The organism is Providencia sp. PROV255, assembly GCF_028478065.1.
GTDB lineage: Bacteria > Pseudomonadota > Gammaproteobacteria > Enterobacterales > Enterobacteriaceae > Providencia > Providencia rettgeri.
This window is the reverse complement of sequence record NZ_JAMPMI010000009.1, coordinates 403,699-461,369: the sequence shown is the minus strand read 5'-3', so window position 1 is coordinate 461,369 and position 57,671 is coordinate 403,699. Positions and strand designations below refer to the sequence as shown.

The following is a 57,671-nucleotide window of genomic DNA, read 5'->3' as shown; positions in this document are numbered from 1 at the left end:
CACAAGATGTGCAATGGAAAATGTCAGAAGGGCGATTAGCAACAGTAAAAAATGCTCTTAAATTAAAAGAAATGGGTGCGGATATTATTGTTCTAACGGGGAACCCTGGCAATGGAGTAACTAATCAGGAAATTAACCAGAGCCTTAAAGAGCTTAAAGCTGTTGTGGGTGAAGATATTGTGCTTATTACGGGAAAAATGCACGCTGCTGGTGTTTTAAATGCTTCCGCAGAGCAACTCATCACAGATGATGATATTCGTACCTTTATTAACAATGGTGCGGATATTATTTTGCTCCCAGCTCCGGGAACGGTACCTGGGATTTCATTAGAATTTGTGCAAAAAATGGTAGGTTATTGCCATTCCCAAGGCGTGATGACAATGACGGCGATTGGCACTTCTCAAGAAGGTGCAGATTTACAAACTATTCGGCAAATTGCATTAATGTGCAAAATGGCCGGGACAGATTTACACCATATTGGTGATTCGGGTTATAACGGAATCGCATTACCTGAGAATATTTTAAATTATAGTATTGTGATCCGTGGTGTTCGTCACACCTATTCACGTATTGCTCGTTCGGTTAATCGCTAGTTGACATTTTTAGGTGATTTTTACAAAAATGGTTTGTAGAAATCACCTATTTAACATAAGTTTTTTCTATTATCCTCGCGTTAATTACAGATTATTTTCGATAAAAATTTATACAATTCCCTCAATTCTTCAGGTAAAATTTCGCCCATTTTTTAAAACAATAAAAGAAGTGAGTTATGTCGCAAAATACTAATCCGGTGCCAAAAATTGGCTTCGTTTCACTCGGCTGCCCGAAAAATCTAGTTGATTCAGAACGCATTTTAACTGAGTTGCGCACTGATGGTTACCAAGTCGTTCCAAGCTATGATAATGCTGACTTAGTCATTGTGAATACGTGTGGGTTTATCGATAGCGCGGTGCAGGAATCACTAGAAGCGATTGGGGAAGCTCTGAATGAAAATGGCAAAGTGATTGTCACAGGATGCCTTGGCGCGAAAGAGAACCAAATTCGTGAAGTACATCCAAAAGTTTTAGAAATCACTGGTCCACATAGCTATGAGCAAGTACTTAACCACGTGCACCACTACGTTCCAAAACCTGAACATGACCCTTTCTTGAGTTTAGTTCCAGAACAAGGGGTAAAACTGACTCCAAAGCATTATGCCTATTTAAAAATTTCCGAAGGGTGCAATCATCGTTGTACTTTTTGCATTATTCCTTCTATGCGAGGGGATTTAGATAGCCGTCCAATTGGAGATGTGTTAAATGAAGCTAAGCGTTTAGTCGCTTCAGGGGTAAAAGAGTTACTGGTTATTTCACAAGATACCTCTGCGTATGGTGTTGATGTTAAAAATAAAACGGGTTTTTGGGATGGGCAGCCGGTAAAAACTAGCATGGTGGGGTTATGTGAACAACTTGCTTCACTGGGTGTATGGGTACGTTTACATTATGTGTATCCTTATCCACATGTTGATGATGTCATCCCTTTGATGGCAGAAGGTAAAGTTTTACCTTACCTAGATATTCCGCTGCAGCATGCAAGTCCCAAAATTTTAAAGTTAATGAAACGCCCTGGCGCTGTAGAAAGAACACTTGAGCGAATTAAGCGTTGGCGTGAAATTTGCCCTGAACTCACCTTACGTTCAACATTTATTGTGGGGTTTCCTGGTGAGACAGAAGACGATTTTCAAATGCTACTCGATTTCTTATCGGAAGCGAAGTTAGACCGAGTAGGCTGCTTTAAGTATAGCCCTGTCGAGGGAGCGAAAGCGAATGAGCTGGCGGATCAAGTCCCTGAGGAAATTAAAGAAGATCGTTATCATCGTTTTATGCAATTACAACAACAAATTTCTACACAGCGTTTACAAGATAAAATTGGTAAAGAAATTTTAGTCATTATTGATGAAGTTGATGATGAAGGTGCTATTGGGCGTAGTATGGCAGACGCGCCAGAAATTGATGGTATGGTTTATCTTAATGGTGAATTTGGTGTTAACGCGGGGGATATAGTGAAAGTATTCGTTGAGCATGCAGATGAATATGACCTGTGGGGAAATATTGTCACTTCCTAAGTGAATCAGAGCGTTTTAAAAGTGTAAATGGCTAACTTAGGTAAATTAAGTTAGCCATTTTGTTTTTTACCACATTGATTTACTGCTTTTAATTGTGAAAAATTGATGTGGATCAAGCGGTTTAAATCTATCAATTAATAACTTGATCTAGAATATAATAATTAAATGGGAAATTGACATAATCAGATAACTCTTATCGAAGAATAAGGATAACTATGTCGGTTCATTTAATATTTCCAACTACAACACCTGTAAAAGAAAGTATTTATAATTCAGATGATTATAAATATATTGTAGAGCTTGCTTATACAACTATTGAAGGTGGATTAGCTTCATTACATGATAATAATATTCGAAGTTCTCTGATTAGCTCTGATGGAAAAACGCTTTGGCTTAGTCATGAGTTTGGGGGCAATTTTGAGATAGCAGCTTTATTATCTGATAATTTGACTTATGGTGCGCGGGATAAGTTGTATACTGCGCCAATCGAATTACATGGGATTTTTTATTATCTAGCTCCAGTGTATTCACATGCTGGAGAGCCAGTTCTAGTTGTCGCTTTATCTTCAACTCAGAATAGCTGCAATATTTTGTTTGCACTCACGCAGGCTTTAGCAAGGGAAGCGAGTGGGAAATTGAAATTTCACTATTATGAACAAGAAATTTTTAAGGAAAATAAGGTAGAGCAACGATTCGCTAGCTTGGATATTCATTCAGTTGAGAAAGCTTTGATTATTGAAGTGGCGCAGGCTTGTGAAGGTAAAATTCAAAAAATGCATAAAGTCCTTGATATGGGGCGGACAACGTTATGGCGCAAACTAAAGCAGTATGAAATTAACATTAAAGACTACAAATAGCTTCTTACATATGCTTTGGACCGTAAAAAAAAAGCGCTTTCGCATGTTTTGTGGACAACAACAAAAAAGCATAAAAACAGCGAAGCGCGAAGAATTTACCAACATTTTGAACGACAGTCGATAGATAAATAAAGCATAATCTATCTGCTTGTGTCGTTACTTGATGTATCGAGAAAAGAAAATGAAAACGATACTTATTATGCTTGAGTTAGGTAAGTTGGTATGTCGTTTACAGCCCTATTTTTTTAGATTTGTGATGGATAAATATTGATGAGAAAGCGCATTGTCTTACTAAAAAATGGTGTGATAGGTGCACTATTATTTTAAATGATATTTCAGTAACACAAAAAAGTATTATTTTATTTTACAAGTATTAGTAGTTATTATTACTAGTGGAATTATCAATTCACTTAGGTTTCTTTAATCTGTGATAGAGTAGAACTATTGTTTATCACTTATAAAAACAAGTTATTATTTTAAAATTGACAGGATTTTTATCTATATTTATCTAAATTATAGTGCTCTTGGCATTTTTTAGGTAATTAGTTTCTGATGGCTTAGAGTCAAACCACCAGAAACTAATTACGCTATAACAAGATGAACATATCATATAAATTAAATATATTTAGGATAGGTATTAATGTATTCGTATTCTTGAATAAGTTGTGGCAGTGATTTAATACCTAGTTTCGTATAAATGTTAGAGCGATGAACTTCTACAGTTCTTGGTGATAGTGACAGTTTTTCAGCGGTTTCTTTACTGGTATTACCTTCTAATATCATATCCATGATTTCTCGTTCTCTAACCGAAAGACGGTTAAATTTATCAGAGAGGTAGGTATATTTTTTATACTTTTCATGCATATTTAAAAATAATTCTGTTGCGTTACTGATGGAGTTTAAAATTTCAATGTCCTTGAAAGGCAAAGGGAAAAAATCAAAAGCTCCGGCTTTAAAACTCTCACGGCACAAACTGATAGAAGGCTCTTCAGCAAGCACAATGAATGGAACAATACCAAATGAATTATTTATATTGTTTAATCTACTAATACGATTTTCATCATTGTTTAAGAATAATAAAATACATTCTTTTACATTACCCTCATTAGGGTAAGTATAATTACTCATAAACACTTCTTCGTTATTATAAAATCTAAAGATAAAACCAAAAGATTCCATCATTAGTTTCAGTTTATTCTTAAAGACATTATCACTTTCTACGATTACGTGAATGGTGTTATTCATCACCATACTCCTGTTGAACTGATTTGATATTCATACCAATCTGATTAAATACGTAGATAAATAAAGTGAAATTAAAATTTCACAATAATATTTTCTACTGATCGTTGTTCTTTTTATTAGTGTATTACTGACCTTAATTTATATTAAAAACATCATCTAGTTAAATTTAATATAAAAATAGAAACAATAGTTAAAGTTTGTGTCATTGGGTAATATTCGATTAATGACGTGTAACATATTATGTGAATTTACTTATTAAATGTGTTTTTTAACATAAAGTAATAGACAGAAATATTGTTAAAGCTAATCAATAATATCTTAAATCATTAGTCATAAAAAGTCTTAGATGTACACTTTATGCTGTTTTCTTAGGTGATAGTACTTAATCTGTGAATTGACGAAGATTAAGTGCTTTTTATATCTGACATGTTAAAATTTACTCTAACCTAGTTTTGATGAGTGAATATACTTAATGGCTTCTTTAAAAGACGTAGCTCGACTTGCAAATGTTTCATTGATGACAGTATCACGGGCAATTAATAACCCTGAATTACTCAAGCCTGAAACCTTAAAACAGGTCCAACAAGCTATTGAGTCACTCAATTATGTTCCTGATTTTTCTGCTCGTAAGATTAGAGGAAAAGGTTCTAGGGTTTCGACAGTTGGCGTTTTGGCCCTTGATACAGCGACAACTCCGTTTTCTGTGGAAATCATTCTTTCAATAGAGCAAACCGCGAGGCAATTCGGCTGGAGTAGCTTTGTTGTTAATATTACCTCCAGTGAAGATAGTGAAAGAGCTGTCCGGCAATTATTATCCCAGCGACCAGATGGTATTATTTATACTACGATGGGCCTTCGAGAAGTGACTATTCCTGAAGGATTACATAATAATCGTTTGGTTCTTGCCAATTGCATAGATAAAAAAGGGCAGTTTCCAGCCTATGTACCAGATGATTTCAATGGTCAATTGAATGCAGTTAATCGCTTAATAGAGAAAGGGTATCGGAATCCTCTTTGTCTTTATATCCCGCAAGAAACACTTGCTGGAAAAACGCGCCGTGAAGCGGTGGAATCTGCGTGGGCAACGGCTAATTTACCTCTAGAATCGCTTCAGCAATACCATTTAGAGTTAGGTGATGAACACTATTTAGATGTTATAGCTTTAATTAATAGTCACTTTAAGAATAAAAAACCGGATTTTGATGTCATTATTTGTGGAAATGACCGTATTGCATTTTTAGCTTACCAAGTACTACTTAGCCGTGGTTTACGTATCCCACAAGATATCGCAGTACTTGGCTACGATAATATGATAGGTGTTGGAGAACTATTTTATCCACCATTAAGTACGGTTGTGTTACCGCACTATCAGTTAGGTCAACAAGCCGCTTTGCACATCATAGAAGAACGGCAGCAAAATAGTGTTGAATATGTTGCTTGCGACTTGTTAGAACGTAATTCTTTTTAGTTTCTCCGAGAAGGCAAATCGAATAGACAGTTATTCAATCGCTTTCTTGAGTTCCCAATAAATCGCTTTTTCTAGCTTAGCCTGGTGATTTATTGCAAATAATCTTAAATCTCGTTCACTTTGGTGTGGGTAGATACGGCAACTAAAATTGAGTTCACCATCATTAATAAATACTTCCAAGCTAGAGTGGTCGATAAAAGCATTTATTTTAAGTTGATGACCTTGCGGTATCGGAGCACAACGATTATCACTAATGGTATATTCAGGGTAATGACGCATTAAGGTTAATTGCTGACTTTGGTTATCAACATAGAACTGCACGCCGTATCCAATCCAAAAGCCAAATTTTTCAGCTGGGCTTTGCTGTAAATCCCAAATGAGTTCTATTTCACAACTTGTCGCATTTTCATTTAATACTATGGTGCTGTTTTTGGCTAACATTGTTGCGGGAAAATGGCTTGCAGACTGGCGTAATGATTTCAATTCCTCTATAGGTTTAGAGATAATTTTACCTTGCTCATTCAGTGTTAGCTCTCTAGGTAAAGTAAAGCACCCTGACCACCCATGTTTTTGTGTAGGCATATGATTTTCCCACATATCCATCCAAGCGATAGCAATACGACGGCCATCTTTAGCTAAAAAGGTTTGAGGTGCGTAAAAGTCTTGGCCAAAATCAAGCTCAGTAAATGAATGTGAAATTTGATAAGGTAAATTAGGTGACCAATTACCAACCAAATAGCCATTTTGAAATAAATTTCGATATTGATAATTTTTTGCTTTTTTTCCTTGAGGAGAAAAAAGGGCAATAAATTTTTCGCCTAATGGAAAGAAATCAGGACACTCCCACATATAAACATTATTGTCGTCAGTTTTTGCTAGGATTTGATAGTTTTGATCCCAATTTAATAAGTCAGTAGAGTTAAATAAGAGGATTTGCCCTTGATCTTGAGAGTCTCTTGCACCAACCACCATCCACCATTTACCATCTTGTTGCCAAACTTTAGGATCTCTAAAGTGCATATAGCCATCAGGGGAAGGGAGTACAACACCTTTCTTTTCGAAATGAATACCATCTTCACTGATTGCAACACACTGTGATTGGATGATTTGGCTGTCATCACCTGGATTTGCTAACCAGATATGGCCTGTGTAAAACAAATACAATTTGTTATCGTAACTAATTGCGGAGCCTGAGAAACAACCATCTCGGTCATAATCTTCACTTGGTGCTAACGCAATGGGTTGGTGTTGCCAATGGACCATATCAGTGCTTGTTGCATGACCCCAATGCATGGGACCCCAAATCGCACTAAATGGATGATGTTGATAAAAAGCGTGGTATTGTCCTTGGTGATAGATCAAACCATTAGGGTCATTCATCCAGCCTACATAAGGGGCAAGGTGGTATTGTGGGTAGAACTGCAAGTTCATGTTTTCTCTTGCTGTTTTGATGGTTTCGTTGGCTAATTCAAGTTGTTTTTTCATTATGGCTTCCTGAACATTTTTCGATCGCGATAACAAAATGGGCACATGAAATTCAATAATAGGTGCGTTTATTTGCTGGCTTCTTTATACTTAATGTTAATGTTAATGTTAATGTTAATGTTAACGTTAACAGTTTGCGTTTACTAGTTTTATTTTCATGAGTTGGTAATGTGTTATTTATGAATAAGAATAAAGGTTAAAAATATAAAACTCGCAAAGGAGATATAATGAAAGTTTGGGCATTAGGGGATGCAGTTATTGATTTAATTCCTCTTCAAAACATGCAATATGAAGCTTGTGCCGGTGGTGCGCCTGTAAATGTCGCCGCTGGGGTTGCACGCTTAGGGCAAAATAGTGGTTTTATTGGACGAGTCGGTGAAGAAGCTTTCGGGCATTTCATGCAAAAAACCTTATTTGATATAGGGGTTGATACGAGTGCGATGGAATTTGATGAAAAGTATAAAACAAGTACTGTTCTCGTCTCACTGCATGAAAACGGAGAACGTGAATTTTCTTTTTTAGTTTCTCCTTCGGCTGACCAATTTTTAACGACAAATAACTTACCGCAATTTGGTCATGATATTTTGCATTTTTGCTCATTAGCTCTAGTGCATCACCAATGTAGAGCGTCTTTATCAACAGCTATCGAACAACTAAAACTCGCTGGTGGGTTACTGAGTTTTGATATTAATATTCGTCCACAAATGTGGTCTGATCCCGATGAAATGCACCAAGTTGTTGATAATTTTGCAAAACGAGCGGATATTTTAAAACTTTCTGATGATGAGCTGCTGTGGTTAACGCAAGAAAGTCGTTTTGAAAATGCAATCGCCAAATTGCAAGGCTATCCTGCCCAATTAAAAATTGTTACTCAAGGGGCTAAAGGTTGTCAGGTGTTCACTTCTTTGGTTCAAATGGCCGTAAGTGCTTATTTAGTAGAAAGTATTGATACCACAGGGGCTGGCGATGCATTTATGGCGGGGTTGTTGGCGGCCATTTCACAATATGGGCTAGTCAATGAAAAAGAGGGGCTGATGAAGGTCATTTCGCAAGCTACTGCTTGTGGTGCATTGGCGACAACCAAAAAAGGTGCTATTGCCGCAGCGCCGACACAAGAGGAATTATGTGCATTTATGCAGCAGCAACCACCATTACATCAGCGTGATGTTTTTTGATGAATATATATGCAGCGAGTAAATAAAAGGTAGCGATATAGTTACCTTTTATTTTAAGAATACTTGATATAATTCAACCTATATTATGATGTTGATAAGTTTTATTTTTTGCATTTTGGCGTATGATAAGTAGCTAATATTATTTAATCAGATTTATTGTGGATAAATTATGTTGCTTCGCTCGGGAGTAGCTCTTGCTATTTTTTCCTATATCTTATGGGGAATCACACCATTATTTTATCGTTTTCTTCCCGGAGCGGAACCTTTAGAGCTACTTGCAGAACGTCTTATTTGGTCTGTGCCTATACTTTTTTTTGTTCGCTTAATTATTAAAAATAAATCTTTATGGCGCGAGGTATGGTCTGATAAACGGTCTATAATTTTGTGTTTATTTAGTTCGTCGGTTATGGCGATATCTTGGACAACATTTACCTACGCATTAACTCACGGACAGGTGTTAGCCGCGAGTCTTGGATATTTTATTAACCCATTATTCTCTATTCTACTTGGTGTTTTGTTTCTTCGCGAACGGCTTGTTTTTGCAGAAAAAATGGCTGTTATTTTTATTTGTGCGGGGGTTGGTTACCAAATTTGGCAGTATGGTGAATTACCTATTTTAGCGTTAGTTATGGGGAGTGCTTTTGCGGTATATGGATTAATCCGTAAATTTATTCGATTTGATGTGATTACGTCTTTATTTCTAGAAGCGCTTTGGTTGCTGCCCATTGCAATAGCGATCTCTTGGTGGTTAGCTTCTAATGGTTTAAGCGCTGTGGCGCAAGGGGATTGGCAAATTAAAGTTCTTTATATGTTAGCGGCTCCAGTCACGATCATTCCTTTGCTCTTTTTTACTGCGGCAATTAAACGAACGTCATTAACGGTAATAGGTTTAGCACAATATATAGAACCAACAATTCAATTCTTATTAGCCGTATTTTTATTTAATGAGCTATTTGATTGGGTCAAAGGCATTAGTTTCTCACTTATTTGGATTGGTTTAATATTTTGTGTGTTAGCAATCTTACGCAAACAGTATATTAAATTTTCTCATAAAGAACCTTTTATTACTGGGCGTGACAAAACACCATTAGATTAAATAGTTAACCATCATTATCAATAGTTTATAAGATTATTGTCTTATGGCATTTTTTCCTCGATAGCAAAAGCAAACGGTTGCGTATATAATTGGCAGTAACTTTTTTGTCGGTAAGGTTATCAATCATGAATCAATTAGGTACTGCGCTGTGTAAATCTGCAACAAAAGTCATGTTGTTAGGTGCTGGAGAGTTAGGCAAGGAAGTTGCGATTGAATGTCAACGGTTGGGCATCGAAGTCATTGCGGTTGATCGCTATGATAATGCGCCAGCGATGCATATTGCACACCGTAGCTATACAATAAACATGCTTGATGGCGAAGCGCTGAAGCAAATAGTTTCAATTGAAAAACCCGATATTATTGTGCCTGAAATTGAAGCGATTGCGACACAGGTATTAATGGAACTGGAACAACAAGGACAGAAAGTGGTTCCGTCTGCGAAAGCGATTGTTCTTACTATGGATAGAGAAGGTATCCGCCGCTTAGCCGCAGAAGAGTTGAAATTACCAACATCAGAGTATCAATTTGTAGACAGTAAACTCGATTTTATCGCAGCAGCAGAAAAAATCGGCTTTCCTTGTATTGTTAAGCCAGTGATGAGTTCGTCAGGGAAGGGGCAAAGTGTGATCCATTCTCGAGACGAATTAAATCAAGCTTGGGATTACTCACAGGAAGGTGGTCGAGCAGGTCAAGGCCGTGTAATTGTTGAAAAAATGGTTAATTTTGATTTTGAAATTACATTATTAACGGTCAGTGCCGTGGATGGGATTCACTTTTGTGCGCCAGTAGGGCATCGACAAGAAAAAGGGGATTATCGTGAGTCTTGGCAGCCACAGTACATGAGTGAGGTGGCGTTGAAAAAAGCGCAGGATGTTGCTGAGAAAATTGTTACCTCTCTGGGGGGCTACGGAATATTTGGTGTTGAATTATTTGTGTGCGGTGACGATATTATTTTTAATGAAGTTTCGCCTCGTCCCCATGATACAGGCATGGTGACGCTGATTTCACAAAATTTATCTGAGTTTGCTTTACATGTTCGTGCATTTCTTGGCTTCCCAATCGGTGTGATCCGCCAATATGGACCAAGTGCATCCGCGGTTATTTTACCTAGTTTACAAAGCCAAAATGTGATTTTTTCAAATATTGGTGCAGCATTGGGATCGGATACTCAATTACGGTTATTTGGTAAACCTGAAATTGCAGGAACTCGCCGGTTAGGTGTTGCTTTGGCAATTGCAGATTCGATTGAAAGTGCATTAGAGCTGGCGCAAAAAACCGCTAATACAGTGTGTGTTTCTGGTTGATTTTAATGAAGTTAGTGCTGAACATTTTTGTTTCGCTACTGCTTTTTATATTATCTCAAATAATTGAGGTTGCATCTGGCTTGGCTAATGGGGTTTGATTGGCACTAATAACGGGGATTCCACCTAATAATTGAATGCCAATAGCCCCGTTAAAGTGCTCGTCATTAAAGAAATTATTATTAATCGCTAATCCAGCCAGATTGATAGAGTAAGGTAGCTTATTGACTAACTTAACCCCATTAGCATTTTGAGTTACGTAAATATTTTTAAATGCATCTTCTTGGGGCTGAATTCTTACTAATTTGAATCTTAAGGTTATTCTTGTACAAGATTTTATTTACCCTTATTCCTAGTTTCATTGAAAGAGATATCCGCTATCTTTAATAAGCGAGTATTTATTGGAGTAAGATTGATGCGCTCCACTTCTTACTATAATCCGGCGTAAAAGTAGAATAAGGAAAGTGATGATGGTTCGTTATGTCGCTGGCTTAATGTCATTAGGATTAATGTCTTTTTTATCAACAGCACAAAATCTTGAACAACAATTTAGCTTATGGGTGGCGAATGAAAAAGATAAAATCGAGTGTTTTGAACCGCAATCATCATTTAAGTATTGCTTAGGTGAACGACCAAATAGCGGTTTGGCTGTTTTTGACCAGAAAGGGCAAGAAGTTTACCAGCTTTATTATTTTGACAACTGGCCAGATGAAGCACAGGACGGGGTATACCGAATTCGTAAAGAAAATAAAATTGGTTTTGCAGATGCGATATCAGGGGAAGTCGTGATTGATGCAATTTATGATTGCGCATATCCCTTTGAAGCAGGGAAAGCGAAAGTCGGTATCGGATGTGAAACACAAACTGATGGTGAGCACAGTTGGTGGGTTGGTGGTAATTGGACTACGATTACACGCTAAACGTATATAGATATCATAAGGTTTCAGGTAACTCAGCTTTAGCTTTTTACGTTATTAGTGAAATTTATTCACAATAAACGTCATTTTAACCATGCATACTACATTTTTTAACTTATTGAAAACAAATTGAAATTGTAATGCAGATCACGTTTTTAAGCTCATTTGACCTCCCTAAAAACCATTCAAAGTAAAAAACAAACCGCTTAATTCCATATGGCACCACTTAGCATAACTTTAGTCATTTGCTGAGTGTAATTTCATACCATATACACCATGGCAGAGCTCAATTTTTTGATTCAATACAGTTCAACCACTGCCAATTAAAAACCCATCAACGATAAATGATAAGCAACGAAAACACAGTGATATCGTTTTTTATGATGGCTAATACAAAATCAATGGCATGTTCGTTTTACCTCAGAAGGGTGTTCTATGAACAAAAATGGTATTTTAAAGCACATTCCGTGGATGATCCTTGGGATAATCGGTGCGGTCTGTCTGGGGGTAGTTGCACTCAGGCGTGGTGAGCACATCAGTGCTCTTTGGATTGTCGTCGCTTCTGTGGCGGTGTATCTCATAGCATATCGTTATTACAGCTTATATATCGCTAAAAAAGTGATGAAGCTGGACGAAACACGTGCGACTCCAGCCGTCATTAATAATGACGGGTTAAACTATGTTCCGACAAATAAAAACGTTCTATTTGGTCACCACTTTGCCGCGATTGCAGGGGCGGGGCCATTAGTCGGACCTGTTCTTGCTGCTCAAGTCGGCTATTTACCCGGCACCTTATGGTTGCTTGCAGGGGTTGTGTTAGCCGGTGCAGTGCAAGATTTCATGGTGTTATTTATTTCATCACGTCGTAATGGTGCATCATTAGGGGAAATCGTTAAAGAAGAGCTAGGCCCAATTCCGGGAACGCTGGCACTCTTTGGGTGCTTCCTAATCATGATCATTATCCTTGCTGTATTAGCATTGATTGTGGTGAAAGCCTTGGCAGAAAGCCCATGGGGTGTCTTTACCGTTGTCTCAACAGTGCCTATCGCATTGTTTATGGGGATATATATGCGATATATCCGGCCGGGGCGCGTAGGTGAAGTTTCTGTTATCGGTATTGTTCTCTTAGTTGCTTCCATTTGGTTTGGTGGTGTGATTGCTCATGACCCATACTGGGGTCCAGCACTGACATTCAAAGACACGACGATTACTTACGCGTTAGTGGGTTATGCATTTGTCTCTGCATTATTACCTGTATGGCTAATTTTAGCGCCTCGTGACTATTTAGCGACATTCTTGAAAATTGGGGTTATCGTTGGTTTAGCGATTGGTATCGTTATTCTAAACCCTGAATTAAAAATGCCAGCTGTCACGCAATTTGTTGATGGCTCCGGTCCTGTTTGGAAAGGTACTCTATTCCCATTCTTATTTATTACCATCGCTTGTGGTGCGGTATCCGGTTTCCATGCGCTTATTTCCTCAGGGACAACACCTAAGTTATTAGCAAACGAAAAAGATGCGCGTTACATCGGTTATGGTGCAATGTTAATGGAGTCATTTGTTGCGATTATGGCTTTGGTCGCGGCTTCTATTATCGAACCAGGCCTGTATTTTGCTATGAATACACCACCAGCAGCGTTAGGTATTACTATGCCTAACTTACATGAACTGGGTGGTCCAGATGGCGCAGCTATCATGGCTCAGCTCAAAGATGTGTCTGTTCATGCAGCCGCTACAGTGAGTTCATGGGGCTTTGTGATTTCACCTGAGCAAATCATGCAAACAGCGAAAGATATTGGTGAGCCGTCGGTGTTAAACCGTGCTGGTGGTGCGCCGACATTAGCGGTAGGTATTGCGTATGTTTTCCATGAAATCATGCCTGCGGCAAATATGGGCTTCTGGTATCACTTTGGTATTCTGTTTGAAGCTCTGTTTATCTTAACCGCATTGGATGCAGGGACTCGTTCAGGCCGCTTTATGCTGCAAGATTTATTGGGTAACTTTGTTCCATTCTTGAAGAAAACAGATTCACTGGTTGCTGGTATCATAGGTACAGCTGGTTGTGTTGGGCTGTGGGGTTATTTATTGTATCAAGGTGTTGTTGACCCACTGGGCGGTGTTAAGAGCTTATGGCCTCTGTTCGGTATCTCGAACCAAATGTTAGCAGCAGTTGCTTTAGTCTTGAGTACAGTAGTGCTGATTAAGATGAAACGCAGTAAATACATTATGGTGACTGTATTACCTGCAGTATGGCTATTAATCTGTACAACTTGGGCATTGGGACTGAAATTATTCAGTGATAACCCACAACTGGAAGGATTCCTATACTTAGCGAAATCTTATAAAGATAAGATTGCGGCAGGTGGTGCAGAGTTAACTGCACAAGAAATTACTAATATGAATCACATTATTATTAATAACTACACCAACGCAGGGCTGAGTATTCTATTCTTGGTGGTTGTCTACGGTATCATTTTCTATGGTATTCGCGTTGGGATGAAAGCGCACAAAAACCCAGAGCGTACAGACAAAGAAACACCTTATGTTCCTGTACCTAAAGAGGGCGTGAAAGTTTCATCTTCACATTAAGTCACCCTTCAACGAAATTGAACATCGGAAGATGTTCGGTAAATGAAAGGTCGCCCTACATTGTGTGTTCATGATGTAGGGCATTTGTATTGGAGAGGCTGATGTTTGGAAATCTCGGCAAAACAGGAAAATACCTCGGGCAAGCAGCACGCATGCTAATTGGTATTCCTGATTATGATACCTATGTGCAGCATATGAGTGATAATCACCCAGATAAACCTGTGATGACCTACAAAGAATTTTTTCGCGAAAGACAAGATGCACGGTATGGTGGTAGCGGTAAAGGCGGATTTCGCTGCTGTTAATCAATGAAGTGTGAGGGCAATAATGAAACCTATTAGCGTAACAATTTTAACCGGTTTTCTCGGGGCTGGTAAGACGACTCTCCTTAGCCATATTCTTCATGCTGAGCACGGTCATAAAATTGCAGTGATTGAAAATGAGTTTGGTGAAGTCCCCATTGATAACGCAATAATTGGTGATCGTGCGACACAAATTACCACATTAAGTAATGGCTGTATTTGTTGTAGTCGTTCGAATGAATTAGAAAATGCCTTATTAGACCTATTAGATGGCCTTGATAATGGAAAATTAGACTTTGAGCGTCTCGTCATTGAGTGCACTGGCATGGCAGACCCAGGCCCGATCACTCAAACTTTTTTTTCCCATGAAGTCCTATGCGAACGTTATGTGTTAGATGGCATTATTACACTAGTGGATGCTGTTCACGCTGATAAACAATTGAATGATTTTGCCATTGCTCAAGCGCAAATTGGCTATGCAGATCGCATTTTATTGACCAAAACAGATATTGAGCCGAATAACGAAGCTTTAATTGAACGTTTACAACGTATTAATGCGAGAGCACCGATTTACCCCGTTATTCAAGGTGATATCGACCTGAGTTTATTATTGGATATCGAAGGGTTTTTATTGGATTCACAGTTGAATGTCAAACAACCGACATTCCGTTTCGCGCCTAAACAACAAAATGAAGTCGGCTCGATTGTCCTTGAATTTAATTATCCTGTTGAACTGATGGCCGTTTCTCAAGTAATGGAAGACCTATTACTCGGTTTTGCAGATAACTTACTGCGTTATAAAGGAATTCTTTCCATTATGGGTGAACCAAAACGCTTATTATTCCAAGGTGTTCAACGCCTCTATAGTGCGGATTGGGATAGAGACTGGGAAGTTGATGAACAACGCCGCAGTGTATTAGTGTTTATTGGTATTGACCTACCAGAAGATATAATTCGTGAAAAATTCGCAGCCCTAGAAGTTAATTCAAAATAGAACAATTCAAAAAAATAATTTCAAAAAAGAAATTCAAAAAGAAATTCAAAACGAAATTCAAAGTCATTAGCGGCGTAGCAAGGCGGCAAAAGAGCCAATCCCTAGGAGCATACATAAGTATGTGACTAGGGTTGGCGAATGTAGCCAACAATGCTACGGCGTTAAGGGCGAAGAATTAGCGACGTAGCAAGACGGCAAAAGAAATAATCCCTAGGAGCATACACAAGTATGTGACTAGGGTTGGCGAATGTAGCCAACAACGCGACGGCGTTAAGGGCGTGCTTTAGCGGCCATAATTTCAATAATCTGCACGTCAGTATGTTTCATTGAACCCGCGGCTAAAGAACATAAATTGGCAATAGATTGGTCGACATCATCAGACACAATACCATCCGACCCTCTAACACAGCTATTATCTAATGCCATTAGCACGGCTTTATAAGCGGCACTCGCACTGGTTGACACCTTCATTGCACAACTGTTTGATGCGCCATCACAAATCATACCACTAACATCACCAATCATACTGGAAATTGCCATTGCAACGACTTCATAGCGAGATTCTAGTAACCAAGCAATGCCCGCGGCAGCTCCCATCGCCGCTGTTGTCGCAGCGCACAATGCCGATAATGCAGGAAGCTGGTTATGAATGTAGATTGCCATCAGATGGGAGAGCATCAATGCACGAGCCAGTTGTTCTTCTGAAGATTGTAGGTAATCAGCAGTCACAACAACAGGCATGGTGGCTGCAATACCTTGGTTGCCTGAGCCGGAGTTGCTCATTGCGGGTAATACGGCACCGCCCATGCGCGCATCTGAGGCGGCAGAGGTGCGGATCATAATTTCTGACATTAAGTCTTTTGAAAGCAGGCCACGGTCTCGCTGGGTTTGTAATGTTTTACCGATATGTAAGCCATAAACGTTGCGTAAGCCTTCTTGAGATAAAGCTTCGTTTAAATGTGCGGCTTCAAGAATAAAACGAATATCCTCTAAAGGTGCTTCGGTAGCAAATTGATAAACAGACTTGGCGGTGACGGGGGACAGAGGGACATCAGCCGCACAGTCAACGGGCGATTCATGGTGAGGTTGAGCTGTTGTGGCATCAAATACGGTATGATTGTTATGAACGATTTTAACAATATTGGTATGCGACCCTGCAATGATGACGGTTGCGGATTCAGTTTGTGTGTATACCGTGGCTTCAGAGTAGATAACATCATCACAAGGGTGTTTGATATCTACAGTAATAGCTCCTTGCGCTAACATGGTTTTACTCAAAGCAATGGCATCCGCGGACGCTGATTTTAAAACTTCTAAACCTGCATCGGCATCGCCCCCAACAGCACCAAGCGCAGCTGCGATAGGTAGACCTACCATACCTGTCCCGGGGACGGTTACACCCATGCCATTTTTCATGAGGTTAGGAGAGACAAAAGCACAGACACGGATCACTTGCCCATCAAGAAATGAAGCGGCTTTAGCAGCAGCATATGCCAATGAAATTGGCTCAGTACAACCTAAGGCAGGTTTTACTTCTTGTTTTACTGCTTTGATAAAATATTGCCAAAGTAGTGGTTGTGATTGAGCATGCATGGCAAGTCCCCTTAATAAAATCTTTTTCGATTTTATTATTTTAAACAACAGTCTGGAGAAAAACTTCACTAAGTTAGGGGATTTAAAGAGAGTGAAGAGAAATATTATCTCTAATTTGAATTATAAAAATGAAAAAATTCTAATTTTGAGCCTGGTCACAAAAGTCCTGCCTATAAAATTCGGCAGGACTGAGTGATAACGGAACAGATTAGCTTTCTACATCAAGACGCTTACTTTGCCACTTACGTGAACGCCAGCGCCATGCATTGGTTAAGCCGCGCAACCATTCATCAGCAAAGAAACCTAACCAAATACCTAAGAGGCCCATCTCCATTTTTATACCTAAGAAGTAGCCTAATGGGATAGCAACGCCCCACATAAAAATAATGGCGGTACACAGAGGAAAGCGGGCATCACCTGAGGCACGTAAGGCATTCACCATCACGATATTAATTGTTCTGCCGGGCTCTAAAAACACCGAAAGTAAAAACAATGGCAGCAATAATTCAATAATACCGTGGTCGTCCGTAATGTTATTTAGGATAGGATCACGGAATAACCAAAAGGCAATAACCACACCAATTGTTACGTAAAAACCCATTTTGAGGCTTTTTACCCCGCGCCTAAAGGCATCTTCAAAGCGTTTTGCTCCAACAAGATGGCCAACCATAATTTCATTACCAATACTGATAGAGATACCGAACAGCATGATAAATAATGACAACTGGAAATAGAGTGTTTGTGCCGCAAGAGATGTTTCTCCCATGAGACCGATAAACGCAGATGCGGTCATAAAATGGAGGATCCAAACGAGGTTTTCACCGGCGGAGGGTAAGCCAATATGTAAAATTTTACCCAACATTTTTCGCGACCAGTGTATTAGCATCATTGGGACAAATTTAATCCTCAACCCATAAAACAGTAGGCAGAAGAGTAAAATAACGGCAACAATACGCCCAACGACAGTTGACCAAGCAACGCCCTCAAGGCCATATTGTGGTAACCCAAAGAAACCATAAAGAACAATGATGTTACCAAACACGGTAATCACATTAGCGATTAATGTGACCCACATTGCAGGCTGTGCTTTACCATAAACTCGCAAGCATGCGGCTAAAATAATTGAAATCGCTTCAGGAATTAAACATATCCCTAAAATACGTAAATAAGTATAACCATCAGCCATTAAATGTGATGGCATATTCATGATAGTTAGAATGCTATAGCCAAAAAATAATGCGACTAGCGCGCTAGAAAAACCAAGAATAAAGTTAAACGCGATTGAAATATGAATTGCTTGGCTGGCTTTTTCTCTGCGGCCTGCTCCTAAGTATTGGGCAATAACAACGCTACATCCCACACTTATAAAGTTAAAAATAGTAATAAATAGGTCAAACACTTGGTTTCCCACCCCCATAGCAGCAAGGTAGGCAGTAGAAACGTGGCTAACCATATAGGTATTAATTAATAATGTGGCCAAATGAAGAAAAATATCGATAAAAATTGGCCAGCTGAGCGAAAAGAGTGACCGCTCAGTCACATCAGATTGATGCATTGAGAACCTTTATATATTCATGAATGTTAGGGAAAGCTTGTTGAGTGGCTAATTCTACATGGATTTCAACAATGAAAATAGGGTTAAAATGCATCTGATTTAATTAGGCTAATGTTTTGTTTACTTTTAATTATTCTGTTAAATTTAATTTCGCTATATACCCTAAATAATTCGAGTTGCAGGTAGGCGACAAGGGAAGATAGGCGGGGAACATAGATAAACTATGTGACTCGGCGAGCTGAGCGTAGTCACTTATACCTCAACGAAAAGCGCTGCAACTTGAAGGATTACGGGTATAAATAATTTAATAAGCAACATCAGCACGGTATAGGAGTAAAAATGACAAAAATTAAAGCAGCAATAGTGGGCTACGGTAATATTGGCCGCTATGCACTAGAAGCTGTTCTGGCCGCTGAAGATTTTGAGTTAGTCGGGGTAGTTCGTCGCAATACACAAGATATTCCCGCTGAACTTTCAGCCTACAAAGTGGTTGATGATATTGAAAAACTAGGAGAAGTTGATGTTGCGCTACTCTGTTCACCTACGCGTGCAATCGGTCCATTAGCAGCAAAAATTTTAAGTTTGGGAATTAATACGGTTGATAGCTTTGACGTTCATTCAGATATTGTCGCTTTAAAACACAGCTTAGATGATATTGCGAAGCAACATAATAGCGTGGCAGTTGTTTCTGCTGGATGGGATCCTGGTTCGGATTCGATTATGCGAACTCTAATGTTAGCGATGGCACCAAAAGGGGTAACTTTTACTAATTTTGGACCAGGGATGAGTATGGGGCACAGTGTGGCAGCCAAAGCAATTGATGGCGTCAAAGATGCACTTTCTGTCACAATCCCATTAGGGACTGGGGTTCATCGCCGTATGGTTTATGTTGAATTAGAAAGTGGCGTGAATTTTGATGCAGTGACTCAAGCAATTAAAGCAGATAGCTATTTTTCTTCTGATGAAACACATATTCGTCAAGTCGATAGCATTGATGCATTAAAAGATGTTGGGCATGGTGTGCACATGACCCATAAAGGGGTTTCAGGGGCAACACATAACCAGTTATTCGAATATTCAATGCGTATTAATAATCCCGCACTCACTTCTCAGTTTATGGTTTCTGCCGCACGTGCGACCATGAAACAAGCTGCAGGTGCATATACCGTGATTGAAATTCCACCCGTGAATTTCTTACAAGGTGATTTAGATACGCTGATCGCCAAACTGGTTTAATTTCAATTTAATCTATCTATGGCATGGCGAGTGTACGTTCATGCCATCTTGTCGATATTCCTTACACTTTATCTTATCCTGAATCCGCCATTCGGACTTTAGCCACTGTTTATTTTTTGTGTTATCAAGTAGCTTATTAGTAAAGTGATATTGATGACATGGAGTGAGGTAATGGTAAAGCCACCAAGGAATGGGAAAGATAACAACCAAGGTTTTTTCCCAAAACAATCTTCAGTAAAAAGTGTGAAGGAAACTCCGCATTCTTTCAGCATTATTCGTGCTTTTTCTAAAATAATAAATTATGGCTTTTCATTATTTTATGTCGGTTTTATTTTATCGGTATGGTTTTTTCCTGAATACTATACAGTAGAAATTATTTATAACCTGACACTGATCCTGATTTTTGAATTTATTTTAGTTCACTCAGGCGTCTTTATGGCGGTATTTCGTGATTGGCGAATATTAACGTTATTTGCCCTTTTCTATGGCCTTTTTGCTCTGGCTATTAATATGTCAGTCTTAGGGGATTCCCCATTAATTTTATATTTGTATAGTGCCACTGTCGCAAATCGAATGCTTTTTGGTTTAACCAGTCGAACAGAGCAAGAACGCTCTGAAAATATGGGCTATTCAGCGTTAATGGCACTCAATTTTATGTTCTGTATTTTCTCGGTGTTAATTTTATCTTTTCTCGTACCTTATGGCGGATTAACGCCTGAATATTTAAGGTCGATTGACTATTATTCGAGTATTTCTACGGGGGGGGAGTTTCCAGATAAACCCCATGTGGCTTTTGCCTTTGGCGTGCTCTATTTTGGTATGCCTATATTTATGGCTTGCCTAACACATTTTTTATGCAAAGGGCATTCTATTTACCAGGAAAAAGGGAAATAACTTTGTAGCTAGAAAGATAAAAAAACGCCTACCAAAGTAGGCGCCTGGTGTTGGCAAAATATAAAGTAAAAAACTAACGTGTAATTGATTTAAATTTTTGTGTGGTGGCGGTTAATGCCACTTCTGTTGGCAAACGTTCCATTGAGCTGGCACCATAGAAGCCATGGCAATCAGGGCAGTTGGCTAAAATGTATTCAGCATCTTCTGGGGTAGCTATTGGGCCACCGTGGCACAGAACAATCACATCTTCGCGTACTGCTTTTGCCGCTTTTGCCCATTCATTGATTAATGGCACACAATCTTTGAGCGTCAGTGCCGTTTCTGCGCCAATATTCCCGCCAGTCGTTAGCCCCATGTGTGGTACAATAATGTCAGCACCAGCTTGAGTCATCGCAATGGCATCTTCAGCACTAAAAACGTAAGGCGTTGTAAGTAAATCTTTTTCGTGGGCTAAACGGATCATTTCAACTTCTAACCCATAACCCATACCTGTTTCTTCTAAGTTGGCGCGGAAATTACCATCAATTAGACCGACAGTAGGGAAATTTTGCACCCCTGCAAAACCTGTTGCTTTGATATCATCAAGGAACTTATCGAATTGGCAGAATGGATCTGTTCCATTCACACCCGCAAGAACTGGCGTCTGTTTTACTACAGGTAAAACTTCTTTTGCCATATCCATAACGATTTCATTCGCATTACCATAAGCTAATAAACCTGCAAGGGAACCTCTACCCGCCATGCGGTAACGGCCTGAGTTATAGATAACAATTAAATCAATACCGCCCGCTTCTTCGCATTTCGCCGATAGTCCTGTTCCTGCGCCACCACCGATGATTGGTTCTCCCCGAGCAATCATGTCTCTAAATTTTTTTAATAAATCTGTGCGGTTATGTTTCATAATTAACCTCTATTATTTGTTCAAAATTTCCTGATGAAGCTAAATAACCTGATCACAAAACTCTGAGGAGTTAATATGATAAGGACTCAAAATAAGCTGTCTTTTCTCTGTTATTATTAAATTTGCGGTTAAAGTATCAATGAAGGCTTGGTCTGCGATAGGATCCCAAAATGGAGCACCTTCAACATCTAAAGCTGAGAAACCTGCTGTTGGAATAATAAAGCGCACTTCACCATGACAACGATTTAACTTTTCGGCAATCCAACGACCCATTTGCTGATTTTCTTCTTTGGTCGTTCTCATTAAAGTGACTTGAGCATTGTGATGATAAAATAAGCGATCTTGATAGTGTTTAGGCACAGTGGAAGGGCGACCAAAATTCACCATATCCAAGGCTCCACAAGACATCACGCAAGGGGTTTGAGTACGCTCAATAGCACCAAAGCGGTCTTCATCACATGCTAGTACGCCACCAAATAAGTAATCACACACTTCAGTGGTTGTAATGTCTAAAACAGAATGCAATAACTGGCTATCAATCAGTTTTTCCATGGCTTTACCACCACTGCCTGTTGCATGGAAGACTAGACAGTCATATTGGGCTTCTAACTGTGTTGTAAGTTGCTGGACGCATGGGGTCGTTACCCCGAACATGGTTAGGGCAATCGCAGGCTTTAAGTCGTGCGGTTGTTCTTCGCTATCAAACCAAACCGCTCCTGCAATTTGGTTGGCTGCATTTTTTAATACTTTACGGGAAATGATATTCAAACCAGACACATCAGTGACGGAGTACATCATCGAAATATCACTGGCGCCGATATAACCGGAAATATCCCCTGATGCCATCGTAGAAACCATTAATTTTGGAATACCTACAGGCAACACTTGCATGGCGGGTGTAATGAGTGCGGTTCCGCCTGACCCTCCTAAACCAAGAATAGCGGCAACATCTGTTTGTGCGGCAAGGTAAAGGCTAAAAGCGTGTGCCATGGCTTCAATGGCTTTACCGCGATCACCACAGAAAACGGCTTCAGCGCCAAGTGGATGAAAACTTGCAACGGCATGTGCGCTGATATCTGCGTTTTTATCTAATTGCGTTGGTTGTGTTGTCAGGTCAACGGTACGTACCGCCAATCCGGCGTTTTTGATTAATTCACTGACATAAAATAGTTCAGCACTTTTCGTGTCAAGCGTTGTTACAATATAAATAAAACCCGGATATTTTTTCATAGAAAAACCCTTTCAGAGTAAAACTAACGTTGAATTTTTCATCATAATGAGACTATAGTATCATTTTGTTTGGTTGTAAAATGAGATTGCAGTCTCATTTTACATTTTATGGTGAAGGGTATTGGTGTTTGGGTAATATATCCTATTGATTAATCGAAATAAATTATCAATAAGAGTCTTGAATTATTTTGAATGGATGTGGAAACTTATAATATTTAAATGTAATTATTCTGTCTTTTGTTATTACTTTTAAAATCATCTTTATGGATAAATTTTTACAAATTATCAATCAAGTATGTTTACCTATTCACACTTATATGTTTTCATGAGTATTAACTCGATTTATAGTAAGTGACAGTATTTTAAGGATAAATTAATGTCTAAAACTAATTCATACTCAGAATACAAAGGGACACGAAAACGGACCTATGTATTATTGGTTACGACGGCTTTAGATTTATTTGAAAAAGGGGCAATGCCTTCTGTTTCTGAATTAGCGCTTGAAGCGGGAGTTTCTCGTGCGACAGCTTATCGTTATTTTCCGACGCAGGCCGATTTAATTACTGCAACGGTTAATGAGAGCTTAGGGCCAATTTTAACTTGGCGCCCACAAAGTGAGCAAACTGAAGATCGTATTGACGAGTTATTAACCTATGCATTTCCGCGTATGTTTGAACATGAAGGTGTTTTACGGGCTGCATTGCAAGCGTCATTGCAGCAGTGGGCTCAGGGTCGAGCTGATCCACAAAATGTTAATGATAAGCGTCTAGAACGTGGAAATCGCAAAGAAATTCTTGCGATGGTGACATCGCCAATGAAATCAGAATATCCGCAAGAAATTATAGATAAAGTGATTAGAGCCTTTTCTGTTATTTATGGTTCCGAAATATTTTTAGTATTAAAAGATATTTGGAAAATGGATGATGCCCAAGTCACTGCGTTAGCTCAATGGATGTCCAAAGCAATAATGAATCAAGCTCGTGCTGATAATATAAAACGGAAAAAATAGTTTTATGGCTACGTTATGTTAATTTTAGTTAAGAGAAATTTTTCAAACCAAGTCAAAATAATAAGATCAAAACCTAATAAATAGATAAATTCTGGTGGATACCACTAGGGTAATAAATAAATAAAAACTAAAGTCATATGACTTAAAATAATATGATATAAATTAGGACTATAAAAAGACTTAATGGTTAATACCATATGATGAAATTATTAAAAATGTTAGGTGGGATTTCCATCTGTGCCTTGATTGGTGGCGGGCTGACTTACCTCGGAGTTCCCCTTGCATTGATGTTTGGCCCAATCATTGCCATTATCATTTTTCATCGTTTTGGTGTTTCGTTTGCCATCCCTAAACATACTATTACCTTTGTTCAAGTCACGCTCGGGACCTCTGTGGGCTTGATGTTTAATCAAGTATCACTTAATGAAGCAGACAATTTATTTCTTTTACTATTGATGCTAGTTGTCTGTTTGGCTGTACAATTTTCATTTAGTTTTTTTTGGTTTTACCGCAAAGTCGGTTGGACAAAACAAGAAGCGATGCTTGGCTCTGTCCCCGGTGCTATGGCAGCTATTCTGGCATTAACTGACCATACTCATACCCCACCTCAGAAAATTGTTATTTCCCATACAATTCGCTTAATTATTCTTATTTTATTAGCAGGAATTGTTGTGGGGAGCGATGGAGATCCTCAACCGATAATAGAATTTCCAGAATTGACATTAGTTGCAACGGGATGGCTAGTGCTCATTATTGCAGTTGGGGTAATTTCAGGGGCAATATTACAGCGTTTAAAAGTCCCCGCACCTTTTATGTTAACGTCATTAGCGGCAGCAACTCTTATTCAAGGTTGGGCGGATATCCCATTAAATTTCCCGTTGATGTTGACTGAACTCAGTATGGTATTAATTGGGATGAACATTGGTAACCATTTCATTGTGTTTCCACTTTCATCGTTAATTAAAAATATATACTCTTCGGCCCAAGTTGTGGTGGTTAATATCGTGCTGACTTTTCTTATCACGGTATTTGCCTCTTGGATTACAGGCTATGATATTTCGGTACTATTGTTAGCGTGGGCTCCGGGGAGTATGGAAGCGATGACATTCGCCGCAATCACCATGAATTTAGATGCGGGCTTTGTTATGTCAAACCATATTATCAGGATGGTAATTATTCAAAGTATTCCATCGATAGCGTTGTTTTGGCAAGAAAGAAGGCAAAAAAGAAATAGTCATTTAAAGTAAAGAAAGAAAACATGCAGGCGATATTTGGCATGTTTTCTTGATAGGCTTTTTTCATCTGCTTATTTGACGTAAGCAAAGAGGCCTAGTGAATCGCGAGCAAGAGACTGGCATTTAAACTCGGTGGTGAGTGGTATCCCTTTTAGATCACTATAACTTTCTTTGTTAAGAACGGTCATTTTTTCCGCATTATAGTTACTAAGATCCCATTTGTTACTTTTCGCAAAGTAAACAATAGCACGTTCAATTTCTCTATCTGGGATTTGTGAATACCCGCAATCATATTTTAGATAAATAAAAACGGCCGTGAGATCAGCAAGATCTTCAGCTTCGTTGGTGGAAAGAGCTCTGGCAGAATTGGTTATCCCTAACAGAGTCATTAAGCATGACATCAATATAAATTTGCGCATTCGTTATTCTATCTGTTTTCTATGTCAAGTTACGTTAGCATAAGAATAGAATTGTTAGTCAACTATATTTTTCTTAAATCCATGTAATAAACCCACATTTATGGAGTGGTTTTATTGACCTTCCTGTAAGGGGAAGCTTTATCATACCGTCATTAAACCATGTTTTGCTTCGAAAGTGTAATTTGTCATAAATCACACCACAGATGATTATCGATTTGATAAATAAAAGGAAGGTTATCAATGCTACGTCGCGATTTTCTTAAATTAAGTGCTATCACATATGCTGCAAGTGCGCTGCCTATTTGGAGCCGCATCGCGGTCGCAGCGGGAAATTATCCAACATTAGCGATCCCCCCCTTATTGGAGCCTGATGCGCAAGGTAACATTCAGTTGGTTATCCAGAAGGGCGTTTCACAATTTGTTCCTGGAAAGCAAACGACAACATGGGGTTATAACGGCAATTTATTAGGCCCTGCAATTAGCTTGAAAAATGGACAGAATGTTAATATCAATATTGTTAACCAACTGGCAGAAGACACGACAGTTCATTGGCATGGTTTAGAAATTTCAGGTGAACAAGATGGCGGCCCCCAAGCAATAATCGAACCAAACGCAAGCCGAAAGGTGAATTTTACGGTAAACCAAAGTGAAGCGACATGTTGGTTCCATCCTCATACTCATGGAAAAACCGGCTATCAAGTGGCTATGGGGTTAGCAGGCCTTGTATTAATTAAAGATGATGACAGCACAAAGCATGGCTTACCAAACGATTGGGGTGTTGATGATATTCCAGTCATTTTGCAAGACAAACGCCTAAAAGATGATGGCCAAATTGATTATCAACTTGATGTGATGAGTGCCGCAGTGGGTTGGTTTGGCGATATCATGCTAACGAATGGTGCTGTTTATCCTAAACATGTTGCCCCGAAAGGTTGGATACGATTAAGGTTATTAAATGGCTGTAATGCTAGAAGCTTAAATATTTCCACCAGTGATGGACGTAAAATGTATGTCGTTGCGAGTGATGGTGGTTTATTAGCTGAGCCGATTGCGCTAACCGAATTACCTATCTTGATGGGAGAGCGTTTTGAGGTATTAATTGACGCCTCCGATGGCCGCGCATTTGATTTGGTAACGCTACCTGTCGGGCAAATGGGAATGACGATTGCACCATTTGACCAGCCTTTGCCAGTGCTGCGTATCGAAACAACGTTGACGAAAGGGGAAGGTGACTTACCATCAACACTAGCAGCCATACCCGCGATTCCTTCTCTTGCTGGCTTAAATCGCCGTCGTTTCCATTTAATGATGGATATGCGCTTAGATATGCAAGGCATGATGATGTTGCGTGAAAAATATGGCGATCAGGCGATGGGGAATATGGGCGGTCATGGTGCAATGATGGGGAATATGAACCACGGTAACATGAATGCAGGTAATATGAATCATGGAAATATGAATGGCAAAATGGGAAGTGGCGGCCATTGTGGTACAGGTTCTGATGGCTTGGATATTCATAATGCGAATACTATAAATGGGCAAGTTTTCTCAATGACGCATCCTGCATTCAACGCTCCTATGAATCAACAAGAAATTTGGGTCGTTTCAGGACGCGGTGATATGATGTTGCATCCATTCCATGTTCATGGCACGCGTTTTCGTATCCTAAAAGAAAACGGCCAAGCCGTAGAGCCTCATCGTCAAGGATGGAAAGATATTGTCAAAGTAGAAGGGCAGGTGAGTGAAATTTTAGTTGAATTTAAACACCCTGCAACACAACAGCACCCTTATATGGCTCATTGCCATCTCTTAGAGCATGAAGATACAGGGATGATGTTGGGCTTCACTGTGAGTTAACAGCCACATTTACTTTCAGAGAAAATGTAGTGTGAAATTTTAGCACTGCATTTTCCTTTATTAGTATATGCGTGCTGCCTATGATAAAATTACGCGCTTTCCATTCCCATAGATGCGTAATAGAAGATGAAACATACCCTTGAAGTGATGATCTCTGAAGAAGAGATTGCTCAGCGAATCAGCGAATTAGCCGATAAAATTAGTGCTCATTATCAAAAACTTGATGGTGAATTAGTCCTTGTTGGCTTACTAAAAGGTTCATTTATTTTTATGGCCGACTTATGCCGTAAGATTGATGTTCCCCATGAAGTCGATTTTATGACTGTTTCAAGTTACGGTAATGCGATGACATCAAGCCGTGATGTTAAAATTGTCAAAGACTTGGATGAAGATATTCGCGATAAACACGTCTTAATTGTTGAAGATATTATTGATTCAGGTAATACCTTAAATAAAGTACGTGAGATTTTCGAATTACGCGGCCCTAAATCTGTCGCTATTTGTACATTGCTGGATAAACCTTCACGTCGAGAAGTACAGGTTCCTGTTGAGTGGATTGGTTATTCTATCGAAGACAAATTTGTGGTGGGTTACGGTATTGACTACGCTCAACAATATCGCCATTTACCTTATATTGGCCATGTAACGTTACTTGAAGAATAAAACTTTAGAATAGCATGAATAAAAAGGACAGCGTAAGCTGTCCTTTTGTTTTAATATAATATTAACAACACGTTATATCTTAATTTTAATTGTTTACTCTCATTTGTTGTTAATGATAAATTTGCTTTAATTGAATTTTATTTTCTTTTTTTTAGTCAATTGAAAGGAAAGTTTTTTATATTTTAATTATGCTGATTTGGGGATTAATAAGAAAGAAGCTCTTAATTATAAGAGCTTCCAATTTATATTTTAAATTACTTTTTTTGAGTTAAAGTAGAAATGGCTTCACGGTAACACAATTCAAGTTTTTCTCGACTATCGGCAGTAATATGTAAGTCTTGTAATCGACCATTATTAATCCCATATACCCAGCCGTGGATCATCACTTTTTGGCCACGTTTCCATGCAGACTGCATGATCGTTGAATGCCCTAAGTTATAAACTTGCTCAACAACATTTAACTCACATAAACGGTTAAGACGCTCACAAGGCTTTAATTCACCCAACATAGAGCTATGTCTGTACCAAATATCTCTTATGTGTAATAGCCAGTTATTAATTAAGCCAAGTTCGGTATTATCAACCGCCGCTTCAATACCACCACAGCCATAGTGGCCGCAAATAATAATGTGCTCAACTTGTAAGACATCAACCGCATATTGAATGACTGATAAACAGTTTAGGTCAGTGTGAATGACTAAGTTGGCAACATTACGGTGCACAAAAAGGTCCCCAGGTGCCGCGTTAATGAGTTTTTCTGCAGGTACTCGGCTGTCAGAGCAGCCTATCCATAAGAATCTCGGCTTTTGTGCTTTTGATAATTCTTTGAAGAATTCGGGGTCTTGTTCATTGACTGATGCTGACCATGCTTCATTGTTAGCAAACAGCTCTTCGATTTTTCTCATCATGACTTATAGCCTAGTTGTGTTACTTTGCGATAAAATCTTATACAACATTTATTGATTAATTAATAATTAGTTATACTAATTTTAATGCCCTTATGATGAACCTGTCTTTTAGACAAGACAACCCTAAATTTATAACATATTGAATTATATTGTATAAACTAATTATCTCTTTTCTGCATAACATAGAGCAGAAAAAAGTGGCATCATGGTGATATATTGCCTTCAAACCGTTCTAAGAATAAAGGTTTTTTTTACATATGACATATGCACTTGAGTTATCGCAGTTAACCAAAACCTACCCAGGTGGTGTGAAAGCCCTGAAAGGGATTGATCTGAGCGTTGAAGACGGTGACTTTTACGCATTGTTGGGACCAAATGGCGCGGGTAAATCAACTACAATAGGGATCATTAGCTCGCTGGTAAACAAAACAAGCGGGTCTGTAAAAGTATTTGGTTATGATTTAGAAAAACAAGTTGTGCAAGCAAAGCAGCAACTTGGATTAGTGCCTCAAGAGTTTAATTTCAATCCATTTGAAACGGTATTACAAATTGTCCTTAACCAAGCCGGTTATTATGGGGTTACGCGTTCTGTTGCGGTACAACGTGCAGAGCAGTACCTAACCCAACTTGATTTATGGGAAAAGCGTGATGAGCGGGCACGTAATTTGTCCGGTGGTATGAAACGCCGTTTAATGATAGCCCGTGCATTGATGCACCAACCAAAGCTATTAATTTTGGATGAACCCACGGCGGGTGTTGATATTGAGCTTCGTCGCTCAATGTGGACATTTTTAAAGAATCTTAACGCTCAGGGGACGACAATTATTTTAACAACTCACTATTTGGAAGAGGCTGAAATGTTGTGCCGTAATATTGGCATTATTCAACATGGTGAATTAGTTGAAAATACTAGTATGAAGCAATTACTGAGCCAATTAGAATCAGAAACCTTTATTTTTGATTTAATGCCAAAAAGTCCGATCCCTCAATTATTAGGGTATGAATCTCGTTTGATAGATACTTCAACACTTGAGGTGGATGTTAAAAGAGAGCAAGGTCTAAATAGTGTCTTTAGCCAATTTAGTGAGCAAGGTGTTCAGATTTTAAGTATGCGAAATAAAGCAAACCGATTAGAAGAGTTATTTGTTAACTTAGTTAAAAGAGAAAGTAATGCAACCGAGAAGGAGATTGCAAGATGATCTCATTATATTGGGTCGCATTGAAAACCATTTGGATAAAAGAAGTCACACGGTTTGGTCGTATTTGGATACAAACACTATTACCACCGGTGATCACCATGTCGCTGTATTTTGTGATTTTTGGTAACTTAATTGGTTCTAGAATTGGTGATATGGGTGGTGTGGATTATATGCAATTCATCGTCCCTGGGTTAATCATGATGGCGGTGATCACTAATTCATATTCAAATGTTTGTTCTTCTTTCTTTGGCTCTAAATTTCAGAAAAATATCGAAGAATTACTGGTAGCCCCCGTTCCGACGCATATTATTATCGCAGGTTTTGTCGGCGGTGGTGTTGCTAGAGGGATTTTAGTGGGTTTTCTTGTTACATTGGTATCGTTATTCTTTATTCCATTGCAAGTACATTCATGGGCAATGGTAGTCATAACGTTATTGCTAACCGCAATTGTATTTTCACTTGCTGGCTTACTAAATGCTATCTTCGCAAAGACATTTGATGATATTAGTATTGTTCCAACCTTTGTCTTAACACCATTAACGTATTTAGGTGGTGTATTTTATTCACTATCACTGTTACCACCGTTTTGGCAAGCCGTTTCTAAACTGAACCCAATTGTGTACATGATCAGCGGCTTTCGTTATGGTTTTCTGGGAATAGCCGATGTTTCTATCGCGATTACGTTAGGCGTCTTAATGATTTTCTTAGTCGTCTTTTATGCATTAACATGGTTTTTGATTGAGCAAGGTAGAGGCTTAAGAAGTTAAATTTTGGGCTGAAATTGTGTAAAAAAAACGGCTTTTGGTACTTAGCGTAATCAAAAGCCGTTTTTTATTGAGATGTATATAAATGGCAATACTAATCAAATTGTTGGATAAATAAAATCCAACATTATGCCACTTGAACAGGGACTGCTTTTGCGATGCGACTCATTTTATTGTTTTCATCAAAATAAGCCACTTTTGGCTTATGTAGGCGCGCATCTTCATCTTCCATTTGTACATAAGAACAAATAATCAGCTTATCACCAACCGCAGCGCGGCGGGCAGCAGCACCATTAACCGAGATGATTTTTGAGCCCCGTTCGCCTGAAATTGCGTAAGTCGAAAAACGTTCGCCATTATCAACGTTGTAAATATCAATGGCCTCGTATTCAAGGATCCCAGCGGCATCCATAAAGTCCTGATCAATCGCACATGAGCCTTCGTAGTGTAAGTCTGCTTGTGTGACTGTGACGCGATGGAGTTTGCCTTGCAACATTCTTCTTAACATGTCTTCTTCGTCCTTCAAATTGCAGCGTTGTTGACTACGTGCGCTCGCCCTAGTCACATATTTATGTATGCTCCTAGGGACTCACTTACTTGTCGCCTAGCTGCAATCTGAATGACTTTGAATAAAATCATAGTGCCTTCAAAACTGCAGCGTTGTTGACTACGTGTATATAAGTCGCAACAGGCTTAGCAACGCAGCAAGATGGTTGCTGTGATAGTGTTATAAGTCTTATTGTTTTATGCAATATTACTTGGTAGGTCAACTTGTAAATTGTCAATAAGACGCGTTTGACCTAACCATGCCGCCATTAAAATAACCGCACGTTTACTGGACTCACCAAGTGGTAATAATGTATCTGCATCGCGAATAAATAGCTCATCAGGAGTAAAGCCGGCTTCTCGTAAGCTATTGTTCATCTCTTCAATAATAACTTCAGATGCATCAGGTTCAGCCACTAATTTTTCACCCGCTTGTTGCATAATTTGATACAGCTTAGGCGCTGTTTTTAGCTCTTCCGCTGACAAATTATTGTTGCGTGAGCTCAGTGCTAGACCATTCTTGGCTCTAACTGTTGGGACGCTAACAATTTGTGTATCAAATGATAAGTCAGCAACTAACTTGCGAATTAATTGTAATTGCTGGTAATCCTTCTCACCAAACAAGGCAATATCTGGCTGTACTAAGTTGAACAACTTAGTAATAACCGTTGCGACACCTTTAAAGTGCCCAGGGCGGCTTGCGCCTTCTAATATGGTCGATAACTCTGGAACTTCAACAAAAGTCTGTTTTTCCATCCCTTCTGGGTAGAATTCTTGAGGGGAAGGCGCAAAAACCAAATTGATGTCACGACGTTTTAGTTTTTCGCAATCTTCTTGCAACGTTCGTGGGTAATTGGCTAAATCAGATTGCCTATCAAATTGCATCGGGTTAACGAAGATACTGGCAATCACAACATCAGCTTGTTTTTTTGCTTGGTCAATGAGTGTTAAGTGACCATCATGTAAATTACCCATTGTTGGGACAAGTGCAATACGTTTGCCTTCTTGTTTCCAGCGGCGGATTTCACGGCGTAAGATAAGCGCCGTTTCAACGATAAGCATACGTGTGTTCCTTATAATTTCTGACATCAATTAAGAAAAAGAATGGGCTTCACTTGGGTAAATGCCATCTTCCACTTCTTGGATATACATACGAATAGCATCATGAAGGTTGCCCGCTTGAGCTAAAAAGTTTTTTGCGAATTTAGGGGCTCGTGCGGTAATACCCAGCGCATCATGCATAACAAGAATTTGTCCATCAGTCCCATTTCCCGCACCAATACCAATCACGGGCAATAGTAGCTCTTCCGTAACATGATTGGCTAAGGTGGTTGGGACACATTCAAGAACCAACAATTGGATGCCTGCATTTTCTAGTGCAATCGCATCTTTGAGTAATTGATTGGCGGTGACTTCATCACGTCCTTGGACTTTATAACCGCCAAGGACATTGACGGCTTGTGGCGTTAAACCTAGATGGCCACACACAGGAACAGAGCGTTCTCCTAGCATTCTTACCGTATCACATAACCAACTGCCACCCTCAATTTTGACCATGTTTGCGCCTGCCTGCATTAAAATAGCCGCATTGGCGCAAGCTTGTTCTGGTGTGGCGTAACTCATAAATGGCATATCTGCAATAATGAAGGCATTTGGCGCGCCTTTGCGAACGCATCGGGTGTGGTAAGCAATTTGCTCGACAGTAACGGGTAAGGTGGAGGATTCACCTTGAATCGTCATTCCCAGTGAGTCTCCAACGAGCATCACTTGGATACCTTGCTCATAAAATAATTGAGCGAAGCTTGAGTCATAGGCTGTCATAGTTGCAAATTTGTGTTTGTCTTTTTTAAACTGACATAAATCAGCCAGAGAAATTGGTTTCATTATAATAACCTCCGGAAATGATCTCCCTGCGACCATACCTCATAAGAGGTTGAACATTTCAGGCTGGAATATCCCAAAACGTTAGGCCATTTCGAGGGACTTGTGTGAGTCTTTCTGAAAGCTTTTCGCCATCAGGAAAAACAAGAGAAGGGGCGATTTCACTAAGCGGATACAACATAAATTCACGCTCTTTTAGCCCATAATGTGGAACGATCAACCGTTCAGTATTGATGATACGGTTACCAAAAAGCATGATATCGAGGTCCAGCGTTCGTGGCCCCCAACGCTCCTCTTTGCGTACACGGCCCAGCTCAAGTTCGATTTTTTGTGTATAGTTGAGGAGAACTTCGGGCTCAAGAGTTGTTTCAAGTAACACAGCCAGATTAAGAAAATCTGGCTGATTTTGCGGGCCTAGAGGCTTAGTTCGATAAACAGAAGAGGTAGAAACAACGCGGCTATTGGGTATCGCATCTAAAGCTGCAATAGCTTGCTGTGCCTGTAATAGTGGCTCACCAAGGTTACTTCCTACAGCAATATAGACTTGTTCCATTATATTCTCTCTATCTATTATGACTTATTTGACCGACGTGCCCCAGAACCGCCTTGTGATGAACGTGGACGATGGCGGCGGCGAGTGGGTGCATTGCCTAATTCCGAAATCATTTCACGCTGTTTGATATTATTTGCTTGCTGAAAATCAGTCCACCATAACGCTAGCTCTTGTAACTCGTTGCGGTGCTCGACATTAGCTCTTAATTCTAATAAATCAAACGCTGCACGGAATTTTGGGTGTTCCATTAATTTATTGGCACGACGGCCTTGGCGGCGAGGTAAGCGTAACTGCAATAACCAAATATCACGCATTGTGGTTGTAATGCGTTTTGGGATAGCAATTGAACGGCACTGCTCGTCTAGAATATCATTCATTGCCAGCGCAAAGGCGTCGTAATAGGCCAACCCGCCTTCTTGAGATAACTTCTCAGCATGCTCTGTAACTGGGTACCATAACATAACAGCAAATAAAAAAGCAGGGTTAACACGCTTATCATTTTTTAGTCTGAAGTCAGTATTTTTAAGAACTTGCTCAATGATTTTTTCCATTGGCGAATCACTGTTATCTGTAAAACGGCTTGCGACAACAGGGAAAAGTTGCTCAAACAAACCATACTTTTTGAGCATTTTATAGGTAGCGTAACCTTGGCCTGCTTGGAGTAATTTGAGAGACTCTTCAAATAACCGAGCAGATGGAATTTCTCTCAATAAATGAGCAAGTTGGTAAATTGGCTCAGCGGTTTTTGGTTCGATGCTCATATTTAATTTGCAGGCAAAACGTACCGCTCTTAGCATTCTAACAGGGTCTTCACGATAGCGCGTTTCAGGATCACCAATTAGACGAATAACGCCAGCTTTGAGGTCATTCAAGCCATTGACGTAGTCACGTAATGTGAAGTCTTCAATGTTGTAATATAGACTGTTAACGGTGAAGTCCCGACGAATCGCATCTTCTTCAATGGAGCCAAAGATGTTATCGCGCAATAGCATGCCGTTTTGTGCTTGTGCAGATAAGTTTTTGTCATCTGATGCATTTTGGTCATGGTGGCCACGGAAAGTTGCAACTTCTATGATTTCGGGGCCAAACATAATATGTGCCAGCCGAAAACGGCGACCCACTAAACGGCAGTTACGGAATAATTTGCGGATCTGTTCAGGCGTTGCGTTTGTCGTAATATCGAAGTCTTTAGGTTTTTGACCTAAAAGCAAATCACGCACACCACCACCCACTAAGTAGGCTTCAAAGCCACTTTTGTTTAAGCGATACAGCACTTTTAATGCATTGTCACTAATATCACTGCGTGAAATAGGGTGCTCGGAACGCGGGATAACAGTAATGTTTTCGTCGTTTACGGTTGTCATTGTAGGGCGCTTCTCAGGTGTTGAATCGGCACGTTGAGATTGACGAACCGTTTTTTTAATAGGGGTTGTTTTATGGGGTTGAGCTGTGTTCTGCTCTTTAGATGCGGTTTGCGCATGAGCAGAATGAGTGACTGGCCTTTTACCGGCTGCCTGTATATCTCGCGAAGGATCACGATGTTGTACTGCATCTTCAGGGGATGCGTCTGTATTGCGAGATAAAATATTACGGCAGAAATTTGCTACTCGGTTAAAAATAGTACACCTCGATGTCATTACCAATATTCATTAAACAAAATAAGCGGCTAATCATAGCTCACAGAAGTTTCTTTGAGAATGGTTAAACGAATAAAAGTCACCTCTAATTATAAACGTTACCAATAAAATTTACGTAAAATAATAGCCAGAAAAGCGTTCTCGCTATAGGCGGATACGATTAGAAGCCTTATTTTAAGCGATTTTTTGTTGTCAGTTAATTATTTAAGCTCAAACTGTAGAGCAAAAAAATAACATAATCTATTTGCGTAAAAAATTATGTGAAAGTAAATATTTATCTTATTTAAAGGTGAGTGAGAGGCGATCGTGGCCATCAACTGGCAGAAAGTAGGGAGTAGGATGGGGTTGACTTGATGGTTAATGTAAATCAAAAGTCAGGAGTGGAACATAATAGCATGAAGCGTTTCCCTTGTAACGGCGCAGTAATATGCGCCGTTCAGGACTCCATATAGACACTAGCCTGCCATTTGCTTTTCGCGAATTTCTGCTAATGTTTTACAGTCGATACATAAATCAGCGGTAGGACGGGCTTCCAAACGACGGATACCAATTTCTACACCACATGATTCACAATAGCCAAAGTCGTCATCTTCAACTTTTTTCAGCGTTTTTTCGATTTTCTTAATCAGTTTACGTTCACGGTCCCGGTTACGTAATTCAAGGCTGAATTCTTCTTCCTGAGCGGCTCTATCAACGGGGTCTGGAAAGTTAGCTGCCTCATCTTGCATATGAGTAACAGTCCGGTCCACTTCATCTCTGAGTTGATTGCGCCATGCTTCGAGAATGAGCTTAAAATGCGCCAACTGGGCCTCGTTCATGTACTCTTCGCCAGCTTTTTCATGATAGGGTTCAACCCCAGCAATGGCGAGAATGCTTAAGGACGATGTCTTACGTTTTTGCCCTTCTTGCATAATGCTTCTCCTACACACGCAAATTTTACAAAAACCCCAAGGGGGAAAAATTAAGGTCGCTATAAATAGCAGAAGACTGCTCTCTTGGCAATCGTTCCTGCAATGAGTTTTGTAATGCTGTGAGGGCGAGCGTGTTTATTCCCTTTTTAGCGCCCAGAACTCTGCGGCCTCGTATAAAAATCGGTTAAAAAAACTTTATTTAATAGAGTTAAAGTGAATCTGCTTACTTAACACCATTTGTTGAACAGTTATATCAGCTTGATAACAAAGCACTTCAACACCACTTTGTCTCGCTGCCTCTAATAATTGCGCATATTGCTTATCAATATGAGCCGCTGCTGATGCTACGTGAATACCTGTGTGCAAAGCAACAAACAATAGTATGGCTCTTTTTCCTTCTTTCGCAATATGCATGAGCTCTCTTAAATGCTTTTGGCCTCTAAGTGTCACTGCATCAGGAAAGAATCCTTGATTATTTTCGAGTAAAGTTACTGATTTTACTTCGATAAAGCAATCTGGCAATCCATTTTGCGTTAGAAAAAAATCGATTCGACTATTTTCGGTGCCATATTTAACTTCAGGTTTTATTACACTATATTCAGATAATTCTGGAATGTGTTTTTCGGTTAATGCTTGTGCAACTAATTGGTTCGCACGAAGGGTATTAATGCAAATAAAATGGCCGTCTGCGGTTTGGGTTAACTCCCAACTATACGGGTATTTGCGTTTTGTATTATTGGAAGTCGAATACCAAATGGTATCACCAGGGGTAGCACAACCTGTCATAGCGCCTGTATTTGCACAGTGAATGGTAATTTCTTCACCGCTCGGTAAAGTGACATCAGCCAAAAAGCGCTTGTAACGCTTAATTAAAGTAGCTGGTTGTAAGGCGGGTTCAAATTCCATGGGGTCTCCGCTATCGTTGTCGGTAATATGCTTACTGGCAAAAGAGGCTAATGCTACAATGTCTAACAGTAAAAGTTAAATACATGGAGTGATAACCCCAGTGTTACCGATATTTGAAGTTTGTGAGGACATACTTACCGCATTAACCTCTTCTCCTCAAGTTTTGCTTCATGCACCGACAGGTGCTGGTAAATCAACAGTTTTACCGTTAGAAATATTAAAGAGTGGGGTTATTAACGGGCGGGTTATCATGTTAGAGCCTCGTCGCTTAGCAGCGCGCTCAGTGGCTGCTCGCCTTGCACAGCAACTCGGTGAAGAAGTTGGTCATACTATTGGTTTACGCATGCGCTCTGAAACTAAAGTTAGTCGCCACTCGCGTCTTGAAGTGGTTACCGAAGGCGTACTCACTCGCTTACTGCAAAATGATCCCATGCTTGAAGGGGTTGGTTTAGTCATTTTAGATGAGTTCCATGAGCGAAATTTACAGGCAGACCTTGGTCTCGCTTTGCTAATTGATTCACAGCAAGCCTTACGTGAAGATTTACGTATTCTATTGATGTCTGCGACATTGGATAATCAAGGGCTGTCTCAGTTGTTTCCTGATGCTCCGGTTATCACGTCACAAGGGCGTACATTCCCCGTAATACGTGAATATCATCCTATTAACCCAAATAAACTCTTTCATAAAGAAGTCGCATTGGCGGCTTGGCAGTTATTGCAGCAAGAACATGGGGCTTTATTATTATTTCTTCCAGGTATGGGGGAAATCGAGAAAGTAAGAGCAGAGCTCGCTTTGATGGTTAGTGAGGACATACTTTTATGTCCTTTATACGGTGCATTATCCCTACAAGCCCAGCAACAGGCGATTCAGCTAGCACCAGAAGGAGTGCGAAAGGTCGTATTAGCCACCAATATTGCAGAAACCAGCTTGACGATTGAAGGGATCCGCCTTGTGATAGACAGTGGTTTTGAACGCGTGGGGCAATTCAATCCACGAACAGGACTAACAAAACTAGTTAAACAGCGAATTAGCCAAGCGTCGATGGCACAACGTGCAGGCCGAGCAGGCCGTTTGGAAGAAGGTGTTTGCTGGCACTTATTCAGTGAAGAGCAGGCTGAGCGTGCGGCACAATTTAGCGAGGCCGAAATTGCACAAAGTGACTTGAGCAGCTTATGGTTATCTTTATTACAATGGGGTTGTCACGATGCCGCACAGCTGAACTGGCTGACTTTACCCCCTAAACCGGCAATATCAGCGGCAAAAAATTTACTTGGCAAATTAGGTGCTATTGATGCAGCAAACAAGTTAACGCCTTTTGGGCAGCAGATGGCGGAGTTAGGCAGTTCAGTACGAACAGCGGCAATGTTATGTAAAGCACAACAAAGCCAAAATCAGTCTGTTATCCAATTAGCTGCACTGTTGGTGGCGATTATCGAGGAACCACCTCGTCAACAAGATGCGGATCTTCGCTATTGCATAGAAAGGCCAACAGAGGGGTGGTGTAAGAGAGCATCAGTGCTTTGTGAACAAAGAGTATCGAGTATCATTGGTAAGCAAGATGCACTCATTAGTGAGTGGTTACCAACGTTGCTGGCCACAGCGTTTCCCGACTACATAGCGAAATCTCGAGATAACCAACAACGCTATCAACTGGCGAATGGTTTAGGGGCGATATTGAATGAATCGGATAGATTATCCGGTTCTCCATGGTTAATCGTCGTGGCTTTATGGCAACCCGAAAATATGGCAGATGCCCGTATTTCCTTGGCTTACCCTGTAGATATTGACAGACTACAAGCAGATTGCCCATCGCTGTTTAACAAACAAGAAACGGTCGAATGGGATGAACAAAAAGGGACATTATTAGCTTGGAAACGCTTGCAATGCGGTCAATTAGTGGTGAAATCAGAACGTTTAAGCAACCCTGATAACACTGAAATTCGTTATGCGTTAGTTTATTGGTTGAAGCAAAATGGCTTGCAGCAATTAAACTGGCAGGAAAATGCTCTACAACTGTGTATCCGCTGCACGTTAGCTAAGCAGTATTTTCCTGATATTAATTTGCCTGATTTTGATGAAGCGGCACTATTGGATTCACTGGATGAATGGCTAGAGCCTTATCTTGATGGCATAACAAATAAACAAAAATTACAGCAGATTGATTTAGCCTCCTTATTGGTTAATCGATTAGATTGGCAGCAGCAACAGTGGTTAGAACGCATGTTTCCGGTAACCTATCGAGCGCCATCTTCACATGATGTAAGTATTCACTACGCATTAGATAAACCACCAGTCATAGCGATTCGTATGCAAGAAATGTACGGGGAAAAAGCGAACCCGACTGTTGCACAAGGAAAAATAACCGTAACAGTTTCTCTGTTGTCTCCTGCCATGCGGCCGTTACAGATCACGCAAGATCTTGGTGCATTTTGGCAAGGCAGCTATAAAGAGATACAAAAAGAGATGAAAGGGCGCTATCCAAAACATTTATGGCCAGATGACCCTGTAAATACTGCGCCAACGAGACAAACAAAAAAAGCGATGATGGGTGCGAAATAATCTATTTTTATGCTCTAATAGCGGGTTTCCTCATTGGCTCTATCAATGAGCCGACTGAGTAAGGAAATGTAATTAAGAGCTTTCTTTGGTGAAATCTCTGGGGTTCTAGGCCAAAATTAACCACTAAACTGACATTACTAGTGCGTTATTAAGTTATTTTGTAATGTGATATGGAGTGACCATGTCAGGTAAAGATTTTGAACCAATCGGCAGACGTAACAAAAAAACTGCTGGGAAAAAACAGTCTTCATCCCGCCGCCGCCGTAGAGACCGCGATGACTATGACGATGAAGATTTATTCGAAGATGATGATATTGACGAACAATATCTCGATGATGAAGATGAAGAAGAGCAAATGGCTAAAAAAGGCTCAAAAAATAACAAACCTCGAAAGGTAAAAAGTAAATGGCGTTGGTTTTGGCTACTAGTCAAACTGATGATCGTGTTTGCTGTTTTACTTGCGGCATATGGTTTTTATTTAAATCAACAAATTAAAGAACGCCTCGATGGTAAGGTTTGGGATTTACCCGCCGCAGTATACGGCCGAATGGTCAACCTTGAGCCGGGGATGGACTACAGCCAGGCAGAAATGGTTCGCCTACTTGAAGGTATGCAATACCGTAAGGTGAGTAAGATAACGACATCGGGCGAATTTGTGGTGCGTGGTAATAGCATCGAAATCTTACGTAGGCCGTTTAATTTCCCTGATCAAAAAGAAGGGCAAATCCTTGCGCGCATGGTGTTTGAAAATAACGCGTTGAGCAAGATTGAAAACATGGAAAACGGTCGCTCATTTGGCTTTTTCCGTTTAGACCCGAAACTGATCACGATGATGCAGTCGGCGAATAATGAGCAACGGTTAGTTTTACCGATATCTGATTTTCCTGAGTCTCTAGTTAAAATCTTACTAGAAACCGAAGATCGCAACTTTTATGAGCACGATGGCGTCAGTTTATACTCTATTGGCCGTGCTGTTGTTGCTAACTTAAGTGCAGGGCGCTCCGTTCAAGGGGGAAGTACTTTAACCCAACAGTTAGTCAAAAATCTGTTTTTGACCAATGAACGGACATTAAAGCGTAAAGCCAATGAAGCCTATATGGCGGTTTTACTGGACTACAATTACAGCAAAGAGCGTATTTTAGAGCTGTATTTAAACGAAGTCTTTTTAGGCCAAAATGGTAATGACGAAATTCGTGGTTTCCCGTTAGCGAGCCTGTATTATTTCGGTAGACCAATCAATGAGTTAAGCTTTGACCAACAGGCGTTATTAGTCGGTATGGTACAAGGGGCATCAACGTATAATCCTTGGACTAAGCCACAAAATGCGATTAAACGTCGAAACATTGTGCTGAAAATCTTGGAAACGCGTGGCGTGATTGACCAAGAAATGTATCAAGTGCTAAGCGCAAGGCCTCTCGGTGTGAAAAACAAAGAAGGGCTGGTGGCTTCTCAACCTGCCTTTATGCAAATGGTTCGTTTAGAACTCAATGAAAAATTGGGTGATAAAGTTAAAGAACTCTCTGGTGCGAAAATTTTTACCACTCTAGACCCAGTGGCTCAAACTGCGGCTGAAAATGCAGTTGAAAATGGTGTCGCTGATTTGCGTAAATCTCGTAAATTAGATGACATAGAAGGGGCAATGGTGGTAGTTGACCGCATTAATGGCGAAGTACGCGCGATGGTTGGTGGCTCTCAACCCCAATATTCAGGGTTTAACCGTGCGTTAAATGCACGGCGTAGCATTGGTTCTCTGGCAAAACCTCCGGTATACCTCGCTGCACTAAGTGAACCGGACCGTTTTCGTTTAAATACATGGTTAAAAGATGAGCCACTAACAGTAAAAGTCGGAAACCAAAACTGGAGCCCAAGAAACTACAGCCGTAATTTCAACGGCCGTATGATGTTAGTTGACGCTTTGGCAAAATCACAAAATATCCCAACGGTAAACTTAGGGCTAGAGGTTGGTTTAGACCAAGTGTTTAATACGTTTGTACGCTTAGGAGCTCCCGCGGCTGCTATGGAAAAAGTTCCTGCGATGCTATTAGGTGCAATTAACCTAACACCAGCGGAAGTTGCTCAAGTTTATCAAACCATTGGTGGTAACGGTAATCGTGCGAAATTATCGGCATTGCGTTCTGTTATTGATGGAGATGGCAATGAAATTTACCAAAGCTACCCATCAGCTGAGCGAGCAGTACCTTCCCAAGCTGCATACCTCACATTGTATGGTATGCAGCAAGTGGTTAAACAAGGTACGGGCAGAGTTTTATTGACCAAATATGCTAAGTATAATTTAGCCGGTAAAACAGGGACAACTAACGATCTACGCGATAGCTGGTATGCAGGTATTGATGGCAAAGAAGTAGCGATCGTGTGGGTTGGCCGTGATAATAACGGCCCAACACAATTAACAGGGGCGACAGGCGCACTGAAAGTGTACCAACGCTACTTAGAGAACCAAGCGCCATTAGCTCTTATCAACCGTGCACCAGAGGGCATTGTTGATATGCAAGTCACAGCTGACGGCCAATTAAGTTGCTCAAACTTCGGCGGCGGTAGAATGTTGCCGATTTGGACGGATAACCCAGAAGGGTTATGCCAAGCGTCTGAAAACGAAGCGCCAATTTGGGATCTCAATGGTAATAATGGCGAGCAGCAAGATGATGCACCGGATTGGGTTAAGGATATGTTTGGCAATAATCCCTAAATTCTCGTCATACTTCAACCTGTAGCGTTGTTGGTTGCACTCACTAGACCTAGTCACATACTATTGTATGCTCCTAGGCTCTAGCTCGCTGACCGCCTAGCTACAGGCTGAATTATTTAGAGAATTAATGAGTTAGAAAATTGTGGTGTAAGGCTGCAACTGGTGGCTATCCAATCTTTCTCTACCGATGCAAAAGAATAGAGGTGAAAGTAGGTAACATTTCACCTCCGTAATTTCAATATGAATTAATTCGTTTTGATCTTCATCAGCGCTGTTTCTGCCGCTTTAACTGTTTTCTCAATATCTTCATCACTGTGGGCGATTGACATAAAACCCGCTTCAAATGCAGAAGGCGCAAGGTAAATGCCTTGCTCTAACATGTAATGGAAAAATTTCTTAAAGCGTTCAACGTCGCACTTCATCACATCTTGGTAGCAAGTCACTGTTGGTGCGTCGGTGAAGAAAATACCAAACATACCACCGACGTGATTGATAACCATCGGGATACCTTGCTCTTGGGAAACACGTTTTAAACCACGAGCTAACTTTTCTGTTAATTCATTTAAACGTGAGTGCACACCCGGTTGAGAGACTTCTTTTAAACAAGCAAGACCAGCAGCCATCGCGACAGGATTACCAGATAAGGTTCCCGCTTGGTAAACAGGCCCAATTGGGGCTAGTTTTTCCATAATTTCAAGGCGGCCACCAAAGGCACCTACAGGCATACCACCACCGATGATTTTACCTAAACAGGTTAAATCAGGTTGAACATCATAGTAATCTTGTGCTCCACCTAATGCGACGCGAAAGCCAGTCATGACTTCATCAATGATGAGTACGGCATTGAATTCATCACATAACGCACGTAAACCCGGTAAGAACTCAGCCGTTGGTGGTACGCAATTCATATTTCCAGCAACAGGTTCAACAATCACACAGGCAATGTCTTCTGGATAATTTTCAAATGCTTGGCGAACTGAAGCTAGGTCATTATAGGTACAAGTTAATGTGTGTTTTACAAAATCTTCGGGGACGCCTGGGGAGTTTGGTTCACCCATCGTAAGCGCCCCAGAACCAGCTTTGACTAATAAACAGTCTGCATGGCCATGATAACAGCCTTCAAATTTGATGATTTTGTCGCGGCCTGTGTAACCTCGAGCCAGACGAATTGCACTCATGGTCGCCTCAGTACCTGAATTCACCATGCGTACCATATCCATAGAGGGGACTAACTCACAAACTAATTCAGCCATTTCAACTTCGGCGGCAGTCGGTGCACCAAAACTTAACCCTTTATGGACAGCTTTGATCACGGCATCACGGATCTCAGGATGGTTATGGCCTAATACCATCGGTCCCCATGAGCCAACGTAATCCACATAGGCTTTACCGTCAACGTCATAAATATAAGCGCCATCCGCTTTTTCAATAAATAATGGGGTTCCACCAACACCATTAAAAGCACGAACAGGGGAGTTTACACCACCAGGGATTTGTTCTTTTGCTTGTGCGTAAAGTTTTTCAGATTGTGACATCGCAGGGCTCCAGAAAGAGGCTAAGAAAAAATTGCCCTCATTCTAAAGCACCACACCAATTAAACCAAATATTGATACGAAGATATGCACAATGTGTCTAATTGCTTAACAACACTTGAACCATTTAGTCAAGTGGCGGATAATTAGGTTAATTGATCTGAGTAGGTTTTAGCCTACGCATGAATTTACCGGTCACCGGTTTGGAGTAAAAAATGAGTGATGATGCAGCTCTGCCTTTGCAATTTACTGATGCGGCAGCAATTAAAGTTAAAGATCTAGTCTCTGATGAGGACAACCCAAATCTGCGTCTGCGTGTTTATATCACTGGTGGCGGATGCAGCGGTTTCCAATATGGTTTCACATTTGATGACCAAATCAACGAAGGCGATATGACAATTGAAAAGCAAGGTGTTGCTCTTGTCGTAGACCCAATGAGTTTACAATATTTAGTCGGTGGAAGTGTTGATTATACCGAAGGTTTGGAAGGTTCGCGTTTTATTGTGACTAATCCGAATGCTAAGTCTACTTGTGGGTGTGGTTCGTCCTTCAGCGTCTAATTCTCGTCATCCTTCAACCTGTAGCTGTGTTGGCTGCATTCACTAGACCTAGTCACATACTTTTGTATGCTCCTAGGTTCTAGCTCATTTGCCGCCTTGCTACAGGCCGAATGATTTAGAGAATTATTGAGTTCTTCTTCAACCTGTAGCTGTGTTGGCTTCATTCAGCTACTCGGGTCACATACTTATATATGCTCCTCGAGATACCTTCATTTGCCGCCTTGCCAGAACTCGAACTATTTAGAAAATTTTCTTAATTCTTAATTCTTAATTCTTAATTCTTAATTCTTAATTCTTAATTCTTAATTAGATAATGAATTTAACTGCTCACACAGTTGTTCGGTTGCGTTCACAATCCTTGGGCCTGCACGGTGAAACCAATCTTCATTTAATCGGATTATTGGGATATTGAGCTGGGAGTGCCAAAATTCTTTCACTGCTTTTTCCTGTTCTGCTGAGCCCGTCATGATTATTACATCTGGTTTGCGAGTGAGTACCTGCTCACGACTGACTTGTGGCCATTGAACTGAGCTATTAGCAAAAATATTTTCACTCCCACAAAACTCGACGACATCATTTTGCAGCGTATGGTTACCAGCGCTAAATAGAGGTTGAGAGCCGAGCTGAATGAACACTCTCTTAGGTTTGTTATTAGAAATTTTTGTATTTTGATAAGGCGCTAGCTTAGCGCGCATTATTCCCACATTTTGTTGTGCAAGCTCTGGGTTTGGACTGTATTGTGCCAACTCAGTGACTGAATTAATGACATCATCAATGGTTTGAGGGTCAAAATAAATAATTGGAATGCCGAGATTCGCAAGCTGATCAAGAGGGCGTTGGGGGTTGCCTCCTCGCCATGCGAGGATTAAATCAGGTTTTAGTGCGATAATACGTTCTACATTTAAGCCTTGCCAATCAGAGACTTGCTCTAGTTTTTTAGCTTGTTCTGGGTAATCGGAGTAAGCACTGACCGCAATTAAGCTATCCCCAAGCCCTGCTGAATAAGCAAGCTCAGTATTGGCTGGTGATAAGCTGATAACGCGTTGCTTTGCCGCTCCTAGTGCCGAAAAAGCCACCAATAAACCACATAATAAGGTAATAGTAAGAGAGAAATAATGCGTTATTCTTTTCATAACAAAATTCATCGTGACATTAAAAAAGTATAACTAACAATTAGTTATACTTTTTATGAGAATTATTAAGCGAGTTTGGATAAAATTGCAGTGATCATTAATGACGATTGACGGGCAGCAACGGGTAAGAATTCATCGAAGCTTGTGTGGGATTCCTTATCAGCCACATCTGAAATGGCACGGACAACGACAAACGGGGTACCAAATTGGTGACACACTTGGCCAATCGCGGTGGCTTCCATTTCTACTGCCGCAACTTGCGGGAACATCGCTTTGATGCGAGCCAGTGGTTCAGCACCATTAATAAAAGCATCGCCGCTACAAACTAAACCACGAACAGCGTTCATATCCAATAGCTGAATGCACTGCTCAGCAACTTCAATCAGTTTAGTATCCGCGACGAAAGCGGGTGGGCACTGTGCCATTTGGCCAGGTTCATAACCGAATGCTGTCACATCAGCATCATGGTAACGAACTTCAGTAGAAACCACGATATCACCAACATTTAAACGAGGGTCTAGCCCACCGGCGGAGCCTGTGTTAATCACGACATCTGGTTGGCAATGCTCCAGTAACAATGTTGTGCCGATTGCGGCAGCGACTTTACCAATACCTGATTTCAATAACGCAACGTCAACGCCATTAATTTGACCTGTATAAATCTCACAGCCAGCGCGGTTAATAGTTTGGCAGTTTTCAATTTGCGAGCGCAAAATCGCCACTTCTTGTTCCATGGCACCAATTATTCCAACTTTCATTTTGTCTCCTTTTCCCTGCTCAATTTGCACTATTAGTGTCAATATTTTGACTAGGGACGATAATGTTTTATTGTGTTATTGCTGTATTCTTCGAGTGGGTTCGCAATTTTAATTGCAACAACTCGGATTTAGACAACGAAATTACAAAGATGCACGAAGTGTAACATTGAAAGGTGAGTCGTGAAGTTTTTTTCCTATATTTAGGCTATATAATGAAGCATCAATCGAGATAGGGAGGGTGGCAGAGTGGGTGAGATTAATTTTGTTAAGAAGTTAAATTTTCAGCGCAACTACATGAGCAGTGCGAAAAACCAAAAAATTTCACCTAAAGATGAAGATGCGGTTAATCGCTTATTCGAAAGTGACCGCGGGAGGATCATTAATTCAGCTGCCATTCGCCGTTTGCAACAAAAAACGCAAGTTTTTCCCTTAGAGCAAAATGCAGCAGTTCGCAGTCGCTTAACTCACTCACTAGAAGTACAGCAGGTTGGCCGTTACATCAGTAAAACGGTTTTAGGCGAACTAAAAAAGAAAAAATTGCTTGAACCTTATGGGCTAGATGAACGGTGTGATGCTTTTGAGAGCTTAGTCGAAATGGCCTGCTTAATGCATGATATTGGCAATCCACCATTTGGGCATTTTGGTGAGGCAGCAATTCAACGGTGGTTTACTAAATTACTATCGCCTAGTTACTTATTTACTCCGAATTCCCCTGATCCATGCAAAATACCTGCATTACAGTTAACTGGAAATGAAAAGCAAGATTTATTCCGCCGTCAATTAAAACAGGATTTATGCTCATTTGAAGGTAATGCGCAAGGGTTACGTATGGCGCATCGCTTACTCAAACTAAACTTAACTTATGCGCAAGTTGGCTCTATCTTAAAATATACGCGTGGAGCTTATGATTTGGAGCCAATTCCCCCTGAGTTTGATTATTTGATGAAAAAACCAGGCTATTATTGGTCAGAGGTGGACTTTGTCAGTGAGCTAACCAAAAAGCTCGATATGGAAAAATATTGCCGTTTCCCGCTGTCCTATATTATGGAAGCGGCTGATGATATTTCATATTGCATTGCTGATTTGGATGACGCTGCGGAAAAAGGCATTTTTACTGTTGAGCAGTTGATTGAGTATTTAAAAGCAGAGTGGGGAGATATTGAACAAAATGATTTATTCGATCAAACCATTATGCGAGCTTTCAATAATATCAGTGACAACCACACAAGGCGTATTCAGCAAGATCAATTCTTTATGTATTTGCGCGTAAATATCACAGGAAAATTGTCTCATTATAGCGCACAACAATTCATTAAGAATCTACCCGAAATTTATAACGGCACTTTTAACAGTGCTTTGTTAGAAGATAAAAGTCCAGAGCATAGGCTATTAAAAGTACTGAAAACAGTGGCTTTTAAACATGTATTTAACCACCATGAAGTTGAAGAGTTAGAACTACAAGGCTATCGAATTATCAGTGGATTATTAGATTTTTATAGTCCACTACTGATGATGGATAGAAGCGATTTTGCTGACCTCGTGGACAAAAATTACCACAAGCATTTTTTCATTGAAACGAGGTTATTCCATAAATTATCTAATAAGCATCGCTTATCTTACACGGAAGCACTTGAGAAAATTTCTGCAACGAATGAAGCAGATAAATCTATCCTTGAGTTTTATTATCGAGCTCGTTTGATTCAAGACTATATTAGCGGTATGACAGACCACTATGCCTATGAAGAATATCGTAAATTTATGGTTAGCAATTGATATAATAACTGAATAGCTTAATAAAAATAGAAAAGTAGTCAATCAAATGATAGGAAAGCAGGTATAATAGCCTGCTCGTTTTCCTTGATTAATTAGCGAAAAAAAACAACGCATTAAAATTGAAAACTCGGCAATCATGATTTTTATAACTTAATATTCTGTAGTGACTATTTTATGGCTCAATTTTACTCTCCTAATCGCCGTACCACTCCACGCCGCCAGATCACGGTTGTAGCTGATAGCCTTGATGCCGCAGGGCAAGGTGTTGCTCGTATCGAAGGAAAAACCATTTTTGTAACAGGTTTATTGCCTGAAGAAGAAGCCCAAATTGAATTGACGGAAGAGAAACGGCAGTTTGCTAAAGGGAAGGTAATTAAACGTTTGAGCACGAGCCCTCAAAGAGTAAAGCCACGGTGCCGTTATTTTAACCAATGTGGGGGATGTCAACAGCAACATGTTGACATTGCACTACAAAGAGAAAGTAAAGCTCATGCTTTAGCTTATCTGATGCGACGCGAAACATTGCAAGATATATCCTGTGCCGAGGTGATTTATGGTGAGTCATATGGCTACCGTCGCCGAGCTCGGTTGGGGCTACAATATCAGCCTAAAAGTAAAAATGTCGTTATGGGGTTTCGTCAATCTCAATCTAACACATTAGTTGATATAAAAAATTGCCCTATATTATCTCCTGATTTGGATATCTTATTAAAACCACTTTCTGAATGCATTAACCAGCTCAGTAATAAAGCGAAATTGGGCCACGTAGAGCTTATTCACGCAGACAATAGCAAAATTGTATTGATTCGTTACTTAACACCTTTTTCGTTATCAGATACTCAAAAGTTAAGCAATTTTGAAAATCAGCACGGAGTGTCTATCTGGTTAGCGGGTAATGATGAAAACTTACAAGCTCTGTCACCAAATTCGCCACAACCTGAGTATCAAGTTGCTGGGGAAATACTAAAATTTAACCCATTAAATTTTATTCAAGTGAACGGGCAAGTTAACCAGTTGATGGTAGAACAAGCTTTAGCATGGTTAGATCTAAACAGTGAAGATAGGGTATTAGACCTTTTTTGTGGGATGGGTAACTTTACATTACCTATCGCACGGTTAGTGAAATCCGTTGTGGGTGTTGAAGGTGTGGAAAATTTAGTCAAACAGGCACGAAATAACGCACAGCTCAATACTATTTGTAATGCGACATTCTATAATGAAAACTTAGAAGCCCAGATACACACACAACCTTGGGCGGCTCATGGCTTTAATAAAGTATTATTAGACCCCGCTAGAGCTGGAGCCGCTGGTGTTATGGAACATTTAATTAAACTGATGCCAGAAAAAATTGTCTATGTTTCATGTAACCCCACAACATTGGCAAGAGATAGCAAAGTTTTACTTGATGGGGGCTATCAGTTATTACAGTTGCGGATGCTAGACATGTTTCCGCATACTAGCCATTTAGAGTCAATGGCGTTATTTATCCGTCGCCCAGAGGTTTAATAGGTAGGGAGAATATATGGTTGCAGTAAGAAGTGCGCATCTTACCCCAGCAGGTGAGTTTGCCCCAGAAAAGTGGGTTAACGGTCTGGGATTGAGCAATAAACAATCAGAAGAAAAGCTCATCCATACCTGGCAATATTGTCACGATAAACTAGCCGGACAAGAAATCGCCCCTCTGTTACTGTGGCGCGGTATTGAAATGACCGAAATCCTATCGACATTAAGTATGGATATCGGCAGCTTACAAGCAGCTTTACTTTTTCCTTTAGTGGAAGAGGGGAAGTTGGAAGAGCAAGAAGTTATTGATGAGTTTGGTCAATCCATTCACGAACTCGTTAAAGGCGTGCTGGAAATGGATGCGATTCGTCAACTCAAAGCCACGCAATCGAGTGAAACGAGCTCGACACAAGTCGATAATATTCGCCGTATGCTATTGTCGATGGTGGAAGATTTCCGCTGCGTTGTCATTAAACTAGCGGAACGAATTGCACATTTACGTGAAGTCAAAGATGCCACTGAAGATGAGCGCGTTTTAGCGGCAAAAGAGTGCTCAAATATTTATGCACCTTTAGCAAATCGCCTAGGAATTGGGCAGTTAAAATGGGAGTTAGAAGACTTCTGTTTTCGTTATTTGCATCCCGATGAATATAAGAAAATTGCAAAGCTCCTCCATGAACGTCGTATTGACCGTGAAGAGTATATAGATACTTTCGTAACAACCTTACGTAAGTACATGTTAAAAGAGAATATTCAAGCTGATATCTATGGCCGGCCTAAGCATATTTACAGTATTTGGCGTAAAATGCAGAAAAAATCATTGGCATTTGATGAACTGTTTGATGTGCGAGCGGTGCGTATTGTTGTTGAACGCTTGCAGGATTGTTATGCCGCGTTAGGGATTGTACATACCCATTTTCGCCATCTTCCCGATGAGTTTGATGACTATGTGGCGAACCCGAAACCTAATGGTTATCAATCTATTCATACAGTGGTGTTAGGGCCAAACGGCAAAACGCTTGAAATTCAAATTCGTACCCGCCAAATGCATGAAGATGCAGAGCTGGGAGTTGCGGCCCATTGGAAATACAAAGAAGGCGCGACTGGCATTGGTAAAGGCAGTAGTTACGAAAACCGCATTGCATGGTTACGTAAGCTGATTGCATGGCAAGAAGAAATGGCAGATTCTGGCGAAATGCTAGATGAAGTTCGTAGCCAAGTGTTTGATGACCGAGTGTATGTCTTTACCCCAAAAGGGGATGTGGTGGATTTACCAGCAGGCTCGACACCGCTTGATTTTGCTTATCATATTCACAGTGATGTCGGCCACCGTTGTATTGGTGCAAAAATAGGTGGGCGTATTGTCCCATTTAGCTATCAATTACAAATGGGCGATCAAATTGAAATTATTACTCAAAAGCATCCAAATCCAAGCCGCGACTGGTTAAACCCTAACTTAGGGTATGTCACAACCAGCCGTGGGCGAGCTAAAATCCAAAATTGGTTCCGTAAACAAGATAGAGACAAAAATATCCTTGCAGGGCGTCAAATTTTAGATAGCGAACTATCACAGCTTGATATTAGCCTTCGTGAAGCAGAAAAACTGCTAATCGCACGCTACAATGTTCATTCATTGGATGAGGTTTTGGCAGGAATTGGCGGCGGTGATATCCGTATCAACCAATTAGTGAATTTCCTGCAGAGCAAATTTAACAAAGCCACTGCCGAAGAAGAAGACCGTGCGGCAATGAAGACATTAGAAAGTAAGTCTTCACTCCCAAGAGCACCATCTCATAGTAGCGGCCGAGTGGTGGTTGAAGGGGTTGGTAACCTAATGCACCATATTGCACGCTGCTGCCAGCCAATTCCAGGGGATGAAATTGTCGGTTTTATCACGAAAGGAAGAGGTATTTCCATTCACAGTGCAGACTGTGAACAATTAGCTGAACTACAAAGCCATGCACCAGAACGCGTAATAGATGCAGTTTGGGGAGAAAACTACTCGAGTGGTTATTCTCTTGTGGTTAGAGTTATTGCTAATGACCGCAGCGGCCTGCTGCGTGATATCACGACAATATTAGCAAATGAGAAAGTCAATGTGCTTGGTGTCAGTAGCCGCAGCGATGTAAAACAGCAACTGGCAACGATAGATATGACTATTGAGCTGTATAACATTGAGGTGCTGAGTCGGGTGTTAGCTAAGCTGAATCAGTTGGCGGATGTTATAGAAGCAAAGCGTCATTCTCAGTGATTTTCTTCATATTTTGAGTTGTAGGGGTGTTGGCTGCGCTTAGCTACTCGGGTCACATACTTGTGTATGCTCCCCGAGATATCTTCGCTTGCCGCCTACCTACAATTCAAACTATTTTGAAAATCGGTATATTTATATTCTAAAAATCCCTCTCTTCATGTTTTTAATTATTCTTTTCTATACAACTTCTGTTTCTTCATGAGTTAGTTAGCAAAAATTTATTTTTTTGGGAAAAATTTGTCGATTGCTCATCAACTCTGATAAGTTTGGGATAAAGGACAACTAGAAACAAAAAAATTAAAGGTTAATACAATGAGTCAGACAAATCTTCAAATCGAACGTTTATTATCAATTATGAAGCAGCTTCGAGATCCGCAAACAGGGTGCCCATGGGATAAGGTACAAACATTTAAAACTATTGCGCCTTATACGCTTGAAGAAACTTATGAAGTGCTTGATGCGATAGAACGTGAAGATTTTAGCGACTTAAAAGGTGAGTTGGGAGACTTATTATTCCAAGTGGTTTTCTATGCGCAAATGGCGAATGAAAAATCACTCTTTGATTTTAGCGATATCTGCCAATCTGTTAGTGATAAGCTCGAACATCGCCACCCTCATATTTTCGATGCAAATAATACACTGAGTAGCACAGAAGTGATTGAGGGATGGGAAAAACGAAAAGCCAAAGAGCGAGCTGAAAAATCGCAATTTTCTGTGCTAGATGATATTCCAAATTCACTCCCAGCACTAATGAAAGCCTATAAAATTCAAAAACGTTGTGCGTCAGTTGGTTTTGACTGGGATACGCTAGGCCCTGTTGTTGGTAAAGTTCATGAAGAACTTGAAGAAGTGATGGAAGAAGCCACTCAGGCGGTTGTTGACCAGTCGCGCTTAGAAGAGGAAATTGGCGACTTATTGTTTGCAACCGTGAATTTATCACGCCATTTAGGTTATAAACCTGAAATAGCGTTGCAAAAAGCGTGTAACAAATTCGAAGGTCGTTTTCGCCAAATCGAAAAAAGCCTCGCGGAAAGTGGTAAAACGACAGAAAGTGCTACACTTAATGAGATGGAGGCGCTTTGGCAGCAGGTTAAGAGCCAAGAATAAAATGGCTCGTCATATTTCGCACTACAGCGTTGTTGGCTGCGTTCGGCTACTCGGGTCACATACTTAGTGTATGTTCCCCGAAGATATCCTCTCTTGCCGCCTAGCTGTAGCACGAACTATATAGAGCCAATTCTCGTCGGGCCTCGCACTACAGCGTTGTTGGCTGCGTTCGGCTACTCGGGTCACATACTTAGTGTATGCTCCCCGAAGATATCCTCTCTTGCCGCCTAGCTGTAATGCGAACCTTGTCTGCAATTGTTTAAACCATTAGTTGTTTTAAAATCTGGCGGTTGTTGGTTTGTTCTAAAAGCACTTCATTCAATAGCACCAAACAAAGCTTCAAAAATAATGGGTGACGTGAAATATTGAGGTGTTAAATAGCGACAAGTAGAGTAAATAGTTATTCAAAATCAAAGTTAGTGCAGAATCGCATTTTTTATACCATACAATGAGCTGAAAGGATTTAGCTTTTGCATTTGAACTGTGTTAATCTATGAAAATAGACAAAGATGACTAATTTTGAAGCGATAAATAATTTTCGCTTTTAACTTGCTGATAATATTAGAGTATTGATGAAATTTAGCCTTATTATGCTTAGAACATTTGTAGCGAAATTAAGGTTCGGGTATACTGTTTTCCCGTCCTGTTATATCCATCATCTTTTAAACCTAAACTTTCAGGTTCAGCATGAAAACTAATTATATTTTTGTGACCGGCGGGGTCGTATCCTCTCTGGGTAAAGGCATTGCCGCAGCCTCTTTGGCGGCTATACTCGAAGCCCGTGGACTCAATGTGACTATTATGAAACTGGATCCCTACATCAACGTAGATCCAGGCACAATGAGCCCAACCCAACACGGGGAAGTTTTCGTTACAGAAGACGGCGCTGAAACTGACTTAGATTTGGGTCATTATGAGCGCTTCATCCGTACTAAAATGACTCGTCGTAATAACTTTACGACTGGGCGTGTTTACTCTGAAGTTCTGCGCAAAGAGCGGCGTGGCGACTACTTAGGCGCTACAATTCAAGTTATCCCTCATATCACTAATGAAATTAAAGACCGCATCATCCGTGGTGGCGAAGGCCATGACGTTGTTTTGGTTGAAGTTGGTGGTACAGTGGGTGATATTGAATCATTGCCATTCCTTGAAGCGATTCGTCAAATGGCTGCAGAAGTCGGCCGTGAGCGTACTTTATATTTGCACTTAACATTAGTGCCTTACCTTGCAGCAGCTGGTGAAGTGAAAACTAAGCCAACTCAACATTCTGTGAAAGAATTGCTGTCAATTGGTATCCAGCCAGACGTGTTAATCTGTCGCTCAGACAGAGTGATCCCAGCAAATGAACGTGCAAAAATCGCATTGTTCTGTAATGTGCCAGAGAAAGCGGTTATTTCTCTCAAAGACGTTGATTCAATTTATAAAATTCCAGCCTTGTTAAAATCACAAGGTTTGGATGAGTACATTTGTAACCGTTTTCGCATTGATGCGCCAGAAGCTAATTTATCTGAGTGGGAACAAGTTATTTACGAAGAAGCTAATCCTGCTGGTGAAGTCACCATTGGAATGGTTGGTAAATATGTTGAGTTACCAGATGCGTATAAATCTGTAATTGAAGCATTAAAACACGGTGGATTGAAAAACCGTTTAACTGTGAATATCAAATTGATTGATTCACAAGACATCGAAACGCGTGGTGTTGAGTTACTAAAAGATTTAGATGCTATTTTAGTGCCAGGCGGTTTTGGTGAGCGTGGTATTGAAGGTAAAATTCTGACTGCTCAATATGCACGTGAAAACAAGATCCCTTACTTAGGGATTTGCTTGGGTATGCAAGTTGCATTGATTGAATTTGCACGTAATGTGGCCAACATGGCAGATGCAAATTCAACAGAATTTAAAGCGGATTGTAAATTCCCAGTTGTTGCGCTGATTACAGAATGGCGTGACGAAGAGGGTAACCTTGAAGTGCGTTCAGAAGAGAGCGACCTTGGTGGAACAATGCGTGTTGGTAGTCAACCATGCCACCTAGTGAATGGTAGCCTTGTACGTGAGATGTATGGTTCAGAAACCATTATTGAACGTCACCGCCACCGTTATGAAGTGAACAACTTACTGCTGAAACGCATTGAAGATGCGGGCCTGAAAATTGCAGGTCGTTCAGTAGATAACAAGCTGGTGGAAATTATTGAAAACCCAAATCATCCATGGTTTGTGGCTTGTCAGTTCCACCCAGAGTTCACCTCTACACCAAGAGATGGTCATCCGTTGTTTGCAGGTTTTGTTAAAGCCGCTGGTAAGTACCAGAAAGGTGAGTTGAAATAAGATATGGGGAAGTCGGCGCAGGTGCACCAACTTCCCAAAATTTAACTTGTACTGAGGAAAACCTAATGTCCAAAATTGTTAAAGTGATCGGTCGTGAAATCATTGACTCTCGTGGTAACCCAACTGTAGAAGCTGAAGTTCATTTAGAAGGTGGCTTTGTTGGTTTAGCTGCAGCACCATCAGGTGCGTCAACAGGTTCTCGTGAAGCTCTGGAACTGCGTGACGGTGATAAAGCACGTTTTCTGGGTAAAGGTGTTCTGAAAGCAGTTGCTGCTGTTAATGGTCCAATCGCAGAAGCGCTGATCGGTAAAGATGCTAAAGACCAAGCTAACATCGATAAAATCATGATTGATCTCGATGGCACTGAGAACAAATCTAAATTTGGTGCAAACGCAATTCTGGCTGTATCTTTAGCAAATGCTAAAGCAGCTGCGGCAGCGAAAGGTATGCCTCTGTATGAGCACATTTCTGACCTGAATGGTACTCACGGTCAATACTCTATGCCTCTACCTATGATGAACATCATCAATGGTGGTGAGCACGCAGATAACAACGTTGATATCCAAGAATTCATGATCCAGCCTGTTGGCGCACCAACGCTGAAAGAAGCTGTTCGTATGGGTTCTGAAATTTTCCATCACTTAGCAAAAGTACTGAAATCTAAAGGTATGAACACTGCTGTAGGTGATGAAGGTGGTTATGCGCCTAACTTAGAGTCAAACGCAGCGGCATTAGCAGCAATTAAAGAGGCGGTTGAGCAAGCAGGTTATGTATTAGGTAAAGACGTAACACTGGCAATGGACTGTGCAGCATCTGAGTTCTATAACGCAGAAACAGGCAATTATGAGCTGAAAGGCGAAGGTAAAACCTTCACTTCACAAGAGTTCACTCACTATTTAGAAGAACTGACTAAACAGTACCCAATCGTATCTATTGAAGATGGTCTGAATGAGTCTGACTGGGATGGTTTCGCATACCAAACTAAAGTTCTTGGTGACAAAATCCAACTGGTTGGTGACGACCTGTTTGTAACGAACACTAAGATCTTGAAAGAAGGTATTGATAAAGGCATTGCTAACTCTATCCTGATCAAATTCAACCAAATTGGTTCTTTAACTGAAACTTTGGCTGCAATTAAAATGGCGAAAGATGCAGGCTATACAGCTGTTATCTCTCACCGTTCAGGCGAAACTGAAGATGCAACTATCGCAGATTTAGCAGTCGGTACAGCTGCAGGCCAAATCAAAACGGGTTCAATGAGCCGTTCTGACCGTGTTGCTAAATATAACCAACTGATTCGTATTGAAGAAGCATTAGGTAAAAATGCACCATTCAATGGCTTAAAAGAAGTTAAAGGCCAAGCGTAATTTTAGTTCGTTAACCAATTTATACGAAAGGAAGCCGATGGCTTCCTTTTTTTTCGACTGAAACCTTTGCTGAGGAAGCCATTTTTACTATATATTCCCAGTAATTTATGATTATCTCTAATGTATCATAATAAATTTGATTGGATTTTTAGTAAGCTTAATGATTGATCAGCCTTTTATTGACTCACTTTATATTTAATAATCAATTTAAAATCAATCAATTAGATAGTTGATTGATATACGTCTCTTTAGAAATAATATGCTAATTTATAGTAGCTATTTTAGTATTTAATTCTTCGATTTTTACGAGTGAATGGGTAGGTTTTTTGGAGTTTACATGAAAAACGATGAAATTATACGGTGTAGATCGCACTTTTAGTTCCTCCACATTTTAATTTCATACAATTAACTTTATATTCCAGCTCTTGCAAAAAAATATTAACAATAATACTCGAAAATAATTTGCTTCCGAGCTAATGGAGTTTACATGGACGCTTCCGAATCCCTACAACCAGCGGTCAGCCCGACCCCATCCAATAAACGGGGTTGGATCATTTTAGCGGTTGATATTGTTCTACTGATCTTACTTTTAAAATATTTGCCTTTTGATGACAAGGCAAATGCAGGCCTTGCAATGATGGTTTTCATTGGTGTGCTTTGGCTAA

The 57,671-nt window shown here is 40.2% G+C and carries 47 protein-coding genes (2 of these 47 only partly in view); 29 read left to right on the top strand and 18 right to left on the bottom strand.

Going from position 1 to position 57,671, the window contains the following annotated elements:
- The 3 genes from PR725_RS11330 to PR725_RS11320 form a co-directional block, all read left to right on the top strand.
- Positions 1–593, top strand: the 3' portion of a protein-coding gene (locus PR725_RS11330; protein ID WP_272569049.1) for a DUF7916 family protein. The gene continues 337 nt to the left of window position 1, outside the view; only the last 593 of its 930 coding nucleotides appear in the window; its start codon lies beyond the left edge, outside the window; it ends in the stop codon at positions 591–593.
- A gap of 176 nt (positions 594–769) precedes the next feature.
- Entirely contained in the window at positions 770–2,104 is a 1,335-nt protein-coding gene (gene rimO, locus PR725_RS11325; RefSeq protein WP_004913782.1) for a 30S ribosomal protein S12 methylthiotransferase RimO, read from the top strand.
- 215 nt (positions 2,105–2,319) lie between these two features.
- A complete protein-coding gene (locus PR725_RS11320; protein ID WP_196719114.1) occupies positions 2,320–2,961 on the top strand; it encodes a helix-turn-helix domain-containing protein in 642 nt (213 codons plus the stop codon).
- Between the two features lie 615 nt (positions 2,962–3,576).
- Here PR725_RS11320 and PR725_RS11315 read toward each other — a convergent pair.
- Entirely contained in the window at positions 3,577–4,206 is a 630-nt protein-coding gene (locus PR725_RS11315; RefSeq protein WP_123382372.1) for a response regulator transcription factor, read from the bottom strand.
- A gap of 472 nt (positions 4,207–4,678) precedes the next feature.
- On the opposite strand from PR725_RS11315, the gene PR725_RS11310 reads away from it, so the two are divergent.
- The gene (locus PR725_RS11310; RefSeq protein ID WP_004913775.1) at positions 4,679–5,674 is read left to right on the top strand and encodes a LacI family DNA-binding transcriptional regulator; all 996 of its coding nucleotides are present in this window, start codon (positions 4,679–4,681) and stop codon (positions 5,672–5,674) included.
- Between the two features lie 30 nt (positions 5,675–5,704).
- Here the strand turns inward: PR725_RS11310 and PR725_RS11305 are convergent, their stop codons facing one another.
- A complete protein-coding gene (locus tag PR725_RS11305; RefSeq protein WP_109912034.1) occupies positions 5,705–7,159 on the bottom strand; it encodes a glycoside hydrolase family 32 protein in 1,455 nt (484 codons plus the stop codon).
- A gap of 227 nt (positions 7,160–7,386) precedes the next feature.
- Between PR725_RS11305 and PR725_RS11300 the strand changes: the two genes are divergently transcribed.
- The 7 genes from PR725_RS11300 to yjiA all read left to right on the top strand — a co-directional run bounded on the left by PR725_RS11300 (position 7,387) and on the right by yjiA (position 15,533).
- The gene (locus PR725_RS11300) at positions 7,387–8,334 is read left to right on the top strand and encodes an aminoimidazole riboside kinase (protein ID WP_004913771.1); all 948 of its coding nucleotides are present in this window, start codon (positions 7,387–7,389) and stop codon (positions 8,332–8,334) included.
- Positions 8,335–8,503: 169 nt separating this feature from the next.
- Positions 8,504–9,430 carry an EamA family transporter RarD gene (rarD, locus tag PR725_RS11295; protein ID WP_272569044.1) on the top strand — a complete coding sequence of 309 codons (927 nt, stop codon included), beginning with the start codon at positions 8,504–8,506 and terminating at the stop codon, positions 9,428–9,430.
- A 125-nt stretch (positions 9,431–9,555) separates the two neighbouring features.
- Positions 9,556–10,734 carry a formate-dependent phosphoribosylglycinamide formyltransferase gene (purT, locus tag PR725_RS11290; RefSeq protein ID WP_004913766.1) on the top strand — a complete coding sequence of 393 codons (1,179 nt, stop codon included), beginning with the start codon at positions 9,556–9,558 and terminating at the stop codon, positions 10,732–10,734.
- 464 nt (positions 10,735–11,198) lie between these two features.
- Complete coding sequence (locus PR725_RS11285) at positions 11,199–11,651, top strand: WG repeat-containing protein (RefSeq protein ID WP_123382371.1); 453 nt, start codon at positions 11,199–11,201, stop codon at positions 11,649–11,651.
- 432 nt (positions 11,652–12,083) lie between these two features.
- Entirely contained in the window at positions 12,084–14,237 is a 2,154-nt protein-coding gene (locus PR725_RS11280) for a carbon starvation CstA family protein (protein WP_004260588.1), read from the top strand.
- Between the two features lie 101 nt (positions 14,238–14,338).
- A complete protein-coding gene (locus PR725_RS11275) occupies positions 14,339–14,542 on the top strand; it encodes a YbdD/YjiX family protein (protein ID WP_004260586.1) in 204 nt (67 codons plus the stop codon).
- A gap of 22 nt (positions 14,543–14,564) precedes the next feature.
- The gene (yjiA, locus tag PR725_RS11270; RefSeq protein ID WP_109912036.1) at positions 14,565–15,533 is read left to right on the top strand and encodes a GTPase; all 969 of its coding nucleotides are present in this window, start codon (positions 14,565–14,567) and stop codon (positions 15,531–15,533) included.
- A 270-nt stretch (positions 15,534–15,803) separates the two neighbouring features.
- Here the strand turns inward: yjiA and PR725_RS11265 are convergent, their stop codons facing one another.
- Both PR725_RS11265 and PR725_RS11260 read right to left on the bottom strand, forming a co-directional pair.
- Positions 15,804–17,126: an L-cysteine desulfidase family protein gene (locus PR725_RS11265; RefSeq protein WP_210782758.1), complete on the bottom strand. Its 1,323-nt coding sequence runs from the start codon at positions 17,124–17,126 to the stop codon at positions 15,804–15,806.
- Positions 17,127–17,334: 208 nt separating this feature from the next.
- The gene (locus tag PR725_RS11260) at positions 17,335–18,681 is read right to left on the bottom strand and encodes an MATE family efflux transporter (RefSeq protein ID WP_004913749.1); all 1,347 of its coding nucleotides are present in this window, start codon (positions 18,679–18,681) and stop codon (positions 17,335–17,337) included.
- 339 nt (positions 18,682–19,020) lie between these two features.
- Between PR725_RS11260 and PR725_RS11255 the strand changes: the two genes are divergently transcribed.
- Together PR725_RS11255 and PR725_RS11250 are read left to right on the top strand one after the other, a co-directional pair.
- A complete protein-coding gene (locus PR725_RS11255; protein ID WP_109912038.1) occupies positions 19,021–19,917 on the top strand; it encodes a diaminopimelate dehydrogenase in 897 nt (298 codons plus the stop codon).
- A gap of 171 nt (positions 19,918–20,088) precedes the next feature.
- Positions 20,089–20,811, top strand: a complete 723-nt coding sequence (locus PR725_RS11250; protein WP_004913743.1) for a hypothetical protein — start codon at positions 20,089–20,091, stop codon at positions 20,809–20,811.
- Between the two features lie 73 nt (positions 20,812–20,884).
- Here the strand turns inward: PR725_RS11250 and PR725_RS11245 are convergent, their stop codons facing one another.
- Positions 20,885–21,712, bottom strand: a complete 828-nt coding sequence (locus PR725_RS11245; RefSeq protein ID WP_004913739.1) for a phosphoenolpyruvate hydrolase family protein — start codon at positions 21,710–21,712, stop codon at positions 20,885–20,887.
- A gap of 39 nt (positions 21,713–21,751) precedes the next feature.
- Complete coding sequence (locus PR725_RS11240) at positions 21,752–22,942, bottom strand: Tm-1-like ATP-binding domain-containing protein (protein ID WP_272569038.1); 1,191 nt, start codon at positions 22,940–22,942, stop codon at positions 21,752–21,754.
- Between the two features lie 376 nt (positions 22,943–23,318).
- On the opposite strand from PR725_RS11240, the gene PR725_RS11235 reads away from it, so the two are divergent.
- Both PR725_RS11235 and PR725_RS11230 read left to right on the top strand, forming a co-directional pair.
- Positions 23,319–23,951 carry a TetR/AcrR family transcriptional regulator gene (locus PR725_RS11235; RefSeq protein ID WP_109912041.1) on the top strand — a complete coding sequence of 211 codons (633 nt, stop codon included), beginning with the start codon at positions 23,319–23,321 and terminating at the stop codon, positions 23,949–23,951.
- A gap of 197 nt (positions 23,952–24,148) precedes the next feature.
- Positions 24,149–25,198, top strand: coding sequence for an AbrB family transcriptional regulator (locus PR725_RS11230; RefSeq protein ID WP_110732211.1), 1,050 nt, complete (start codon positions 24,149–24,151; stop codon positions 25,196–25,198).
- Between the two features lie 59 nt (positions 25,199–25,257).
- On the opposite strand, the gene PR725_RS11225 is transcribed toward PR725_RS11230, so the two are convergent.
- Positions 25,258–25,605, bottom strand: a complete 348-nt coding sequence (locus PR725_RS11225) for a YacC family pilotin-like protein (RefSeq protein WP_004913725.1) — start codon at positions 25,603–25,605, stop codon at positions 25,258–25,260.
- A 240-nt stretch (positions 25,606–25,845) separates the two neighbouring features.
- Here PR725_RS11225 and cueO point away from each other — a divergent pair, with 240 nt between their 5' ends.
- Positions 25,846–27,462, top strand: a complete 1,617-nt coding sequence (gene cueO / locus PR725_RS11220) for a multicopper oxidase CueO (RefSeq protein ID WP_004913722.1) — start codon at positions 25,846–25,848, stop codon at positions 27,460–27,462.
- Between the two features lie 126 nt (positions 27,463–27,588).
- Complete coding sequence (hpt, locus tag PR725_RS11215) at positions 27,589–28,125, top strand: hypoxanthine phosphoribosyltransferase (RefSeq protein ID WP_004260548.1); 537 nt, start codon at positions 27,589–27,591, stop codon at positions 28,123–28,125.
- Between the two features lie 254 nt (positions 28,126–28,379).
- Here the strand turns inward: hpt and can are convergent, their stop codons facing one another.
- Positions 28,380–29,033 (bottom strand): carbonate dehydratase, encoded by a 654-nt coding sequence (gene can / locus PR725_RS11210; RefSeq protein ID WP_042851647.1) that lies wholly within the window; start codon positions 29,031–29,033, stop codon positions 28,380–28,382.
- 257 nt (positions 29,034–29,290) lie between these two features.
- On the opposite strand from can, the gene PR725_RS11205 reads away from it, so the two are divergent.
- The gene (locus tag PR725_RS11205) at positions 29,291–30,232 is read left to right on the top strand and encodes an ABC transporter ATP-binding protein (RefSeq protein ID WP_004913716.1); all 942 of its coding nucleotides are present in this window, start codon (positions 29,291–29,293) and stop codon (positions 30,230–30,232) included.
- Complete coding sequence (locus PR725_RS11200; RefSeq protein ID WP_004913713.1) at positions 30,229–30,999, top strand: ABC transporter permease; 771 nt, start codon at positions 30,229–30,231, stop codon at positions 30,997–30,999. The genes PR725_RS11205 and PR725_RS11200 overlap by 4 nt, the downstream gene beginning before the upstream one ends.
- Before the next feature lie 124 nt (positions 31,000–31,123).
- Here PR725_RS11200 and panD read toward each other — a convergent pair whose 3' ends face one another.
- The 7 genes from panD to sfsA form a co-directional block, all read right to left on the bottom strand.
- A complete protein-coding gene (gene panD / locus PR725_RS11195; protein ID WP_109912045.1) occupies positions 31,124–31,504 on the bottom strand; it encodes an aspartate 1-decarboxylase in 381 nt (126 codons plus the stop codon).
- 236 nt (positions 31,505–31,740) lie between these two features.
- On the bottom strand, positions 31,741–32,604 hold the full coding sequence (gene panC, locus PR725_RS11190) for a pantoate--beta-alanine ligase (protein ID WP_004913709.1): 864 nt from the start codon (positions 32,602–32,604) through the stop codon (positions 31,741–31,743).
- Between the two features lie 30 nt (positions 32,605–32,634).
- On the bottom strand, positions 32,635–33,426 hold the full coding sequence (gene panB, locus PR725_RS11185; RefSeq protein ID WP_004913707.1) for a 3-methyl-2-oxobutanoate hydroxymethyltransferase: 792 nt from the start codon (positions 33,424–33,426) through the stop codon (positions 32,635–32,637).
- 58 nt (positions 33,427–33,484) lie between these two features.
- Complete coding sequence (gene folK / locus PR725_RS11180; protein WP_004913705.1) at positions 33,485–33,976, bottom strand: 2-amino-4-hydroxy-6-hydroxymethyldihydropteridine diphosphokinase; 492 nt, start codon at positions 33,974–33,976, stop codon at positions 33,485–33,487.
- Between the two features lie 17 nt (positions 33,977–33,993).
- Positions 33,994–35,340, bottom strand: coding sequence for a polynucleotide adenylyltransferase PcnB (pcnB, locus tag PR725_RS11175; RefSeq protein WP_206608472.1), 1,347 nt, complete (start codon positions 35,338–35,340; stop codon positions 33,994–33,996).
- 728 nt (positions 35,341–36,068) lie between these two features.
- Positions 36,069–36,524 (bottom strand): RNA polymerase-binding protein DksA, encoded by a 456-nt coding sequence (gene dksA, locus PR725_RS11170; RefSeq protein WP_004260494.1) that lies wholly within the window; start codon positions 36,522–36,524, stop codon positions 36,069–36,071.
- 195 nt (positions 36,525–36,719) lie between these two features.
- Positions 36,720–37,430: a DNA/RNA nuclease SfsA gene (sfsA, locus tag PR725_RS11165; RefSeq protein WP_004913698.1), complete on the bottom strand. Its 711-nt coding sequence runs from the start codon at positions 37,428–37,430 to the stop codon at positions 36,720–36,722.
- A gap of 100 nt (positions 37,431–37,530) precedes the next feature.
- Here sfsA and hrpB point away from each other — a divergent pair, with 100 nt between their 5' ends.
- Both hrpB and mrcB read left to right on the top strand, forming a co-directional pair.
- Complete coding sequence (hrpB, locus tag PR725_RS11160; protein ID WP_272569028.1) at positions 37,531–39,990, top strand: ATP-dependent helicase HrpB; 2,460 nt, start codon at positions 37,531–37,533, stop codon at positions 39,988–39,990.
- Between the two features lie 181 nt (positions 39,991–40,171).
- Positions 40,172–42,697, top strand: a complete 2,526-nt coding sequence (gene mrcB, locus PR725_RS11155; protein WP_109912048.1) for a bifunctional glycosyl transferase/transpeptidase — start codon at positions 40,172–40,174, stop codon at positions 42,695–42,697.
- 245 nt (positions 42,698–42,942) lie between these two features.
- Here mrcB and hemL read toward each other — a convergent pair whose 3' ends face one another.
- Positions 42,943–44,232 carry a glutamate-1-semialdehyde 2,1-aminomutase gene (gene hemL, locus PR725_RS11150; protein WP_004913690.1) on the bottom strand — a complete coding sequence of 430 codons (1,290 nt, stop codon included), beginning with the start codon at positions 44,230–44,232 and terminating at the stop codon, positions 42,943–42,945.
- Between the two features lie 212 nt (positions 44,233–44,444).
- On the opposite strand from hemL, the gene erpA reads away from it, so the two are divergent.
- Positions 44,445–44,789, top strand: a complete 345-nt coding sequence (gene erpA / locus PR725_RS11145; protein WP_004260480.1) for an iron-sulfur cluster insertion protein ErpA — start codon at positions 44,445–44,447, stop codon at positions 44,787–44,789.
- A 302-nt stretch (positions 44,790–45,091) separates the two neighbouring features.
- On the opposite strand, the gene btuF is transcribed toward erpA, so the two are convergent.
- Together btuF and mtnN are read right to left on the bottom strand one after the other, a co-directional pair.
- Positions 45,092–45,922, bottom strand: a complete 831-nt coding sequence (btuF, locus tag PR725_RS11140) for a vitamin B12 ABC transporter substrate-binding protein BtuF (RefSeq protein ID WP_164528503.1) — start codon at positions 45,920–45,922, stop codon at positions 45,092–45,094.
- Positions 45,923–45,987: 65 nt separating this feature from the next.
- Positions 45,988–46,680: a 5'-methylthioadenosine/S-adenosylhomocysteine nucleosidase gene (gene mtnN / locus PR725_RS11135; protein WP_115166792.1), complete on the bottom strand. Its 693-nt coding sequence runs from the start codon at positions 46,678–46,680 to the stop codon at positions 45,988–45,990.
- Between the two features lie 246 nt (positions 46,681–46,926).
- On the opposite strand from mtnN, the gene dgt reads away from it, so the two are divergent.
- The 7 genes from dgt to PR725_RS11100 all read left to right on the top strand — a co-directional run.
- Positions 46,927–48,453 carry a dGTPase gene (dgt, locus tag PR725_RS11130; protein ID WP_109912052.1) on the top strand — a complete coding sequence of 509 codons (1,527 nt, stop codon included), beginning with the start codon at positions 46,927–46,929 and terminating at the stop codon, positions 48,451–48,453.
- A 174-nt stretch (positions 48,454–48,627) separates the two neighbouring features.
- Positions 48,628–49,959 carry a 23S rRNA (uracil(1939)-C(5))-methyltransferase RlmD gene (gene rlmD / locus PR725_RS11125; RefSeq protein ID WP_110732209.1) on the top strand — a complete coding sequence of 444 codons (1,332 nt, stop codon included), beginning with the start codon at positions 48,628–48,630 and terminating at the stop codon, positions 49,957–49,959.
- A 16-nt stretch (positions 49,960–49,975) separates the two neighbouring features.
- On the top strand, positions 49,976–52,207 hold the full coding sequence (gene relA / locus PR725_RS11120; protein ID WP_004913677.1) for a GTP diphosphokinase: 2,232 nt from the start codon (positions 49,976–49,978) through the stop codon (positions 52,205–52,207).
- Positions 52,208–52,519: 312 nt separating this feature from the next.
- Positions 52,520–53,314 carry a nucleoside triphosphate pyrophosphohydrolase gene (gene mazG / locus PR725_RS11115; RefSeq protein WP_109912054.1) on the top strand — a complete coding sequence of 265 codons (795 nt, stop codon included), beginning with the start codon at positions 52,520–52,522 and terminating at the stop codon, positions 53,312–53,314.
- Between the two features lie 687 nt (positions 53,315–54,001).
- Entirely contained in the window at positions 54,002–55,639 is a 1,638-nt protein-coding gene (pyrG, locus tag PR725_RS11110) for a glutamine hydrolyzing CTP synthase (protein WP_004913671.1), read from the top strand.
- Positions 55,640–55,704: 65 nt separating this feature from the next.
- Positions 55,705–57,006 carry a phosphopyruvate hydratase gene (eno, locus tag PR725_RS11105; protein ID WP_004260453.1) on the top strand — a complete coding sequence of 434 codons (1,302 nt, stop codon included), beginning with the start codon at positions 55,705–55,707 and terminating at the stop codon, positions 57,004–57,006.
- A 487-nt stretch (positions 57,007–57,493) separates the two neighbouring features.
- Positions 57,494–57,671 carry the 5' end (the start) of a DASS family sodium-coupled anion symporter gene (locus PR725_RS11100; RefSeq protein WP_004913667.1) on the top strand. Its footprint extends 1,208 nt past the window's final position, so only the first 178 of its 1,386 coding nucleotides appear in the window; the start codon lies at positions 57,494–57,496; its stop codon lies off the right edge, out of view.

Excerpts from the sequence above, each read along its gene's own strand:
- rimO (WP_004913782.1), top strand. The coding sequence starts at position 770 with ATGTCGCAAAATACTAATCCGGTGCCAAAAATTGGCTTCGTTTCACTC.
- PR725_RS11320 (WP_196719114.1), top strand. The coding sequence starts at position 2,320 with ATGTCGGTTCATTTAATATTTCCAACTACAACACCTGTAAAAGAAAGT.
- PR725_RS11315 (WP_123382372.1), bottom strand. The coding sequence starts at position 4,206 with ATGAATAACACCATTCACGTAATCGTAGAAAGTGATAATGTCTTTAAG.
- PR725_RS11310 (WP_004913775.1), top strand. The coding sequence starts at position 4,679 with ATGGCTTCTTTAAAAGACGTAGCTCGACTTGCAAATGTTTCATTGATG.
- PR725_RS11305 (WP_109912034.1), bottom strand. The coding sequence starts at position 7,159 with ATGAAAAAACAACTTGAATTAGCCAACGAAACCATCAAAACAGCAAGA.
- PR725_RS11300 (WP_004913771.1), top strand. The coding sequence starts at position 7,387 with ATGAAAGTTTGGGCATTAGGGGATGCAGTTATTGATTTAATTCCTCTT.
- rarD (WP_272569044.1), top strand. The coding sequence starts at position 8,504 with ATGTTGCTTCGCTCGGGAGTAGCTCTTGCTATTTTTTCCTATATCTTA.
- purT (WP_004913766.1), top strand. The coding sequence starts at position 9,556 with ATGAATCAATTAGGTACTGCGCTGTGTAAATCTGCAACAAAAGTCATG.
- PR725_RS11285 (WP_123382371.1), top strand. The coding sequence starts at position 11,199 with ATGATGGTTCGTTATGTCGCTGGCTTAATGTCATTAGGATTAATGTCT.
- PR725_RS11280 (WP_004260588.1), top strand. The coding sequence starts at position 12,084 with ATGAACAAAAATGGTATTTTAAAGCACATTCCGTGGATGATCCTTGGG.
- PR725_RS11275 (WP_004260586.1), top strand. The coding sequence starts at position 14,339 with ATGTTTGGAAATCTCGGCAAAACAGGAAAATACCTCGGGCAAGCAGCA.
- yjiA (WP_109912036.1), top strand. The coding sequence starts at position 14,565 with ATGAAACCTATTAGCGTAACAATTTTAACCGGTTTTCTCGGGGCTGGT.
- PR725_RS11265 (WP_210782758.1), bottom strand. The coding sequence starts at position 17,126 with ATGCATGCTCAATCACAACCACTACTTTGGCAATATTTTATCAAAGCA.
- PR725_RS11260 (WP_004913749.1), bottom strand. The coding sequence starts at position 18,681 with ATGCATCAATCTGATGTGACTGAGCGGTCACTCTTTTCGCTCAGCTGG.
- PR725_RS11255 (WP_109912038.1), top strand. The coding sequence starts at position 19,021 with ATGACAAAAATTAAAGCAGCAATAGTGGGCTACGGTAATATTGGCCGC.
- PR725_RS11250 (WP_004913743.1), top strand. The coding sequence starts at position 20,089 with ATGGTAAAGCCACCAAGGAATGGGAAAGATAACAACCAAGGTTTTTTC.
- PR725_RS11245 (WP_004913739.1), bottom strand. The coding sequence starts at position 21,712 with ATGAAACATAACCGCACAGATTTATTAAAAAAATTTAGAGACATGATT.
- PR725_RS11240 (WP_272569038.1), bottom strand. The coding sequence starts at position 22,942 with ATGAAAAAATATCCGGGTTTTATTTATATTGTAACAACGCTTGACACG.
- PR725_RS11235 (WP_109912041.1), top strand. The coding sequence starts at position 23,319 with ATGTCTAAAACTAATTCATACTCAGAATACAAAGGGACACGAAAACGG.
- PR725_RS11230 (WP_110732211.1), top strand. The coding sequence starts at position 24,149 with ATGATGAAATTATTAAAAATGTTAGGTGGGATTTCCATCTGTGCCTTG.
- PR725_RS11225 (WP_004913725.1), bottom strand. The coding sequence starts at position 25,605 with ATGCGCAAATTTATATTGATGTCATGCTTAATGACTCTGTTAGGGATA.
- cueO (WP_004913722.1), top strand. The coding sequence starts at position 25,846 with ATGCTACGTCGCGATTTTCTTAAATTAAGTGCTATCACATATGCTGCA.
- hpt (WP_004260548.1), top strand. The coding sequence starts at position 27,589 with ATGAAACATACCCTTGAAGTGATGATCTCTGAAGAAGAGATTGCTCAG.
- can (WP_042851647.1), bottom strand. The coding sequence starts at position 29,033 with ATGATGAGAAAAATCGAAGAGCTGTTTGCTAACAATGAAGCATGGTCA.
- PR725_RS11205 (WP_004913716.1), top strand. The coding sequence starts at position 29,291 with ATGACATATGCACTTGAGTTATCGCAGTTAACCAAAACCTACCCAGGT.
- PR725_RS11200 (WP_004913713.1), top strand. The coding sequence starts at position 30,229 with ATGATCTCATTATATTGGGTCGCATTGAAAACCATTTGGATAAAAGAA.
- panD (WP_109912045.1), bottom strand. The coding sequence starts at position 31,504 with ATGTTAAGAAGAATGTTGCAAGGCAAACTCCATCGCGTCACAGTCACA.
- panC (WP_004913709.1), bottom strand. The coding sequence starts at position 32,604 with ATGCTTATCGTTGAAACGGCGCTTATCTTACGCCGTGAAATCCGCCGC.
- panB (WP_004913707.1), bottom strand. The coding sequence starts at position 33,426 with ATGAAACCAATTTCTCTGGCTGATTTATGTCAGTTTAAAAAAGACAAA.
- folK (WP_004913705.1), bottom strand. The coding sequence starts at position 33,976 with ATGGAACAAGTCTATATTGCTGTAGGAAGTAACCTTGGTGAGCCACTA.
- pcnB (WP_206608472.1), bottom strand. The coding sequence starts at position 35,340 with ATGACAACCGTAAACGACGAAAACATTACTGTTATCCCGCGTTCCGAG.
- dksA (WP_004260494.1), bottom strand. The coding sequence starts at position 36,524 with ATGCAAGAAGGGCAAAAACGTAAGACATCGTCCTTAAGCATTCTCGCC.
- sfsA (WP_004913698.1), bottom strand. The coding sequence starts at position 37,430 with ATGGAATTTGAACCCGCCTTACAACCAGCTACTTTAATTAAGCGTTAC.
- mrcB (WP_109912048.1), top strand. The coding sequence starts at position 40,172 with ATGTCAGGTAAAGATTTTGAACCAATCGGCAGACGTAACAAAAAAACT.
- hemL (WP_004913690.1), bottom strand. The coding sequence starts at position 44,232 with ATGTCACAATCTGAAAAACTTTACGCACAAGCAAAAGAACAAATCCCT.
- erpA (WP_004260480.1), top strand. The coding sequence starts at position 44,445 with ATGAGTGATGATGCAGCTCTGCCTTTGCAATTTACTGATGCGGCAGCA.
- btuF (WP_164528503.1), bottom strand. The coding sequence starts at position 45,922 with ATGAAAAGAATAACGCATTATTTCTCTCTTACTATTACCTTATTATGT.
- mtnN (WP_115166792.1), bottom strand. The coding sequence starts at position 46,680 with ATGAAAGTTGGAATAATTGGTGCCATGGAACAAGAAGTGGCGATTTTG.
- rlmD (WP_110732209.1), top strand. The coding sequence starts at position 48,628 with ATGGCTCAATTTTACTCTCCTAATCGCCGTACCACTCCACGCCGCCAG.
- relA (WP_004913677.1), top strand. The coding sequence starts at position 49,976 with ATGGTTGCAGTAAGAAGTGCGCATCTTACCCCAGCAGGTGAGTTTGCC.
- mazG (WP_109912054.1), top strand. The coding sequence starts at position 52,520 with ATGAGTCAGACAAATCTTCAAATCGAACGTTTATTATCAATTATGAAG.
- pyrG (WP_004913671.1), top strand. The coding sequence starts at position 54,002 with ATGAAAACTAATTATATTTTTGTGACCGGCGGGGTCGTATCCTCTCTG.
- eno (WP_004260453.1), top strand. The coding sequence starts at position 55,705 with ATGTCCAAAATTGTTAAAGTGATCGGTCGTGAAATCATTGACTCTCGT.